This window comes from Pectobacterium peruviense (genome assembly GCF_002847345.1).
GTDB classification, from domain to species: Bacteria; Pseudomonadota; Gammaproteobacteria; order Enterobacterales; family Enterobacteriaceae; genus Pectobacterium; species Pectobacterium peruviense.
The window spans coordinates 1-47,911 of record NZ_LXFV01000024.1; the positions used below are offsets into that span (position 1 = coordinate 1).

The window sequence follows — 47,911 nt, forward strand, 5'->3', positions numbered from 1 at the left end:
CCCACCCCCGTTCTTTTCGGGGGTTCCCGGGTTGGGGGCTGACTGACACCGCCGTACTGGCGGGCATATTCAACAGCGTCATCCGCCGTAAAAGTGCGGTAAAGTGACATTCCAACTCCTCGCTATTCTTAAATTCAAGATACGGACATAAAAACGTTCGGACGTCTATACATCTATCAGGCATCTTGGCAGAATACGAATATCGATGCAACATGGATTTAACGACCTATGCAGACACTTAACACAACCAGCCTGAAAATCGTAGATAACCAACTGTGGATCCTCGACCAGCAGGCGTTACCGCAAGAAAAAAGATGGAGCCCTTGCCCGGATGTCGCATCACTGGTTGAGCATATCCAGACGCTGCGGGTACGCGGCGCGCCGCTCATTGGCCTGTCTGCCAGCCTGCTGCTCGCGCTGCTGGCGGAGAGAGGCTTATCGCAGGCCGAACTGGCACAAGCGCTGGAGACGCTACGGGCATCGCGTCCTACCGCCGTCAACCTGATGAACAATTTGGATCGCATGAAGCTGGCGCTGGCACAGCCGCAGTTTGTCGCTGCACTGGTGCAGGAAGCGCTGCGATTGGTAGAAGAAGATCGCGCGCTGTGTGAACGCATCGCCGATCATGGCGCTGCGCTGGTGGAGCCAAACAGCCATTTGCTAACCCACTGCAACACTGGCGGTCTTGCAACCGCGGGCATCGGCACCGCCATCGGCGTGCTGCTGCGTGCACACCAACAGGGGAAAGTGGCGCAAGTGTGGGTCGATGAAACTCGTCCGCTGCTACAGGGCGGACGCCTCACGGCCTGGGAACTGGGTGAATTAGGCATTCCCTATCAGCTGATCTGTGATTCGATGGCTGCCAGCCTGATGGCGCAGGGTCAGGTCGATGCGATTTGGGTCGGCGCAGACCGCATTGCCGCCAACGGCGATGTCGCCAATAAGATCGGCACCTACAGCCTCGCCGTACTAGCGCACTATCACCAAATTCCATTTTACGTCGCAGCACCGCACACCACGCACGATCCGGCGTGTCCAGACGGTCGGGCAATTCCTATCGAACAACGCGCCGCAGCCGAAGTCACTGGCGTTTCCGGCAGCTTCGGCCACTGCCAGTGGGCACCGCAGAATGCGTCAGTCTACAACCCAGCGTTTGACGTCACCCCCGCCGCATTAATCAGCGGCTGGGTACTCGACACCGGCGTAATCACCCCACAGGACGTCAAAGAAGGGATATTTCAGACGGCGTTAAAGTGACGACAATCCCAAATATTTCCAGGAAATTCAGGATACGCCGCACGGACGCGGCGAAGCCATCACCCAATAGTGACCGTTCCCCCGCCCATCACCACGCCACCACAGCTCACTGCATCACCCGTGCGCGCCGCAGGTTTACCCTCAACGAGTACGCTGGATGAACCACTGCTAATACTCCGCGCATGACCATGGGGAACCAAAGGATCGCCTTGTCGGGCCAACGGCAGGCCGTCAACCTTAACCGTCGATGCCCCCACCGCGACGGGCGTCGGCGGATGACTACCGTGCCCCGTGTCGCTATCGCCTACTTTAACGGCGTTACCCATTTTTTAGTCCTTTTAGTTGATCAGTTCTTTTAACTGAATAGTCAGACTTGCTGCGACCATCATGCAGCGGCCTCGTCATCGACAGCCAATATCTCTATTCCACGCGGGACGAAGAAATTATTGTTCCTCAACATCGTATTCGCCTGCTCGTTCAGCGTAGCGAACTTGAGTTCCTCAGACGTAAAATCGTGCATAAAATAATTGAAGAAGATATCCGCCTCACGAGGCACCCGCTTAATGCCATTAAAGAACTTCACCAAATCGGCCCCCCGATACATCTGCCGACTCAGCCCTCTGCTTCTCCGCACGTTATCCGCATCATACTCAACCTGCTTCAGCCAGCCCCACTGCGCGTTGAGTTTATCCCTCTCACTTCCACTCACCTTTTGCCGGAGTATCTTGTAGTCATGCAATTTTTCCCCCAGCCAAAAACAGTAGTGGATCATATGCAGTTCGAACACGTCCGGGGTCGGGGCCGTTTTCCCTACCCATTTGCTGTAAAACTCACTGTATGCCTTCGCGGAGTAACCCTGCCGACTATCCTGCATGACGAAGTAGCTGGCGACTCTACGTGATGTTTTTTGCAAAGTGCGAAAATTGGGAAAAGGCACCTGCGCCCTACGCGCGGTTTCGTACATCTGTCGCAACGGCACCCGGCACAGTTCGGCACTGGGGCGCTGTTCGTCGGGTAACAGCCCGCCCGTCACGTCTTCACTGATGCCGGGGCAGAGCACTTCACGCCAGCCGGACCGTAGCGGCCCCAAAGGCAACAGAGGACGATATTCTCGCCGTTCATGTGCCGCGATCAGGTGCAACGCGTTTTTTACGGCGGGATGAAGGGATTTATCGAACGCAATCACTTTCGCGCCAAGGGCCGTGGTGATAAGCCCAACAACAGGGTGTCGGGCAACTAATCCCGCCCCGTCAGAGATGGTAGCCACGGTATCGCCCATATCCATCGAACTGCGGCGCGTGCAGTCGAACAGGCCAGCAAAAATCACCTCGACCTTACTGTCTTCGTAGCGGTATTCGTTTCCCACCTTGGTACAGACCGACTCCAGTAACTCGTCGATAAAGCGTCGGGCTAACGCGGCCCCCAGATCGGCGCCGAACACCGAGATCTGGATCAGTTTGATGGGCAGTTGATTTGCTTTTTTGATATCTGCCAGATTTTTTTTGAACTTATTTTTAGCCAAATCCACCCGCACATCGACGCCGGTCATCATCAACTCGGCCACTATCGGGCTATCCCGAATCGGTTCAGTCGCTTCGAGCAGCGCACGGGTCGCTGCTTTCTTTGCTGCGGAGACGGTGGCATCGAAACCACTCTTCATGGTCACCAAGTCGCCCAGCTTATTGGAGAGCACCTGACTCCAGTCCCCTTTGAAAACGCCCTTAACGGCATCAACCGCCGTTTCTTTGCCCTGTTCAACCAGCGCATCGGCATAATCCTCAGGCAACGCCTGCTGTCTGGCATCCATAATACTGTCCAATCTTTCAGACGGTGTGTCATCAAGAGGGGTACCTAAACCGGGGATATAGACTTTAGAATACGAATATGAAGAAGTGAGTTCAGCCAAAATTATTTCAGGATGGGCACGAAACAAACGCCCAATATTAGTTAGACGCTGGCTTTCTTCATCCATATTGATATTGCGCTTCAAACCATCAAAGAAAAAGCCTATCTGTAACGCCAGAGAACAAGTGCCTATCCCTGCCTGATGACGGCTCTCTTCACGCGCAACGCGACACTCCAGATCATCCCAATCGTTCATCGTCCTCTCCTTGTGCGATAGGGGGCAATAACATCATCCATATCAAGATAGCAACTGCTCACCCAACGCACGACCAACTTGTTATCTGGTAAGAACAGTACACAAAAATCATCCTGGCCTTTCTGTCGTTTAGGCATAGGTAAATTAATTGTGTGTTTTTCAAACTGATACCCCGCTTTTTCCTGTTCTTCAGTCATATCCAATTCCCAATCTATCTTGACCGTATTCCCGTCTATACGATAAGGACCTGCTGTACCGCCGCTAGTGTTAAGTCCATCAAACGCAAAGGTATTCCCTCCCATATTACCGTTGACGTACACATAGCTAATGGGGCGGTCGATCACCGAGTGGACAACGATTGACGCCCCACCATGTCGCTCCTGAATCAGGAACGTCCAGCCCAGCCAGAGCACCAGCAGAATGCTTGCCAGCCACCGCCCCCAGCGCGGTAATATCTGCCATATCGCCGTTATCAGCCCCGAGATTGCTCTTATCAAACCGGTTGTCGCGCTCATGTTCGTCCTTTTTGTTCTTGCTGATTCAATTCCCTTGTCATGCGCTGGGTAGCCATCACGCCCGCCTGATGACGGCTTTCTTCACGGACAACGCGACATTCCAACTCATCCCAATCCACCATTACAACTTCCTCGTCCGGTAAGGGTTTATTACATCCTGCATGTCAAGGTGACAACGATAGGCCCAACGTATCATCGGCTTATTATCTGGTAAAAACAGCACACAGAAATCATCCTGCCCTTTCTCACGTTTCGGCATCGACAGAGTGGTCGTATGTTTTTCAAATTGGAATCCTGCTTTTTCCTGTTCCTCAGTCATATCCAACTCCCAATCTATTTTGACCGTCTTTCCGCCGATCCGATAAGGACCTGCGGTTTTCCCCCCCGCATTTCGTCCGTCAAATGCATCGGTATTTCCCCCCATATTGCCGTTGACAAAAGCATAGCTAATGGGGCGATCCATTACTGACATAACAACAATTGACGCTCCGCCATGCCGTTCCTGAATCAGGAATGTCCAGCCCAGCCAAAGCACCAGCAGAATACTTGCCGTCCACCGCCCCCAGCGCGGCAAGATCTGCCATATCGCCGTTATCAGCGCCGAAATTGCTCTTGTTAAACCGCTTGCCACGCTCATGTTCGTCCCTTTTGTTCTTCCAACGCCTGACGCCCACCTTCCAGATAGGCTAATGCCCACAACCAACGTTGGCCGTCTACCGCTCCGGCCTGCTCGGCTTTCGCCAATGCCTTACGAACCATGCTCATCCTTTCACAGGGCGGGAAATGTCTGATGCTATCCCCCTCTTGCCATAGAGCGAGCAGGCGATGCTCGTCAGGCGAACCTTGCAACGCTTGATATAACTCAGGCGTCAATTTCACCAGAACAGGTTCAGTGGGAGGGATCGATAGACTCAGTTCGCGCCAACTGCCGTCGCATTCTCGCAACCACCAGCGGTCGATCCCGCCAAACAGCCCACCGAGCCACGGGGCATCGTGCTGTTCAACAAGCAGAGGCAGCGCGTGCGGTGTATAGAACCGCAGCAATTGGCTAAATTGCCCTGCGGGTTCAATCACCCTCACACCCAAAGCCAGTTGCTTTTGCAAAGCGCTAAGGGATTGGTCACTCTCCAACAGGCCAACCACGTGCCCCTGCTGAACAAGCGTCGCCAGTAATCTTTCGTCCTCTTGTGGACAATGCCAAAGCCAGGGGCCCAGATTGATCAGTTCAAACAAGTCATCATGAAAATAGAGCGGTAAAAACGGATTTTTGCTCAACCGTTCGCGTTGTTCAGCGGTGAGATTCGCCCCTTCCAGCAGGGCGCTACAGGCACCCCAGTGCCAGATAGTTTCAGGTAGCATCTTATTCTCCCTGTATCAACGCATCGCCCTGCGCCATGGCACGCAGCAGACAGGGAATACAGACCGGTTTTTCAAGGGGCGGTATTTTGGGCAGTTGGGGCGGCGCAATCACCTCAACCGTTCCCGGTAATGAGGGCAGTTGGCCTGCCCAACCAGAGCCACAACCCGGGCTGCCACCTGAATTCATCTTGATACCGGGGCCGACTAGCGTCACGCCGCTGGGATCGATCTTCACGAAGCTTCCCCCGACTTTCAGCGTCAGCTCCGCGCCCGCTTCAAGAACCACCTTAGCCCCCGCTTTTACATGCACTTCCTCACCCGCCTCGACCAGCAAAGCCTGCCCCAGTTTCTGATGCATCGACGCATCAACGGTCAGCGAGAGGTCTCCTTTCACGTGGTCACGTTTCTCGTTCTCCACCGTCAGGTGATCGTTGGCTTTAACGCGGGTGACTCGCTCATTATCAATCTCCGTGTGGGCATCATGTTTGATGTGCCAGACCACATCGTTCTCAACGAGCGCCTTGAGGTCTTTCTGCCCGTGAAGATAAATCTCCTCCTGACCGGCCTGATCCTCGAAGCGCAATTCATTAAATCCTTCTCCCTGATGCGTCTTCGTGCGCAGTACGGTTCGTGTCTTATTGGCAGGCAGCGGATACGGCGAGGGATTGGTGGCGTGGAAAGTACGCCCGGTGACAATCGGCTGGTCCGGATCGCCTTCAAGGAAGCTGACGATCACTTCATGGCCGATACGCGGGATGGCAATCATGCCGTACTGGCCGCCCGCCCAGCCCTGGCTGACCCGCACCCAGCAGGAACTCTGGTCATTGCTCGCGCCGTATCTGTCCCACGGGAATTGCAGTTTTACCCGACCATACTGGTCGCAGTAGATTTCTTCCCCCGTTGGGCCGACGACGGTGGCGATTTGTGGGCCATCCACCATCGGTTTGTAGGGCATGGCAGCACGCCACGTCGTCGTGCCTTTCACCACGGCAAAACTGTTGCTCATGGTCGTCGGTTCGCCGCCGCTTTCCTCTTCCAGCGCCTGCGGCTGCTGCCCGACGTGCGTCACGCTCACCGTCTGCCACACCGCATTCAGCGTCGCATTCGGGTGCTCCGTCAGCGTGAAGGTGTTACCCGGCATCAGCCCCGCGCAGTTGGATTCCCCTTCGCTTGTCACCGCCCCTGAGCGCAGCGCATCCAATCGGTAGCCGCTGAACGCCTTGCCGCTAGGGTCTTGCTTATAGCGTCCCGGATAGTCGTAATGCTGATAGCTTTCGCGCTGGTGCGCCAGCTCGCCACTCATTTTCTTGTGTGACAGCCCGTAAGCCGGGGTCTTGAAGCTGTAGTCTTTCAGCTCGACTTCGGCCGTACTCACCCGCTCCGCGTAGTGGAAACGTCGGACATATTCGCCCTCACTCAGTCCCTGCGTCGCCAGATTGAAGAACAGCTCGGGGCCTTTGGTCAGTGCGCCCGCATCGTCAGCAAACACCACCCGGTGTTTACCTTCTTCGTATTCGTGGAAGAAATACAGGCCCTCCTCGGCGGCCAGCCGGGTGATAAAGGCTAAATCGCTTTCCCGATACTGCACGCAATATTCCCGCACCGCATGCTCGTTACGCAGCGCAAAGGCGTAGTCGGTAATACCCGCTTCTTCCAGCAGCGCCCCGATAATCGCCTCCGGCTTCTGCGCCTGAAAGAGTCGGGCGTTGGTGCGTAATCCCAGTCGCCACAGGGCAGGACGGACTTCTATCTGATAGCGCGTGCGCCGGAATCCGGTGTCACCCTGCGTGAAGCCACTGATAATCCCGCTGACCCGACGTTTCAGTTCGCCTTCATACCAAATCATCAGCTCGCACGGTTGGTCCAGCACCGCGCCAAAATCGATATCCGGCAACGCGCTCGCCAGACTCAGCGACAGGCTGAAAGGCCGGTTCAGCCCTTCATCCAGCCTGAAATCCACCACCGCGAAAGTGCCTGCTTCCAGGGCACCGACCTTTACGGTGAACTGTAATCCTGTACTGTTTGCCATCGGCTTTCTCCTTATTTTTATTCTCGCTCTGCCGCCACGGCTACCGCATGCGCCATCCTGGCTAAACGCCACATGAGCAAAAATGCCACGCAGGTGAAAAGCGCAGAGCATTTAAATCGAGCAGCGATTCGGTATGTTCACGTCGTGGGAAACAAGAAGGTCGCAGGGTTGAGGCGGTGTGAAGAGTGATGAAAATGTTCCATGTGGCATCCTTGACGCTATTCCTTTTAAGAAAATACGCATAAAGGATAACAAGATGTTCATAGTGCTAATCGCGCAAAAAAAGGCCTAAAACCAAGTAAACACATTGATTAATATTAAAATAATATCATTTTGAATAAATTAGATAGCGAATCAAAAAGACTCAATCATCATATGAGAACAGGGCATTCGCCCTGTTCTCAACCTATTGATAAACCCGTCATACTTCAAGCCGCATGTGCGTTGGCTACGTTCATTCACCCGAATCACTTACCTGAGTAAGCTCATCGGGATTCTCTCTCTTGCCGCCTTCCTGCAACTCGAATTATTTAGGGTATAAACCATTTTTATTCATGGAATAAGGGCATAGCCCCCTACGCGCTAACACTCCAACTTCGGATATACATCCGCGATCTTATCGCCGGTAAAATGGGCGATCCAGCCTTCCGGGTTATCGAACAGGCGGATGGCAGTGAAATGCGGCTCTGGCCCCATATCAAACCAGTGTGCCGTACCTGCCGGTACAGACAACAAATCGTTCTTCTCACACAGAATCTGGTAAATCTTGCCGTTCAGATGCAGGCAGAATAGTCCCGCGCCTTCCACGAAAAAGCGCACTTCATCTTCGTGATGGATATGCTCGGATAAAAACTTGGTGCGCAGCTCCGCACACTGCGGATTGTCCGAACGCATGCTGATCACATCCCAGCTTTGGTAACCTTTTTCTGCCACCAGCTTATCGATTTCATGCTGATACACCGCCAGCACTTCCTCGGAGGACGGCGCGTCGCTCAGTTTTTGACTGGCTTCCCAGCGCTCAAAACGCACACCGATATCGTTCAGCTGTTTCTGAATCGCATCGGCATCCTGGCTTTGCCAAATCGGCTGGCTTGCATCACTGTCGCTAAAAATGGTTAATCCACTCATTGGGCGTACTCCGGTAAGTCGATCTGGTCAAAACGAGCCGCCTGACGGTGACGGCTTACGCTATCCGCGTCATCACGAATAAGCTGACAGGTGTGCCAACCGGCTTCCTGCGCGGCATCCAGCTCCTGACGAATGTCCGATAGGAACAACAGTTGCTCAGCAGGCAACCCGATGGCTTGTGCAATCGTGCGATAAGAATCAGTCTCCCGCTTCGCGCCGACGCGGGTATCAAAATAGTCGCTGAACAGCGGGCGCAGATCGCCCGCGTTGCTGTAACCAAACAGCAACCGCTGCGCTTCCACCGAACCCGATGAGTAAACATACAGGTGCAGGCCTTGCTGCTGCCACGCGGCGAGCTGTGCCGCTACTTCAGGATACAGATGCCCCTGAAAATCGCCGTTACGGTAGCCCGCACGCCAGATAATGCCCTGCAGCAACTTCAGCGACGTGGATTTACGGTCTTCATCCATAAACTGATTCAGCGCGGCAATCAGTGTATCGCTATCTGCATCAGGCTGAGCTAACTCCTGACGCAGCGCGTTCAGCACCTGTGCGATCTCAGGATCGCTGTCGTGCTGTCGCACCGTATCGGCCAGTCGCTCGCGAGCATAAGGAAACAGCACGCTGTGAACAAAACGGATGTCGCTGGTGGTGCCTTCAATATCAGTGACTATCGCCTTAATCATGCTTTCGCCTCCAGCAGTCGACGCTGCAATTCACACTGGAACAAGAACTCTAACCCTTCTAGATGACGACGCGCTTCTTTCACCGTCGCCCCCCAGCAGTAAAGACCGTGGCCGCGCACCAGAAAACCGTAGCGTAGCGGCGTGTGGCTAGCGAACTCCGTTACTCGCTGCGCTAGCGCTGGAATATCCTGATCGTTATCGAAAATCGGGATCGCCACGCGATCCAAATGAGTAGTCTGCCCTGCAAGCGACTTTTGCATTTCGTAGCCGTGCAACACCAGCTCAGTGCCTTTCTCCACCCGGGACAGCACCGTCGCGTTCACCGAGTGCGTATGCAGCACAGCGCCAATAGTCGGCTCGCGGCGGTACAACAGCGTGTGCAGCCCCGTTTCCGCCGACGGCGTACGGCCACTGGGCACATGGTTAGTGGCAATATCCACCAGCAGGAAATCCTCTGTCTGAAGACTACCTTTATCTTTACCCGATTCGGTAATCAGGCACTGCGCGTCATCCAGGCGCACGGACATATTGCCGCCCGTCGCCGGACACCAGCCTTTCTCGCCGATCCAGTGGCAGGCCGCAAGCAGCGCCGTCAATTGTTGATGTTCAGTCATGAGGCTTCCCGTTTTTGGTCTTTCTGTTTCAAAGCATACAGTTGCAAGGTTTAGATCTTTTCATTATGTCTTAGCACGCAAAGGCATTTAGCCATTTAAACGTCCAAGCGTCTTGATTGCCAAATACTAACAGCATGTTATATTACCAAGCAATACAGGCTTGCAGGAGTCCTATCCGCTATGAGCGCCGCTCTGATCCCCGACAGTAAACTGCCTTCGCTGGGCACCACCATTTTTACCCAGATGAGCGCACTGGCCCAACAGCATCAGGCCATCAATCTATCACAAGGTTTCCCTGATTTTGACGGCCCGGATTATTTACAGCAGCGGCTGGCGTATCACGTCAGTCAGGGCGCCAACCAATACGCGCCGATGACCGGCGTCTCGCCACTGCGTCAGGCCATTGCCGAGAAAACGGAAGCACTGTACGGCTGGCGACCGGATGCGGATAGTGAAGTCACCGTCACGGCGGGTGCAACCGAAGCGCTGTTTGCCGCTATTGCCGCACTGGTACGCCCCGGCGACGAAGTGATTTGTTTCGATCCCAGCTATGACAGCTACGCGCCTGCCGTTACGTTGGCTGGCGGCGTACTCAAACGCATCGCCTTGCAGCCACCCGCATTTCGCGTGGATTGGTCATCTTTTACCGACTTGCTGAGCGATCGCACTCGGTTGGTGATTCTGAACACGCCGCACAATCCGTCCGCCACCGTCTGGCAGAAAACCGATTTTGAGCAGCTATGGCAGGCGATTGCCGCGCGCAATATTTTCGTATTGAGTGATGAAGTCTACGAGCATATCTGCTTTGATAATGAAGGGCACGCCAGCGTGCTGGCACACCCGTCGCTGCGTCAACGCGCTATCGCCGTTTCCTCGTTTGGCAAAACCTTCCACATGACCGGTTGGAAAGTCGGCTACTGCGTCGCACCAGCGGCATTGAGCGCGGAGGTCCGTAAGGTTCACCAATATCTGACGTTCTCCGTGAACACGCCCGCTCAGTTCGCTATCGCCGATATGCTGCGCGAACAACCGCAACACTGGCGCGAACTGCCCGATTTTTACCGCGCACGCCGCGATCGCTTCATCAATGCGCTGGCAGGCAGCCGTTTCGAGATTCTGCCCTGCGAAGGTACCTACTTCCTGCTGGCGGACTATCGGGCGATTTCCGATCTGGACGATGTCAGCTTCTGCCGCTGGCTGACTGAGCACGTTGGTGTCGCCGCTATCCCGCTCTCCGTCTTTTGCGCCGATCCGTTCCCACATACGTTGATTCGACTATGCTTTGCTAAACAGGAAGCAACGTTGGATGCCGCGGCGGAGCGTTTATGTCAACTTTAAAGATTTCATTGCTGCAACAGCCACTCGTCTGGCGTGATGGGGAAGCGAATCTACGCCACTTCGATACGTTATTGGCGGAGATGAACGAGCGTGATGTCATTGTGTTACCGGAGATGTTCACCACCGGCTTTGCGATGGAAGCGGCCAAAGGTAGTTTGGATCAGTCGGTCGTCGAGGCGTGGTTACACCAGTGGGCGCAAAAGACCAACGCGCTGATCGGCGGTAGCGTCGCGGTGAACACGCCGAAAGGTGCAGTGAACCGTTTCCTGCTGGTCGATCCGCACGGCCACGTGTATCACTACGATAAACGCCACCTGTTCCGCATGGCGGATGAACACCACCACTATCAGGCAGGAACGGAGCGAGTCACCCTTGAGTGGCGCGGCTGGCGCATCTGCCCGATGATCTGCTACGACCTACGTTTCCCAGTATGGTCGCGCAATCGACAGGATTACGATCTGGCACTGTATGTCGCCAACTGGCCTGCACCGCGTGCAGCGCACTGGCAAACACTGCTGGCCGCGCGCGCCATTGAGAATCAGGCCTACGTTGCAGGCTGCAACCGCGTTGGCACCGACGGCAACGGCCACAGCTACCGTGGCGATAGCCTGATTATTAACGCTCAAGGGGAAATTCTGGCCTCTGCCGCCCCCAACCAGCCTGCCCAACTGGACGCCGAACTGTCGCTGGAAGCACTGCAGAGCTACCGGGAATCCTTCCCCGCGTGGCGTGATGCAGATCGGTTTACGCTGTAACAACTGCCGCCGTCGTCGGTGAGGTGATAGTTGCGGTGGGCGTTACCGTGCTGATGCGTGATGAAACACCATCTGATAGAGCGCCTGTAGTGCCAGCGCCACATCCGCCGTGATAACCGATTCGTCGGGATGATGGCTGATACCGCCGCGACAGCGGACAAAAAGCATCGCCACCGGCCAGCGCTCGGCAATCGCGATGGCATCATGCCCCGCACCGCTCGGCAGCATCAGCGTTTTCCCCTGTACCTGCGCCACCGCCTCGTTTAATGCCGACTGCAACGCGGGATCGCAGCGGGTTGCTGCAATACGATAATACTCTTCGGCGCTGAACTGGCAGCCGCGCTGGTGCGCGATAGCCTGTGCTAGCGTCAGGAGTTTTTGTAGCAACGCATCCAGCGGCGCATCCTCCGGCCCGCGAATATCCAGCGTCATCTTCACTTCACCGGGGATCACGTTTGCCGCACCCGGTAAGCATTGCAGCGTGCCAAACGTAGCGACCAAATGAGGATCGCTTTCCCGCGTCACCCGTTCTGCCTGTGCCATCCAGTCAGCGGCCGCCACCAGCGCATCCTGCCGCTGCGTCATCGGCACCGTTCCTGCGTGCCCCGCCAGACCGAGGAACGTGCAGTTGAGCCGCCGCGCCCCGTTGATTGCCGTAACCACACCTAGCGCCAGATCCTGCTGTTCCAGACACGGCCCCTGTTCAATGTGCAGTTCCAAATAAGCGACGATGTCACTGACCGGACGTGCCGCCTGCGCCACCTGAAGCGGATCCAGCCCCGCGATGGTCAATGCCTGCGCCACGCTGGTACCTTCCGTATCCTCACACGCTAGCCAATTTTCCGGCCAGGTGCCCGTCAAGCCTCGGCTACCCAGCAGGGTAATGCCAAAACGTGTGCCTTCCTCATCGCCGAAGCCGACGATTTCCAGCGCCACGGGCAACCGGATTCCCTGCTGATGAAACGTGCGTACCACTTCAATCGCCGTTAATACGCCCAGCATGCCGTCGTAGCGTCCGGCATTGCGCACCGTGTCCAGATGCGAACCCAGCAGCAGCGCCGGTGCATCCGGCGTCAGCCCGTCATAACGACCACAAATATTGCCCACGCTGTCCTGCCAGACGTTCATTCCAGCTTCGCGCATCCACTCCCCCACCTGCATATTGGCATGCAGGTGTTCCAGCGACAGGTAGACGCGAGTTAGTTGACCGGGCGTTTCGCTCATTTCAGCCAGCGCATCGCAGCGCGACATAATCAGTTCAGCGGCAGCCTGTGCAACAGCAGGTGACAGTAGAGGTTCACTCATGCACGCTCCTCGTTCGCCGCATAGCTGTTCCAGGCGGCCTGCATAGCCTCGCCCTGCACGGTGCGGAAGCCAAGACGGTTCAGCACCGCCTCCAGTGCAGTTAACGTTTGCATCACGCAGTCTTTACGTGCGTTGTAACCCATGGTGCCAATACGCCAGATTTTGCCCTGAAGCGGGCCAAACGAAGTGCCGATCTCAATAGCAAAGTCTTCCAACAGTAGCTTACGAACCTGCTCGCCGTGAACGCCGTCAGGAATCACCACGCCCAGTACGTTATTCATTTTGTGGCTAAGATCGCCAAAGGTTTCCAGCCCCATACCCTGAATCCCTGCCACCAGCGCATTACCATGTAGCGCATGGCGGACAATGCTGCGATCCAGCCCTTCTTCGAGGATCACCCGCGCGCACTCGCGTGCAGCAAACAACATGCTTGTCGCTTCGGTATGGTGATTCAGGCGCTCCGGCCCCCAGTAATCCATCACCATGCCCAGATCGAAATAGTTGGAATAGATCATCTCGTCGTCACCGTCCTGATGCGCGTCGGTTCTGATCCCCTGCTCGACGCATTTACGGCGGCGGATCACCGCTTCCATTTGCGGACTGAGCGTGATCGGCGAACTACCAGACGGCCCGCCCAGACACTTCTGCAATCCAGCGGAAACGGCATCCAAACCCCATTTATCGGTTTCCAGCGGATTACCGCCGAAAGACGCCGTCGCATCGGTATAGAACAGCACGCCGTGGCGGCGGCAAATCTCGCCCAGCGCCTCCAGCGGCTGCAACATGGTGGTCGACGTATCGCCCTGCACCGTCAGCAAGAGACGCGGGCGCACCGTTTTGATCGCATCTTCGATCTGGTCAGGCGAGAACACCTCACCCCACGGCACTTCAATGGTATGAACCTCGGCACGACAGCGGCGGGCAATCTCACACAGCAAATGACCAAAACGACCAAACACCGGTACCAACACCTTATCGCCAGGGCGGATTGCCGACAGCAGAATCGCTTCGATGCCGGCACGCGAGGTGCCGTCCACCAGCATCGTCCAGCGGTTCTCCGTGCGGAAAAGCTGGCGATAGAGTTCCATGACCTGATTCATATAATGGGTCATCGCGGGGTCATACTGACCAACCAGTTGGCTGGCCATTGCCCGTAATACGCGCGGATCGGCGTTGATCGGCCCCGGCCCCATCAGTAAGCGATGAGGGGGGTTAATTTGCGCGTACAGTTCGCTGCTCATGGTTATTGCTCCAGACTTTTGTTTCGACTTACACACTCGAAAAGCGTCATTACGCTTCCGATAATCCTCGGACCGAGGCGATAAACTGTTTCAACTCGCGGGTCTGCGGGTTAGCAAACAGCGTTTTACTGTCGCCCTGCTCCCAGACTGTGCCCTGATGCATAAACACCACGCGATCGCCCACTTCACGGGCAAAATTCATTTCATGCGTGACCAGAATCAGCGTCATGCCTTCTGCGGCAAGCTGTTCCAGCACCTTCAACACTTCGCCGACGAGTTCAGGATCGAGTGCCGATGTAATTTCGTCACACAGCAGGACTTTTGGATTCATCGCCAATGCACGGGCAATGGCGACTCGCTGCTGCTGACCGCCCGACAGATTGCCGGGATAATAATGAAGGCGTTCGCCCAGCCCGACTTTGTTGAGCATCTGTTCGCCTAACGCCTGACACTCCGCCGCGCTTTTACCCAGCACGCGGCGCGGTGCCAGCATCACGTTTTCCAGCGCCGTCATGTGCGGGAACAGATTGAAGTTCTGGAACACCATCCCGACCGAGCGGCTGATTTCCCGCGCCTGCGAATCCCTGTCGGTGACCGTCACCCCGCCCAGCTTGATGCTGCCGTCCTGATAACCTTCCAGACCGTTCATGCAGCGCAGTAGCGTGCTCTTACCCGAGCCGCTACGCCCGATGATCGAAATGACCTCACCCATTTCGATATCCAGATCCACCCCTTTCAGGACATGGTTCTGACCGTAATATTTTTGAACCTGATTAATGGTGATGAGCGGCATTGAATTTCTTCTCCAGATAGCGGCTGTAGTAAGAGAGCGGATAGCACATCAGGAAATAGCCCAGCGCCACCAATCCGAACACTTTAAACGGCTGATAGGTGACGTTATTCAACATGGTTCCCGCTTTGGTCAGTTCAATAAACCCGATGATCGACGCCAGCGCGGTGCCTTTGATCACCTGCACAGAGAACCCAACGGTAGGCGCGATAGCGATACGCATCGCCTGCGGCGCAATCACCCGATAGAGCGTCTGACCGAAATCCAGTCCGAGACAGCGCGACGCTTCCCACTGCCCCTTCGGTAACGCTTCCACACTGCCGCACCAGATATCCACCAGAAAAGCGCTGGTAAATAGCGTCAGCGCCAATGCTGCTGCCGTCCAGGGGCTTACATCAATACCGAACAACGCCAGCCCGAAAAACGCGAGAAACAGCTGCATCAGCAGCGGCGTGCCCTGAAATAACTCGGAATACAGATGGACAAAGCGCGTCGCCCATTTGCGCTTGGTCAGCCGCAATAGCATGAGCGGAAACGTCACCAGCGCACCGCCGATGAAGGCTGTCAGTGACAATAACAGCGTCCAACGCGCCGCCAGCAGCAGGTTGCGCACAATATCCCAGTCGGTAAATGTCATGATTGCTGACTCCCTAAGAAACGCCGACCCGCTAGCAGTAAGAGTTGCCGCATCAGAACCGATAGCACGAGGTAACACAGCGTGGTCGCCAGATACACTTCAAAGCTCAGAAACGTACGGGACTGAATCAGGTTGGCGGCAAAGGTCAGTTCCTCGTAGGAAACCTGCGACACCACCGACGATCCCAGCATGACGATGATGCATTGGCTGACCAGCGCCGGATAAATCCGCTGAAGCGCGGGTGGCAAAATCACGCGCAGAAAAGTCTGCATCCGCGTCAGTCCCAACACACGAGCGGCTTCCCACTGACCTTTTGGCGTTACCTGAATCCCCGCACGAATAATCTCTGTGCTGTATGCGCCAAGATTAATCAACATCGCTAACAGCGCAGCCTCCCCGGCCGTCAGTTTCCAACCCAAACTCGGCAAGCCGAAGACGATAAAGAACAGCTGAACCACAAACGGCGTATTGCGAATCAGCTCGACGTAGATCCCCCACAGCCGACTCAGCAGGGTGGGCTTGCCGCTACGCAAAGCCGCACCACAGATACCGATGGCGATGCCGCCGAGGGTTGCCATTACTGTCAGCTCAATGGTGACCCACAGCCCCGCCAGCAGCTCAGGCCAGAACGGCAACAGTGCGGAAAAATTAAGCTGATAGGTCATGGCGCGCTCCTGTTACGCTTTGATGCTGGCTGGCAACGGCGCTTTCAGCCATTTTTCCGACAGGCTATTGAGCGTCTCGTCTTTCAACGCCTGTTCGATCAGCGCATCGACTTTCGCTTTCAGTGCAGGTTCGTCTTTCTTCATCCCGATGTAGCACGGCGAATCCTTCAGCATAAACTTCGCGACAGGCGCTTTTGTCGGGTTCTGCTCAGCGATGGCGGCGACAACCAAGTTGCCCGTGGCGACAAATTCCACCAGCCCTGACAGATACGCCGACAGCGTGGTGTTGTTATCTTCGTAGCGCTTAATCTGTGCGGCCTTCGGTGCCGTTTCCGTCAGGACCATATCTTCTACCGCACCGCGTGTGACGCCGATACTCTTCCCTTCCAACGCTTCTGACGAGGCTAACGCGCTGTCTTTCGGTCCGAATACACCTAAAAAGAACGGCGCATAGGCGCGACTAAAATCGATCACTTTTTCACGCTCGGCATTTTTGCCCAGGCTGGAGATCACCAGATCGACCTTGTTGGTTTGCAGATACGGCACGCGGTTGGCGCTGGTTACCGGAACCAGTTGCAACGTTAGTTTCATCTCTTTCGCCAGATAGCGGGCGATATCGATGTCATAGCCCTGCGGTTGCAGATCGGTGCCGACCGATCCAAACGGTGGGAAATCCTGCGGTACTGCGACACGCAGCACACCGCGCTTCTCGATATCCTGCAACTGATCGGCCATCACGCTACCGGCCTGAACCAGTAACATTGCCGCACCCATCACCGCCAGTAACCCTTTTTTGATGCCCAGCTTATTGATCAACATCGTCTCTGCCCCCGGTTAGTGTAATTGAAACGAAAGATTCTTTAAAAACAAAAATTGAAACTATCGTTACAGATACTAAGCAAGGAGCATGCCAGATTCCATTTACGCTTTTTGTGCTGTTGGTTATGAGAAAACACCATAAGGAGTCAGAGAGTTTTTCTAAAACATGGGATAGCTATGAATATGATTATGGATATGCAATATCTGTGAAAAATTTCGTGCGTGATTGCAGAGAGATAATTTATGCAACTCATGCACCACGCCCGACGTAGGGCTGCTCAATCGCCGCAGCCCTACGAACCCTGGCTTTCGGCGTGAATTATGCCGCTGCGCGGTACATTCGAAACGCGTGTCATCCTGTCGAACCGCCTGTGACGCGCTCCCGACGCGGCACAGGCTTTCGCAGCGTCCATGCTGCTCATTCGGGATGCCCCACGTTTCTCATCATAATTTTTTACGCCTATGAACAGATAACAACGAGAAACAATCCACAGCGCTGCGTCACAAAAATAATCCAGAGCTATCACGCCAGAAACAAGCCATATGACAGATAAGAACACCAATTAATTCGCACCATTAAAGTGCAACAGCACCACACTAACGCACCATTAGCGTTGCTCTAACTCATCCAGTTCACCATAAAGATCCGCGATCTGATGGATGCGTTGGCGTCCATCGCGCAGCATTTCATGCAATAACGCATTGCTGATCACATTCACCAAACTCATGGCAGACGAATAGCTGTCAAACGCCGATACGCTGTCCAGCGGAACGCACAGCGACCAGGTTGCCAATGGCATCAGCGCGCTCACCTGAGGTTCGCAGAGCAGCAGCACAGGCACACCGCGTTTTTGCAGCTGTGCTAGCAGCGGTTGAATCAGGCGTGGACGGCGGCGAAAAGCCACCACAATCACGACATCCTGCGCAGTGAGATCGACCAACTCTTCGGATAGCGTCTGCCCCGGCTGCGTCAGCAGCGTGACCTGTTGGCGAATCTGAAGCAGTTGTTGGCGTAGGTGCAGCGCGACCGGATAGCTGTTGCGTAGCCCAATCAGACACAGGCGCTGCGTCTGCATCAGCGCCTGGATCACGGCACCAAACTGTACGGGATCAATCTGGTTTATCCACTGCGTCAGGTTCGCCATTTCCTGCTTGTAATGCCGAGCAAGCAACGTATTCCCCTGCACCGCATCACGGTTATCCGCCAGCGGCATCCCACTCTGGCGCAGCGTTCTCAGTTCATCGCGCATGTCACGGTAGCTGGGGTAGCCCAGTCGTTTGAACAAGCGGCTGACGGTCGCTTTGGAAGCGCCGCTCAGCCGCGCCAGCTCGGCGCTGTTGTAGCTAATCAGATCGTCAAAATGATCGAAGATGAAATCCGCGACACGCTGTTCTTGCGGTGAAAGCTCACTATAGCGATCCCGCAATCGTTCATCTATTTGCATCATCGTCTCTCGTCCATTGCGCGTGCTGTAACGTTTGTTTCATTGCGCAGAACATAGCACAGGATTGTCAGGATGATACAGGCACGCATTCCGACACACATATGGACTTCCCATCGCACCGAAAAACTGGAACGCCGTTTGCTTATAGCTAGGGTTAATAGAACTCATCACCCTACATAAAAAGGAATATCGAAATGATGCAAAGTAATACCGCCCCGCTAGGCATGGCGGTGGCACCTCATCATTTAGCCAGCGCCAGCGCCTTGGCTGTTCTGCGCGAAGGCGGCAACGCCATTGAAGCCATGGTCGCTGCGGCGGCAACCATTGCCGTGGTGTACCCACATATGAACGGGATTGGCGGCGACGGCTTCTGGCTGATTGTGCCGCCACGCGGCGAACCTGTCGCGATTGATGCCAGCGGCGCTGCGGGATCGCTGGCCTGCCGCGAGTGGTATCGGGGTGAGAGCCGTATTCCGCATCGAGGCCCGAAAGCGGCGCTGACAGTCGCGGGTACTGTCGGCGGCTGGCAGGAAGCGTTGGCATTATCTCAAGAGCTGGGAGGAGAACCGCTACCGCTCGCTCGCTTGCTGTCTGACGCAATTCGCTATGCGGCGGACGGCATTCCCGTCACGCAATCGCAGGAAGATGCGCTCACCCAGCGCTATCACGAACTGAGCGATTTTCCGGCCTTTAACCAACTCTTTATGCCGCAGGGAAATATCCCGCGCGCGGGTAGCCGTTTCACGCAGCCCGACTTAGCCGATACCTTAACGACGCTGAGCATTGAAGGGCTGGACAGCTTTTATCGCGGCTCTGTCGCCGCACGGCTGTCGGCGCAGATGACGCAGCTCGGGATGCCACTGACGGCCGACGATTTGGCGAGCTACCGCGCCAAGCGAACAACGCCGCTGGTGCTAAAACACAGTAAAGGCGATATCTACAATCTCGCGCCACCGACGCAGGGTCTGGTGTCCCTCGCGATCCTCGGCCTGACCGATCATTTAGACATGGAAGATCTGAGCGATAGCCAGACGATCCATCGTATTGTCGAATCGACCAAGCTGGCGTTTGGCCTGCGTGACCGCTTCATTACCGATCCCAAACTGATGACGCAAAATGTTCAGGCGCTGCTGGAAAACGATGCGCTTGGTGCACTGGCGCGACAGGTCGATACGCGAAAAGCCGCATCGTGGGGAGAAGGCAAAGGCCCCGGAGACACCGTATGGATGGGCGTATGCGACAGCAGCGGCCTGTGCGTCTCTTTCATTCAAAGCATTTACCACGAATTCGGCAGCGGTGTTGTGCTACCGGGAACTGGCGTGCTCTGGCAGAACCGCGGTGCCTCATTCAGCCTCGATCCGGCACATCTGCTGGCGTTAGAACCGGGCAAACAGCCTTTTCATACCTTAAACCCCGCCGCCGCACGTTTATCCGACGGACGCACGATGGTCTACGGCTCGATGGGCGGAGACGGACAACCACAGACGCAGGCGGCCATCTTTATCCGTCACGTCCAGCAAGGGCTACCGCTGCAACAGGCGATTACCGCTCCACGCTGGTTGCTGGGTCGCACCTGGGGACAATCCTCCGACACACTGAAGATCGAAGATCGCTTTAAACCCGCCACCATAGATGCATTGCGTCAGCTAGGACACGACGTCGAGCTGTTGAGCAGCTTTAGCGAAACCGTCGGCCATGCGGGTGCCATCGTGCGCCACACCAACGGCATGCTGGAAGGCGCTTTCGATCCACGCAGCAACGGCAGCGCGGCAGGCTTTTAGTCCTACTTAACCGAGAGAAAACAGAATGACGATGATCGAACAAGACGCACTGACAGTGTATCTGCAACAGATGGAAACGCTGCTATCTCTGCAACTCAGCCAGGAACGACGTCAGGAACTGCTGGTGCAATTCAGCCGTATCCACGCCATGGCACAGCCGTTGATGGAATTTCCCCTTGATGAGCATCAGGACATTGCTGGCGTTTATACGCTATGAGTTTATATGCTAAGCGCACGTCCTCATCATTATCTATCCGGCAGATTCAGCAAGGCTTGCAGGCTGGAACGTTCTCCGCCAAAGAGCTTGCACAGCAGGCACTAGCCGCGATTGAGCAAACCAATCCTACGATTAATGCTTATACCCATGTCACCGGCGAACGCATGTTGGCAGAAGCAGAGCGTATCGACACATACCGTCAACGTGGGGAAACCTTACCCGCGCTGGCCGGTGTGCCTTATGCCGTAAAGAACCTGTTTGATGTCAGCGGCGAAACCACGCTGGCGGGTGCCGAGCTTTTCAGCCAGAGACCGCCCGCTACGCAAGATGCCTTTGCCATCCGTCAGCTTGCCAGTCAGGGTGCGCTGCTGTCCGGCATGTTGAATATGGATGCCTATGCCTACGGCTTTACCACCGAGAACAGCCATTATGGCCCCACGCGTAACCCGCTCGACACGCAGCGTATTGCCGGAGGGTCGTCCGGCGGATCGGCGGCATCTGTCGCCGCAGGGTTGGTTAACTTCACGCTGGGCAGCGACACCAATGGCTCGATCCGCGTGCCGTCGTCGCTATGCGGCATTTTCGGGCTGAAGCCGACATTTGGCCGTTTATCACGCCACGGTAGCCACCCGTTTGTCGCCAGCCTCGACCACATTGGTCCGCTCGCCCGTAGCACAGACGATCTGGCACTGGTGTTCGATGCACTACAAGGTCGCGACAAGCACGATCGTTTTCAGGCCGAGCGTGAAACGCAGCATACCGCCCAACAGCTGGAAGCAGGCAGCGATGGACTACGCTATGCCGTGCTTGATGGCTACTTTTCCACATGGAGTAGCGAGGAGGCAAAAGCCGCCGTCTGCCAGATCGCACAGGCGCTGGGCGCACAGGACAGCCTGACGTTAACCGATGCCGCGCTGGCACGCAGCGCCGCCTTTATTCTGTCAGCCAGTGAAGGAGGAAATCAGTATTTGCCCGACTTACGCACTCAGTCTGAGCGTTTTGAGCCACTGTCACGCGAGCGGCTGCTGGCTGGGGCGATGATCCCCGCCGTCTGGTATGTGCAAGCCCAGCGCTTCCGTAACTATTTTCGTCAACAGACACTGGCGTTGTTTGAACACACCGACCTGCTGATTGCCCCCGCGACGCCCTGCTCCGCCACACTCATTGGGCAGGAAACCATGCGTATTAATGATACTGACCTGCCCGTCCGCGCCAGCATGGGGATGCTGACACAGCCGATCTCTTTCGTCGGGCTGCCCGTCGTAACGGTGCCGGTAGCAACCGCCAGCGGCCTGCCGATAGGTATTCAGATTATTGCCGCACCGTGGCGTGAGGATCTTTGTCTGCGGACGGCGTGGGCGCTTGAGCAGCAGGGAATAACCTATACCCTAAGAGGAAAGAAATATGTTGCCTGATGATGTCAACCAAGCGGATGTGCTGGCCGATGTGACTGCCGCGTTCTATCGCTACGAAAAAGCCTTAACCGGTAACGACGTTGCGGTGCTAGATGAGTTGTTCTGGCACGATGAAAAAACGGTGCGCTACGGTGCGGGAGAAAATCTGTACGGGATCGAGGAAATCCGCGCCTTTCGCCTCGCTCGTCCCTCTGCCGGTCTGGACAGAGCCCTGCGTAATACGGTCATCACGACCTACGGTCATGATATGGCCGTCGCTAGCACCGAGTTTACCCGCACAGGCAGCACGAAGATTGGCCGCCAAATGCAGACCTGGGTTAAAATGACCGAAGGCTGGCGTATTGTCGCCGCCCACGTCAGCGTGATGAGCGAGTGACAAAGGGGAATTTCCCCCTATCACCACGTCCACATAATTCGGCGTTCAAGGCTGGCGGTGATACACCGCTTCAATATTGTATCCATCCGGGTCGCGCACGAATGCAGCGTAATAATCCTGATGATAATTCGGACGCAGCCCCGGCGGCCCATTATCTATGCCACCCACCGCAATAGCGGCAGCAAAAAAAGCATCCACACGCTCTCGCGAGGCGGCGCTGAAAGCAAAGTGCACCGCCGGGCAAGGCTCACCCTTTGACTGATAAATCCAGAATTCGCCACCGGGATCGCTTGACTGCCCATATCCTTCCGTCACCGCAAAACTGACGGCAAACGACATGTCCTTAATCAGTGTGTAACCCAATGGTTCAAGCGCCGCTGCATAGAATTGTCGGCTACGGGCAATATCCCGTACTGGTATGCTCAGGTGATCTAACACGATGGCCTCTTTCGATAGTCGTTATGGATGATATTTAACCATCATAACCCTATATTTTATCTGGATAACACGATCGCGATCGGCAAAATGCACATGCACGATAGCGCACGAAGCATTTCACCAAATTGGTACAGCATCTCGACTTTATTACGCTGCAAAAATGAAGAATATATTATTCAGAACACTCTTATTTATTGGTGGGAATTAACACAATCATTTCACCCATTATATCTTTGCTATACTGTATAAAATACCGACAGATATCATAAGTAAAAAATGTACCTGCGTCGGCCTATTTGAGTGTCTATAAGCCCAAAAACGTGATTTATTTATCATATTATTCGATTAGTGGAATTCACTATAAATAGCGATTTATCCACAATCAGAAAAGGTTATATCAGCCGCAAATTCAATATGTAAAAACCAGCAGGTAACGTACTGTTATAAAAAGAATTACCCTTCAAGATAAAAATCACAAAGATCACATAAATCATGAAGATAACATAGCAATAATCGCGTTGTCGCTCTGGCTAATATTCGCCTAGCGAGAGGCGGCGCTGGGGCAATAAAGGGTTGTCTCAGAATCTGAGTATGATAGGGTAGATTATGTTTAATCATTATCAGGGTTAGGTTATAGAATTATAAACGACACAGGAAAACAATAATTTCATGGCAATTAAACTTGAAGTAAAGAATCTTTATAAGATATTTGGCGAGCACCCAGACAGAGCATTTAAACTGATTGATAAAGGCCTGAGTAAAGATCAGGTATTTGAAAAAACAGGGCTTACTGTCGGGGTAAAAGATGCCAGTCTGGCCATTGAAGAAGGCGAGATATTTGTCATCATGGGATTATCCGGTTCCGGCAAATCAACCATGGTACGCCTTCTCAATCGTCTGATCGAACCCACTCGGGGTCAGGTGCTGATCGACGGTGAGGATATCTCCAGGATATCTGATACCGCGCTGCGCGACGTGCGCCGCAAGAAGATCAGTATGGTGTTCCAATCCTTTGCGCTCATGCCGCATCTGAATATCCTCAACAATACCGCGTTTGGTATGGAACTGGCTGGCGTGCCGAAAGCAGAGCGTGAGCAAAAAGCGCTGGATGCGTTGCAGCAGGTTGGGCTTGAAGCCTACGCGGCGTCTTATCCAGATGAGCTGTCTGGCGGGATGCGGCAGCGTGTAGGTCTGGCCCGTGCGTTAGCAAATGACCCCGATATCCTGTTGATGGATGAGGCATTCTCCGCACTCGATCCGCTAATCCGTACTGAAATGCAGGATGAGTTAGTCAAACTCCAGTCCCGTCATCAACGCACTATCGTCTTTATCTCGCACGATCTGGATGAAGCGATGCGCATCGGTGACCGGATTGCCATCATGCACGGCGGTGAAGTGATTCAGGTCGGTACGCCCGATGAGATCCTGAATAACCCAGCCAATGACTATGTGCGCACCTTTTTCCGCGGTGTCGATATCAGCCACGTGTTTAGCGCCAAAGATATCGCCCGTCGTCGCCCAGTCACCTTAATTCGTAAAACCCCCGGCGTAGGACCGCGTTCCGCGCTGAAAATCCTTCAGGACGAAGACCGTGATTACGGCTACGTACTGGAAGGGGGGAAACGCTTCATTGGCATCGTGTCTATTGATTCACTGAAGCAGGCGCTGAAAGAACAGCAACCGCTGGAACAGGCGTTACTGCCCGAACCTGCTCCCGTGCCCGCAGATATGTCACTCAACGAGCTGATTTCTCAGGTCGCACAGGCTCCCTGTGCCGTCCCTGTCGTCGGCGAAAACCATGAGTACATTGGCATCATTTCCAAAGGAATGTTGCTTCAGGCACTGGATAAGGAAGGAGTGACCAATGAGTAAATCAACACCGAATCCGTGGGACAACACCACGGCACAAAATCAGCCTGCCGACCAAAACGCAACGCCTGAGCAGGGTAATAGCGCCGCGCAAAGCGATCCGTGGGCAACCAGCACGCAGAACGCGCCTGCCGATCACGCGGCTGATAGTTCTACAGCAGCACAACACGGTTCAACGCCTGACAGCGCATCGCAAAGCGATCCTTGGTCTACCGCCGCGCCTGCTCAAGATGCACCGGCTAACGGCAGCGATGCCTGGAGCAGTGCTCCGGCTCCCGATGGTTCTACCGATGCGGCCCATCAGGCTGCGCAATCCGGCAGTGACTGGTTAAACAGCGCGGCTCCTGCGACACCCGAGCATTTCAATCTGCTCGATCCGTTTAAGGACACACTAATTCCGCTGGATAGTTGGGTCACCCACGGTATCGACTGGGTTGTGCTGCACTTCAGACCGATCTTCCAGGGCATTCGCGTGCCGGTCGATTTTATTCTGGGCGGCTTCCAACAGTTTCTGCTGGGAATGCCTGCGCCGATTGCAATCCTGGTGTTTTCACTGATTGCCTGGCAGATGTCCAGCCTCGGCATGGGCGTAGCAACCCTACTGTCGCTGATTGCGATTGGCGCGATTGGTGCCTGGTCACAGGCCATGATTACGTTAGCGCTGGTGCTGACCGCGCTGTTCTTCTGCGTGCTCATCGGGCTCCCCATGGGGATCTGGCTGGCGCGTAGCGAACGAGCCGCGAAGTTTATCCGGCCACTGCTCGATGCCATGCAGACCACACCCGCGTTCGTCTATCTGGTGCCTATCGTCATGCTGTTCGGTATAGGTAACGTGCCGGGTGTCGTGGTAACGATTATCTTCGCCCTGCCACCGATTATTCGCTTAACGATTCTGGGGATTCGTCAGGTGCCCGCCGATCTGGTTGAAGCCGCTGAATCATTCGGTGCCAGCCCGCGCCAGATGCTGTTTAAGGTTCAGCTCCCGCTGGCCATGCCGACCATCATGGCCGGTGTTAACCAGACGCTGATGCTGGCGCTGTCGATGGTGGTTATCGCCTCGATGATCGCCGTAGGTGGTTTAGGCCAGATGGTACTACGCGGTATTGGCCGTCTGGATATGGGTCTGGCTGCCGTCGGTGGCGTCGGGATTGTTATTCTGGCCATTATTCTTGACCGTCTCACACAGTCTCTGGGGCGCGATCGTCGCAGCAAGGGCAATAAAAGCTGGTACGCCAGCGGCCCAATCGGCCTGCTGACCCGCCCTTTCATCAAGCAGTAACGCTCGTCCCGCTTGTCTGGCCAATGTCAGACAAGCGGCGACATTCACTACTCGTTTTATCCACACGTTAATTTTATTAGCAACACTTACCATTTACCCTAAATAATTCGAGTTTCAGGCAGGCGGCAAGGGAAGGCATCCCGATGAGCTTACAGAGGTAAGTGATTCGGGTGACTGACAAATCTGCCAAAGGCAGATTTGAACGCTGCTTGCAGCGGCCCCTACGGGGCGAGGTACACGCAAGTGTCCCGAGTAACGCAGCCAACGCACATGCAACTTGAAGTATGACGGGTATAAAGACAGAGGGAATCATGATGCCAAACACCAAACTTTGGGCCGCCGCCCTGACTACCGCACTGTTGAGTACGCAGGTTTACGCCGCTGACACCGCGCAGCCGGGTAAAGGTATTTCCGTTATTCCGGTTCAAAGCACCATCTCCGAGGAAACGTTCCAGACGCTGCTGGTCAGCCGCGCGTTGGAAAAGCTGGGCTATGACGTGCAAACGCCTCGTGAAGTGGACTACAACGTCGCTTACACCTCGATTGCTTCCGGCGATGCGACATTTATCGCGGTTAACTGGGATCCGCTACACGCAGACCAATATAAAGCGGCTGGCGGGGACGCGAAATTCTACCGTCAGGGTGAATATGTCTCCGGTGCCGCTCAGGGTTACCTGATCGACAAGAAAACGGCTGAAAAATACAAAATCACCAATATTGCGCAGCTAAAAGATCCGAAAATTGCCAAGATTTTTGATACCAATGGCGACGGCAAAGCCGATCTTACGGGCTGTACGCCGGGCTGGGGATGTGAAGCGGCCATCAACCATCACCTTCCCGCCTATGGCTTAACCAACACGGTCGAGCACAATCAGGGGAACTATGCGGCGATGATCGCCGATACCATTACCCGCTACAAAGAAGGCAAGCCGATTCTTTACTACACCTGGACGCCGTACTGGGTCAGTGATGTGCTGGTTCCGGGCCGTGACGTAGTCTGGTTACAGGTGCCTTTCTCTTCTCAACCGGGTGAAATGAAAGATGTCAGCACCAAGCTGCCAAACGGTGCCGACTATGGCTTCCCCGTTAACACCATGAAGATTGCCGCGAACAAAGCGTGGGCCGAGAAAAACCCCGCAGCGGCGAAGCTGTTCGCCATCATGAAGTTGCCGATTGCCGATGTGAATGCGCAGAACCTGCGTATGCATGAAGGTCAGGGTTCACAGAAAGATATCGAACGTCATGTTGATGGCTGGATCAAAGCCCACCAGCAGCTGTTTGATGGCTGGGTGAAAACCGCCGCCGATGCTGCGAAATAATCCCCTATAGACGAGCGCCCTTTCTAACAAAAGGGCGCTCATTTTCTCCGTTCTCGAAACAACACTTTCCCCGCTGACACCTCACCAAACCCAATCAGAAAATCATTTTATATTGTCGTCCAGGAATGCGTGGATTACGGGGATGATGTCGTTTCCATGCGTTTCTAAAGCAAAGTGCCCGGTATCGTAGAAACGGATATCAGCATGGGGAATATCCCGCTTCCACGCTTCCGCACCGGCAGGTAAAAAGTAAGGATCATGGCGGCCCCAGACAGCAAGCAGCGGCGGTTGCTGCTCACGGAAGTAAGTCTGGAATTCAGGATAACGCTGAACATTGGAGGCGTAGTCCAGTAGCAGATCCAGTTGAATATCAGCATTGCCTGGACGGGACACGTGCAGACCTTCAAGAGTGTATCCATCGGGGGAGACAAGGCTGGTATCACTTACGCCTTCTAAATATTGCCATTTCACAGAGGCTGCGGTCGGAAAATCATGAAGGGCAGCACGATTCTCTGCCGTCGGTGATTGCCAATACCGTCTGATCGCATCCCATCCTTGCGCCAAACCCTCTTCATAAGCATTACCGTTCTGCGAAATAATTGCCGTGATGCGATCGGGATGAGCCGTAGCAAGACGCCATCCAACCGGTGCACCATAGTCATGAACCATGATCGCATAACGCGGGAGCTTCAGCTGTTCAGTGAACTGCTCGATCGTCTTCGCCAGATTATCAAACGTATAGTCATACTCATCGCTTCCCGGCGATTCCGTGAAACCGAAGGACGGCAGATCGGGAGCAATCACGTGATAATTATCAGCAAGTAACGGAATCAGTTCTCGAAACATGTACGAGGATGCAGCAAATCCATGCAGTAGCAAAATGCTGGGTGATGATGGCTTTCCTGCTTCACGATAGAAAATATTGACGTTACCCACCTGCTCATAGCGATAGTGGACTTGGGTCTCGGGTGTCGTTGCTATATCAGTATTCACAGTCTTTTTCCTTTGTAACCTATAAAGTGGTCACTTGAAGGTTACAGATAATTAGTGTAACCTGTCAATATCATTTTAAGGGTTACATCAATGCACACATCACCGATAACTCAGCCCCACTTTCTCGCGAACAATCTCGCGTTGGACCTCATCAACAGTGCATTTGGAACAGGAAGCGAATACCACGACTGTTTGACGGATGACGCAAGTGTCATCGCATGGCTTAAAGCGGCGAAGCAACTACCTGAAAATTTTACAGATACGCCGACCGGCCTGATTAATGAAGCTCTGGCATTGCGTCAGGCAATGGTTCAGACAATAGAGGCCGTCCGATCGGGTAAGGAATATCACCCTGAACAAATAAACCATATTCTTGATAGTGGACGGCCGGTAAGAATGCTGGAATGGGATAGTCAGCAAGCTGGTTTTAGCGTTGTTGAATGCAGGAGGGATAATAGCTGTGCCAGCTTACTCGAACCGATAGCAATGGCGTTCGCTGCTCTGATTTCCGGATCTGAGGTAAAATATATTCGCCAGTGTGAGGCACACGACTGTACCTTGTTCTTTCTGGATACCACCAAATCACATCGTCGGCGATGGTGCAGCATGGCGCTCTGTGGCAACAGAATGAAAGTCGCGGCATTCCGCTCGCGTAAGCAGGAAGCAGACTGATAAGGGGAAATGAACGTTCACGCTGACCATGAGAAAACGTCAAAAGTACACGTTATACGTCCGGTAGAGGCATTCTTCCTTCTTTCTACTACGCCCCTTTCCAGCGAAAGGGGCGTTTTTTATTGCTGAAGGGCAATTACGGCAGTTTAACGATTTCGACCCAGTTCGCGCCTTTTCCGGTCGGGTAGTGCCCTACTCGCACTAAATCTCCGTTGTCCTGATTGATGCGGTACACCGACAGCGACGTCGATTTTTCACCGCTGGCGATCAGGAATTTCCCGCTTGGATCGATCTGGATACCGCGCGGCTGCGTTTCCGTTGGATAGCGCGTAATGTATTTCAGCTGACCCGTTTTCGGTTCAACCCGCAGCAGCGTAATCGTGCTTTTGGTGCGTTCCGATACGTACAGGAATTTTCCATTTGGCGTCAGACGTAAATCGGCACTCCAGATTTGTGGTCGGCTATCGGCGTTCTTTTTATCCGGCGTGATCGTTCCCGCTCTCATCCCTGCCTCGGCCGGAATGGTGTCGGTGTAATCCAACAGCGTAAGCTGCCCTGTCTTTTCATCCAACGCCAGACGAGCGACTTTACCGGATAATTCGTTGCTCACGTAGAGCGTTTTATTATCGGGTGATAACACCAGATGGCGCGGCCCATTTCCTTCAGGCAGTTTAATTTCGGCTGGCTCATTCGGCGTCAACGTTCCCGTTTTCGCATCAAACCGGAACTGTACAATTTGGTCGCTGCCGAGATTGCTGGCAAAGACGAACTTATTTTTTCGATCGGCAATAATGCTGTGCGCTTTCTCGCCTGTCGGCACCACGGTGACCGCACTCGCGTTCACCTTGCCGTCTTTATCAATGCCATTAACCGCGATTTTATTGCCACCATACGAGGCGCTGAACAGCCATTTCCCCGTAAGATCCGTCGAGATGTAGGCCATGCTGTCCGGTAATTCCGCTTTGCCTAATGGGCTCAATACACCGCTCTTGGCGTCGATTTTATAGCTGACCGCCGAGTAGGGGATGCCGCGCGTAGCAGCATAGAGGAACGATTTATCTGGGCTAACGGCTAACGGCATCACCTTCGCCCCAGCGGCCGCTTTCCCGATGGCGGTCAATTCGCCGCTTTGCGTATTAAGTGTGTAGACATCGATCGCGCCGTCAGTAGCAGCAGAGACGTAAACCGCCGTGACTGCCTGCGCCCCCATCGACCACAGTGCCGCTGCTGGCAGAAGTGCACATCCCATTAGCATTGCAATGCTGTTTTTCTTAAACACCTGATAATGCTTAAACATAATATCCCCTGTCGATAGTGTTATGACGCTGGGGATAAGCTAAATCAATCCCAGCAAAAGCGAAACATCTCCGTCATATTTAAGAAGCGGAAAGATATTCTGGCATCTCATTAGGCTCTGCCGGATACTATAGACTCTGCTTTTAACATCATATTAACGTTCAAACACTATGCCTCTTCAGCAACAATCTGCATCCTCTACACCACAACCAGGGCTTAGCCTGTCTTTGACCCTGATTATGTCTATCGCGACTGGCCTTGCCGTCGCCAGTAACTATTATGCCCAGCCGCTGCTGGAGACGATTGCCAGAGTCTTTGCGCTTTCCGTTAATCAGGCGGGATTCATTGTCACCGCCGCGCAGCTGGGTTATGCCGTTGGCCTGCTGTTTTTGGTGCCGCTGGGGGATATGTTTGAACGCCGGACGCTCATTGTCGGCATGACGCTACTCGCCGCAGGCGGGATGCTGATCACCGCTTCTGCGCCCACACTTTGGATAATGATTGCTGGCACGGCGTTAACCGGCTTGTTCTCCGTTGTCGCGCAGTTGCTGGTTCCTCTTGCCGCAACGCTGGCAACGCCGGAAACACGCGGCAAGGTCGTTGGCACGATCATGAGTGGCCTGCTACTGGGGATTCTGCTAGCGCGCACCGTCGCGGGTGCGCTGGCTTCACTCGGTGACTGGCGTACCGTTTACTGGGTTGCCAGCACGCTGATGGTCATCATGGCGCTGATTCTGTGGCGGGCATTGCCGCGTATTCCTCAGCAAAACACGCTGAACTACCCGCAGTTACTGGCCTCTATATTCCGCCTGTTCTCTGCAAATCCGCTGCTGCGCACGCGCGCAATCCTTGGCTGTCTGTCCTTTGCCAACTTCAGCATTCTGTGGACGTCGATGGCATTTCTGCTGGCTTCACCACCCTATGGTTATTCCGAAGGCGTTATCGGCCTGTTCGGGCTGGTCGGTGCCGCAGGCGCATTAGCAGCATCACGCGCTGGTCGTCTGGTCGATCAGGGCAAAGCCAAGCCGACCACCAGCGTTGGGATTATCCTGCTTTTGCTGTCGTGGGGCTTTATTGCGCTCGGTATTCATTCCGTGGCGGCGCTGCTCATTGGCATCATCGTACTGGATCTGGCGGTTCAGGGCGTGCACGTGACCAACCAGAGTGTGATTTACCGTATGATGCCCGACGCACGTAACCGACTGACGGCAGGCTATATGACCAGCTATTTCATCGGCGGTGCACTGGGATCGATCCTCTCTGCTTCGGCTTACCAGCAGTGGGGCTGGCTCGGCGTTTGTGCCGCAGGCAGCATTATCAGCCTGTTGAATCTGCTGGTGTGGTGGCGAAGTCATCATCACGAGACGCAGGAAGCGATGGCGGCGCTGTAACCGCGCTTATTTGCAACTGTCTCGATTGCAATCGTCTCATTCGAGACAGTTTCCCACGAGAAAGTTACGCACGAGATCATCACGCCCGTTCCGCAATAACGTGAAATTCCGGTAATGCTTTGCTAGTGTTACCGGTTAATTCCCTTTAAGTGCAAAAAATATCAAGCCAGTGAAGACATTAACCACATCTGCACCGACAAAATCGGCGTCTTTTAGCGAAGGCGTATTTGACAGCTTGCCGATTGTTATCGGCTATATGCCCGTAGCCTTCGCGTTTGGCATGAACGCCGTCAAGCTAGGATTTACCCCGCTGGAAGGCATTTTTCTTTCGTGCATCATTTACGCTGGTGCCAGCCAGTTCGTCATCACCGCCCTGCTTAGCGCAGGTATGTCCATCTGGGTAGCAGCGTTGACCGTCATGGCGATGGATATCCGCCATGTGCTCTATGGGCCTGCGTTACGGCATCGTATTGCACAACGTCTGCCAACCCGAAAAACTGCGCTGTGGGCGTTCGGCCTGACGGACGAAGTGTTTGCCGCGGCGGCCGCCCGGTTGGCGAAAGACAATCGACGTTGGTCAGAAGACTGGATGATGGGCGTGTCGCTTTTAGCCTGGCTCTCCTGGGTGCTTGGCACGGTGATCGGTGCTGTATTCGGTAACGGCCCGCTGGATGATTACCCTGCCGTCGAAGCCGCGCTGTCTTTCATGCTGCCTGCGCTTTTCCTGAGTTTTTTGCTCGCGTCCTTCAAGCGGAAACAGAGTCTGGTTGTGGCCTGCGCGCTAGGCGGCGCACTGCTTGGGCTGCTGCTTTCTTCTATCCCTGCCGCGATACTGCTCGGCATTCTCAGCGGCTGTCTGGCCTCACTGGTTAACCCCGCCACACCGCAGGTAAACATATGAGTACAGACGTTATTCTTATCGGGCTGATGGTCGGGATGGTGAACTATCTCTTCCGCTATCTGCCTCTGCGGCTGAGCGCCTCACGTGCTTCCGGTTCACTGCAACGCGGCAAAAAAGCCCTGTTGCTTGATAGCATTGGCATTGCCTCCATCTGCGCGCTGCTGATGGTTTCCAGCGTGCCAGATATTCTCGCGCATCACGAAAAGTTGCTGCCAACACTCGTAGGATTTATGACGCTGACCGTCTGCTTTTATAAAACCCGCAGCATCGTCTTATCTACGTTACTGGGAGCATTCTGCTACGGCATTGCGTTTAAACTGCTGGAATCCACAGTGTAAATTATCAAATAAGATTTTGATTTAAATAAAGTAAGCGGTGAATAATCCCTACTTCACGCTATTCTCCGCTTACGTTCTGTCACAGAAATAAGCACAATTTCCCACCTGAATGCCGTTTACCCATTTAGTAACATTAGTTACTATGCATACCGTGATTAATGAGGTTTATATAAAAAATGGACAGTTCATTCACTCCTATAGAACAAATGCTCGATCTGCGTGCTTCACGCAAACCCGGTTTCCCACGTCAGGAAGTTTTGTTACTGCGTCTATTCATGCACGTTCAAGGCAAAATTCTGGAACACAGAAACAGAATGCTGAAAGATCAGGGAATTAACGAAACCCTTTTCATGGCATTGCTGACGTTAGAATCTCAAGAATCTTACAGTATTCAGCCATCTGAGCTCAGTGCAGCGCTGGGATCGTCACGCACCAATGCGACACGCATCGCTGACGATCTGGAGAAAAGAGGCTGGATAGAGCGACGCGAAAGCAGCAGCGACAGACGCTGCCTGCACCTGCATCTGACAGAAGAAGGCAAAACGTTTCTTGGCCAACTGATTCCACCACAACATGACAGTCTCCATGTGCTTTGTTCAGCACTTGAATCAGGAGAGCAAAAACAGCTCGAAACCCTGATGAGAAAGCTCTTGGTTAGGCTGGATGAGATGGACGATTTCGGCAACATATAGCAGAAGAACAACAACAAAAAATCATAACCAGCACCTTTTTCACCCGAAATGACCCGATGCTTAGGTATCGGGCAGGTGAGTTTTGCTGCGAAAAATACGCATGATCTTTCCGTGGTCTCAACCTGCGGCTTAGCACAACGGCAATCTCACGCTCCGGGTGGGCAATCTGAAAACTCCCCCGGGCGGCACAGTAATACGAATTCATTGCGACTATCGCCAGGCTGCTCTGTCTGGTGCGATAGCCGATACAAAGAAAATAAGAAGAGAGAGAACAGCATGAGTGAAAGTGTGGAAAATCAGGTGCCGCAGACGCCCCAAAGAAACAAGAAACAGCAGCGTAAACGGGTCTTGTCGCTGCTGACATTTATTTTCGTCGTACTGGGCTGTGCCTGGCTGGTTTACTGGTTCCTGGTGCTCAGACATCACCAAAGTACCGACGACGCCTACGTCGCAGGCAACCAGATTCAGATCATGGCGCAGGTTACGGGTAGCGTCACCCATGTTAACGTCGACAATACCGATTTCGTTAAACAGGGACAGGTCTTGGTGGAGCTGGATCCTACCGATGCCCAGCAGACCTTTGAGCGCGCGAAAACCGCACTGGCCAACAGCGTGCGCCAAACGCACCAGTTGATTATCAACAGCAAACAATATCAGGCCAATATCGAGCTACGTCAGACTGAACTGAACAAGGCACAAAGCGACCAGAGCCGCCGTGAAGCACTGGGCAGCGCAAATGCCATCGGACGTGAAGAAGTACAGCATGCCCGTGATGCCGTCGCGACCGCCAAAGCGGCGCTAGAAGTTGCCAGACAACAATATCAGGCGAATCAGGCAATGATTCTGGATACGCCACTCGAGAAACAACCCGCCATACAGCAAGCTTCCGTAGAAATGCGCGATGCCTGGTTAGCGCTACAGCGTACCAAAATTGTCAGCCCGATTGACGGCTACATCTCACGCCGCAGCGTGCAGATTGGCGCCCGCATTTCCTCGACTTCAGCGCTGATGGCCGTGGTTCCTGCCAATCACCTGTGGGTCGATGCTAACTTCAAAGAGACGCAGTTAGCCAATATGCGCATCGGCCAACCCGCTACCGTGATCGCGGATATCTATGGTGATGATGTTGTGTATCAGGGAAAAGTGGTCGGCCTCGATATGGGTACCGGTAGCGCGTTTTCTCTGCTGCCCGCCCAGAACGCTACAGGCAACTGGATCAAAGTGGTTCAGCGCTTGCCCGTACGAATTGAGATCGATCCGAAGCAGGTTGCCGAACATCCGCTGCGTATTGGCTTGTCTGCTTTGGTGAATGTCGATACCGCCAATACAGAAGGCAGCGCGTTAGCAGAAACGCCGCGCACCACGCCAGCCTACCAAAGTGATGCTCTGACGCTGGATCTGACCCCTGTTAACCAAGATATTAGCGCCATTATTCAGGCGAATGCCGGTTAATCGACCAGGAGAGAAACGTGCAGAGAAAACCGCTTAAAGGCGCGAGTCTCGCCTGGATGACCGTTGCTCTGTCGCTGGCAACGTTTATGCAGGTGCTGGATTCCACCATCGCCAACGTCGCTATTCCGACCATCGCCGGTAATCTGGGTGCGTCCAACTCACAGGGAACGTGGGTCATCACCTCGTTCGGGGTCGCTAACGCCATCTCTATTCCTATCACTGGCTGGCTAGCAAAACGGTTTGGTGAAGTCCGCTTGTTTCTATGGTCAACGGCACTCTTCGCACTGACCTCTTGGCTGTGTGGGATGTCCACCAGCCTGGAAATGCTGATTTTCGCTCGCGTATTGCAGGGGATTGTCGCTGGGCCGCTGATCCCGCTGTCACAGAGTTTGTTACTAAGTAATTACCCTCCCGCAAAACGCAGTATCGCTCTGGCACTGTGGTCAATGACCGTAGTCGTCGCACCGATCTGTGGCCCTATTCTGGGCGGCTGGATTAGCGACAACTATCACTGGGGCTGGATATTCTTCATCAACGTTCCGCTGGGCATCGCCGTGGTGTTTATTGCCTTGCAAACGCTGCGCGGACGGGAAACCAAAACAGAGATCAAGCCCATCGATACCATCGGGCTGGCGTTGTTGGTCGTTGGCATCGGTAGCCTTCAGATGATGCTCGACCGAGGCAAAGAGCTGGACTGGTTTAACTCGACGGAAATTATCACCCTCACCGTGGTGGCGGTGATTGCAATCGCGTTCCTGATTGTCTGGGAGCTGACGGACGACCATCCGGTGGTGGACTTATCCCTATTTAAGTCTCGCAACTTCACCATTGGCTGTCTGTGTATCAGCCTCGCCTATATGTTCTACTTTGGGTCGATCGTGCTCTTGCCGCAGCTGTTGCAGGAGGTGTATGGCTATACTGCCACCTGGGCAGGGCTGGCATCCGCACCTGTTGGGCTGATGCCAGTGGTGCTGTCGCCGATTATCGGTCGATTCGCGCCGCGTCTGGATATGCGCAAGCTGGTGACGTTCAGCTTTATTATGTACGCGGTCTGTTTTTACTGGCGTGCGTACACCTTTGAGCCGGGTATGGATTTCGGTGCATCAGCCTGGCCGCAGTTCGTACAGGGGTTTGCCGTCGCTTGCTTCTTCATGCCGCTGACGACTATCACGCTGTCGGGTCTTCCGCCTGAACGTTTGGCGGCAGCATCGAGTCTGTCGAACTTTGCACGAACGCTGGCAGGTTCAATCGGGACATCGCTGACCACCACGCTCTGGACGCAGCGAGAATCTCTGCACCATGCGCACCTGACGGAATCTATCACGCCGTATAACCCGATAGCGCAGGAAACGTACCAGCAGCTTCAGGCAATGGGGATGAGTCAAACGCAGGCTTCGGCTTATATCGCAGAACAGATTACGGCTCAGGGGCTGATTATTTCCGCCAACGAGATCTTCTGGGGCGCCGCCGCCGTATTTCTGGTGCTATTGGTGCTGGTCTGGTTCGCCAGACCGCCCTTTACCACCGGCGGTGGAGGTGGAGGCGCGCACTAACCCGTCATAAGCCTCCTTTCCCCTTCAGCCAATCACTGGCGAAGGGGAACCCTTTTGTCACATTCCCACCTTCCCCGATTACTCGAATACACCTCCCCATTTTCATAGCGCCGTAGTGAATAAGGATTTACAGATTCGGGATAAACATATTTTCACATTCCGATTACAATGCGCCTCTTTTATTCGGGGATTGAGTGGTTCTCTATGTCACAGGTTTTACATTTCATTTTGGCAACGGCTGCCATTTTTTTACTGGCATTACTCGTCAGTCACGACAGAAAACGCATCCGAGTGCGCTTTATCGTGCAACTGCTGGTGATTGAAATTTTGCTGGCCTATTTCCTTTTACACTCCAGCATCGGCCTTAACGCGATTAGCTCCTTTGCCGGTTTGTTTGAAAAGCTATTATCTTTCGCCAATCAAGGGACCGACTTCGTATTTGGCGGCATGAATGCGCAGGGGCTCTCCTTTATCTTCCTCAATGTGCTCTGCCCTATCGTCTTTATTTCCGCACTGATCGGGATTTTGCAGCACTGGAAAATTTTACCGTTGGTTATCAAAGGTATTGGCACGCTGCTGTCCAAGGTTAACGGAATGGGGAAACTGGAGTCGTTTAACGCCGTGAGTACGCTGATGCTGGGGCAATCAGAGAATTTTATCGTCTATAAAGGCATCATCGCCGACATGTCGCCACGGCGGATGTACACGATGGCCGCGACGGCGATGTCGACCGTTTCTATGTCGATCATCAGCGCTTACATGACCATGCTGGACGCCAAATACGTCGTTGCGGCACTGATCCTGAATATGTTCAGCACCTTTATCATTCTGTCTATAGTTAACCCTTATCTGCCTGACGACGAACCAGAACTGAAGCTGGAAAAGCTGCATGAAGACCAGAGTTTCTTTGAAATGCTGGGAGAATACATTCTTGCTGGTTTTAAAGTCGCGATGATTATTATGGCGATGTTAATCGGCTTCGTGGCCTTGATTGCCGCCGTCAATGCGCTGTTCAGCACCGTCTTTGGCATTAGCTTCCAGGCTATCATGGGCTATGTCTTTTCACCGCTGGCCTGGCTGATCGGCATTCCGTCTTCCGATATCCTGAACGCAGGCAGCATTATGGCAACCAAGCTGGTGGCCAATGAATTCGTTGCCATGATCGAATTGAAGAAGATCGCAGCAGAAATGTCGCCGCGCGGTTTGGGAATTTTGTCTGTCTTCCTGATTTCCTTCGCCAACTTCGCATCAATCGGCATTATCGCAGGCGCAATCAAAGGGCTGAATGAAGCACAGGGCAACGTGGTATCACGCTTTGGTCTGAAGCTGGTTTACGGTTCTACACTGGTGAGTTTGCTGTCTGCGGCAGTGGCGGGATTAGTGCTTTAGTTCGTGATAAAAGTCAGTCGAGCGGTGATAATGGGTAGATCGTAAAGACGCTGTGAATACATCCATGGCGCAAACGCTTTACTCTTCTATCCCATTATCACCGTTCTTGTTCTGTCGATGGGATTACAAACGATATGAATCAGCCCCTAAAAAGGGGCTGATGAAAAAATCAGAAGGCGACGCAGACAGGGGCATCAATCCGCATAACGGATTCCTGCGCGAAACGTGATTTATAGGTGGTGCGCAGCGCTTCGATATCGCGCTCTTTATCAGCGCCATGAATCAACATCAGCGCCTTGCTGTTCTCTCGGGCAACCAGTCCATTGTTCCCCAGCCATTGTCCTTTGGCATCAAACACCGTCAGCCCTTCTTTAAAGCGTGGCGTCACCTCACCGTCCAGAAATGCTTTCCATTCGGCATCAGAAATCGCCGGGCCAGCAGGACGGTTCAAACCAAAATACAGCGTGGTCTGTACCTGCTTGTCGCCAATTTGGCATACATCAGCGGTTGGTACAGCGGCAACAGTAGTGGATGAGCGCGGCAGAGAACTGCAGCCGCTTGCCAGCAACGCGCCCAACAGTAACGATACAGCGATAACTTTCTGCTTTTTCTGCTTCATCAATCGTTCTCTCATCCATGGTGATGCCTTCTCAGAGGGTGTATCCCCCTGAGAATTGACGCGTGATATCAGGCTTGATTCTGTCGCCACCACTCGGACAGCAAAATGCCCGTTGCGACTGAAATGTTCAGGCTTTCAACCTTACCAGTACCGCCGATAGAGACTTTTACATCCCCTTGTTGCCAGGCGCTATCTGACAGGCCATCACCTTCCTGACCCAGCACAATCACGGTTTTCGCCGGAAGCGTTGCTTGCGACAATGCCGTACCTTTATGGCTAGAGGTGGTCACGATGGTGTAGCCTGCGTTACGGAACTCCGCCAGCACAGACAAGAAGTCGTCAGCATTGATCGCTTTAACATGTTCCGCACCGCCTTCTGCCGTACGAACCGCAGCACCGGACTCCAGCAGCGCCGCATCCTGAACTAAGACACCTTTCACGCCGAAATGCGCACAGCTACGCATAATGCCACCGAGGTTATGCGGGTTACCCACATCTTCCAGCGCCAATACACAGTCATTCTCGCCAGCCGTTTTAAGGTACTCACGCACATCCATTCCCTGACGTTTTTTAATCAGGAAGCAGACGCCGCCGTGGTGTTCAGTGCCGGAAGCCTTAATCAGCTCTTCCTCTTCCACAACGTGGTAAGCCTTGCGGTTCGCCGCCATCCAGCGCAGTGCATCGCGGAAACGCGGCGTCACTTCTTGCAGGAACCAGGCACGAACAATCACCTCAGAACGGTTTTTAAACAGCGCCTGACAGGCATTTTCACCGTAGACATGTGTTTCTTCCTGACGCTGGCGACGCAGTTGTTCAGGATCGATCTGGCTCTTGCCAGTAATACCGCCGTGATCCGGCGTGTCGCTCTCGCTTGGCGCACGAGACACGGTTTTCCACGGTGATTCATAACCACCAGTGTCTTCACCACGCGGGCGACGAGGCTTGTCGCTGCTGCGTTCGTTACGATCTTTATTGCCCCACGGCGTTTTCGCACTGCTATCGCCGTCGCGGGACGGATTTTCACGGGCATAACGCGGGTTAACATCACGCGGATGCTTCGGTTTTTCACGCTGATCGCGAGAGCCACCACCATCACGTCGATCGCCACGACGATCTTTATCAGCAGGACGCTTGTTTTTATTGTCTTTCTCGCCCTCATCATCACTGCGGACGTACATCACACGGACTTTGCCGCTTTTACTATTGAATGAATCGCTCATTGTTTTCTCCACCTACGCGCTGGGCGCGAAGATTACCTTATGTACACCCGCTTAGCCACACGCTTGTGGTAAAAGAGCGCTAACAGTCAGAAGCTATTGTAGCTATTGGGCAAACCACGTTGTTGCCATAATGTCTCCCCACCATAATTTATTCACGTTTACGCGCCATGCCGTTGACCTTCTAATGCAGCATTGCGCGCATTTTATCAGCGACATCTTTATTTTAGCCCTTTTATCTGAGGCCCTGTTATGAATACGGTATGTGGATCTTGCCAAACAACCAATCGCCTGCCAGAAGAGCGTGTTGATGACCATGCAAAATGTGGTCGTTGCGGAGAAACCTTATTCAGCGGTGGTATCATCAATGCCACTGAAGCGACGCTCGATAAATTGTTACAGGACGATCTTCCCATTGTGATCGATTTCTGGGCTCCCTGGTGCGGCCCCTGCGTCAACTTTGCCCCTGTGTTTGAAAACGTCGCGCAGGAGCGCAGCGGGAAAATCCGCTTTATTAAGGTGAATACCGAAGCTGAACCCGCACTCAGCGCCCGCTTCCGTATCCGCAGTATTCCAACGTTAATGATCTTCAAACAGGGCCAGATGGTCGACATCCTCAACGGCGCACTACCAAAAGCACAGTTTGAAAGCTGGCTGGATGAATCGCTGTAGAGAAACGCGGTAGAAATGTGGGGCATTATTGCCCCGCCTCTTTTGGTCAACCCGTCTGTCGATTAGAATGTCGTCTTTCTGAACTGGCTTCCCAATAATGAAAACGAAGCAGGTTCGTTGCAGAATCTCATGGCGTCACTAATTTCATGATCAACCGCCCATCCATGGCAAACCGTTCTTTCATCGGAAACAATGCCGTACTCCGCCTGCGCCAACAACGTCTTGAGCAGTCCACCAAACCATTTCGCGCACGCGGCTGCCGCGTAGTACGCTGCCAGCAATGTTTATTGCCCGCAATCAACTGCCTATGTCACACCATTCAGGCGCAGCAATCCCGTAGCCGTGTCTGTCTGGTGATGTTTGATACCGAGCCGTTAAAACCAAGTAATACCGGACGCCTCATTGCCGATATTCTGCCCGACACGCAGGCGTTTCGCTGGTCACGCACTGAGCCCGATCCCCAGTTGCTTGCTACTCTGCAAGATCCGAACGTTCAGCCGTATCTGGTATTCCTTGCCGATGCCGCGGAAGAAGGACGTCAGGTGTTTCAACAGCTTCCCGCAACAGAAAAGCCTGCCCTGTTTGTCTTACTCGACGGGACTTGGCCGGAAGCGCGTAAAATGTTCCGCAAAAGTCCCTATCTGGACAATCTGCCGATCCTGTCGCTGAATGTAGAGGCGCTGTCCCGCTACCAGTTGCGTGAAGCCAGCAGTGCAGGACAGCATTGCACCGCCGAGATTGCCATCGCTCTGCTCGCACAGGCGGGGGATATTGTCGCGGCCGATGCGCTATCACAGCATTTTGATCGTTTCCGCCGACACTATCTGGCGGGGAAACCACACCACCATTTGCAGGAAAGTTTACCCATCGTCACAGCAAAACCGGCAGAAAGCGTTTAGTATCAAAGGGGATTGATGTGAAGGAGTGACGCATGAGCCAGCGCGGATTGGAAGCACTGTTACGCCCTAAGTCTATCGCCGTTCTCGGCGCGTCAGAAAAACCGGGACGGGCCGGTTTTCTGATGATGAAAAACCTACTAGACGGCCATTTCAGCGGCCCCGTGCTACCTGTTACGCCAAAGTATCGTGCCGTTTGCGGCGTGCTGGCCTACCCCACTGTCGCCAGTCTGCCCATCACGCCCGACCTTGCCGTGATTTGTACCAACGCTAGCCGTAATCTAACGCTGTTAGAGGAACTGGGGCAGAAAGGCTGCAAAACCGTCATCATCCTCTCCGCACCGCCGACCCAATTCAGCGAGTTAAAGGCCTGCGCAGTGCGCTACCACATGCGCCTGCTTGGCCCCAACAGCCTCGGGCTGCTCGCGCCCTGGCAAGGTCTGAATGCCAGTTTCTCCCCCGTTCCTATTATGAAAGGCAAGCTGGCATTTATTTCGCAATCAGCCGCGGTTTCCAACACGATACTGGACTGGGCACAACAGCGCGGCATCGGCTTTTCCTATTTCATCGCTCTGGGCGACAGTCTGGATATTGATGTCGACGACCTGCTAGATTTTCTGGCTCGTGATGGCAAAACTAGCGCAATTTTGCTGCATCTGGAACACATCAGCGATGCACGTCGTTTCCTTTCCGCGTCCCGCAGCGCGTCCCGAAATAAACCGATACTGGTGATAAAAAGCGGTCGTAGCCAGCAGGCACAGCAGTTGCTAAATGACCAGCGCCACGGTCTTGATGCCGCCTATGATGCAGCCATTCAACGTGCGGGTTTACTACGCGTACGAGATACGCATGAGCTTTTTTCCGCAGTAGAAACCTTAAGCCACCTGCGACCGCTGCGCGGTGAACGTTTGATGCTGGTAAGCAATGGCGCATCACCGGCCGCACAGGCGCTGGATCAGCTCCTCAATCGGCAAGGCAAACTCGCACCGCTCAGCGATGCGACTCGACAAGCGCTACAGGACGTGCTGCCGCAAACCGTCACTCTCGGTAATCCTCTCGATCTGCGTGATGACGCAACCGCAGCTCGCTATCTGGCGGCCGTCTCTGTATTGCTAGACAGCGATGAAATCGATGCACTCTTAATTATTCATGCACCCAGCGCCGCCGCCCCGAGTACCGATTGCGCCGCACAGTTGATTACGCTCTTCCAACAGCATCCGCGTGGGAAAAGAATTACTCTGCTGACCAACTGGTGCGGTGAGTTTTCTTCGCAAGAAGCGCGACGTCTGTTTAACGACGCAGGCATTCCGACTTACCGCACACCAGAAGGCGCGGTCACGGCATTTATGCATATCGTCGAGTATCGGCGTAATCAGAAACAGCTCAAGGAAACTCCGGCACTGCCGCTGAATCTAGGAATCAATACCAGTCAAGCACACGCTCTGATTCATCAGGCGCTGTCGGATGGTGTGACTCAGCTCGATACGCATGAAGTCCAGCCAATTCTGCAAGCTTATGGTTTGAATACGTTACCCACCTGGATTGCTGGCGACAGCGCCGAAGCCGTTCATATCGCCGAGCAAATTGGCTATCCGGTCGCAATTAAACTGAGATCGCCAGATATTCCGCACAAATCGGAAGTTCAGGGCGTCATGCTATATCTGCAAACTGCCCGAGAAGTCCAGCAGGCGGCAGATGCAATTCTTGACCGGGTGAAACGCACCTATCCGCAGGCACGCATTTACGGCCTGTTAGTGCAGAGCATGGCAAATCGCGCGGGTGCACAAGAACTCAGGATTGCCGTTGAACAGGATCCCGTTTTCGGCCCGCTGATTATGCTGGGAGAAGGTGGCGTTGAGTGGCGAGAAAAGCAGGCTGCCGTCGCACTACCTCCGCTAAATATGACGCTGGCACGCTATTTAGTACTGCAAGCAGTGAAAGGCGGTAAGATTCGGGAATACAGCGCTCTGCGTCCGCTGGATATTCCCGCGCTCAGCCGCTTGCTGGTCCAGGTTTCCAACCTGATTCTCGACTGCCCTGAAATTTCCCGGCTAGACATCCACCCTCTATTGGCATCCGGGGACACGTTTACGCTGCTGGATGTCACGCTGCATCTGACGCCATTCAGTGGCGATCCGCAGTCAAGGCTGGCAATCCGCCCTTATCCACATGAGCTGGAAGAAACGGTTACCCTCAAAAATAGTGATACCTGCCTGTTCCGGCCGATTTTGCCGGAAGATGAACCGCTGCTTAGTTCGTTCATCGCAAGAGTGACGAAAGAAGATCTGTATTACCGTTATTTCAGCGAAATTAATGAATTTACTCACGAAGACTTAGCCAATATGACACAAATTGACTACGATCGTGAGATGGCATTCGTTGCCGTGCGACAGCGTGGGGAAGAGACGGAAATTATTGGCGTGACACGCGCGATTTCCGATCCTGATAATACCGATGCGGAATTTGCCGTGCTGGTGCGATCCGATCTGAAAGGACTTGGCCTTGGCAGACGGCTGTTGGAAAAGCTGATTGATTACGCTCGGGCACATGGTCTCTCCCGCTTGACCGGCATCACCATGCCGCATAATCAAGGCATGATTCAGCTGTCCAAAAAGCTTGGTTTTCACATCGACGTACAATTAGAAGAGGGTATTGTGACGTTGGAATTGCTGCTGAAAGACTGATCGCAGGATGTGACATGGCTCTTGCAACAGCGATGGCGATGCCAACCAACGGCAAAACAGGCTCACAACGGCCGGAAAGTAATGGTATTATCGCTCATTCGGCTACTCCTTAACTTTTGATAATGACCAGAAGGTCATATACCTTAGCGCAGCTTGAAGTATGGCGGGTATAAACTGATGAGAGAAGAAACGCACTGTGATGCTGTCAAATTTTAAACGCAATAAATACCAACAGCACCTTGCACAACTGCCCAGAATTCCTCAGAACGCAGATGATGTTCAGACGTTGCATTCGCCGGAGCTTTTCCGCACGACGCTGACTAACGCCATTCTACGTGCTAAGAAGCGCGTCTATATTGTGGCCTTATATCTTGAGCGTGATGACGGCGGTATCGGAATTCTATCCGCAATTTATGAAGCCAAACGGCAGTGCCCTGAACTGGACGTCCGTGTTTTAGTAGACTGGCATCGTGCTCAGCGCGGCAGGATCGGCGCAGCAGCAGAAAATACCAATGCCGATTGGTATTGCGATATGGCGAAAAAGCATCCAGATACACATTTCCCTATCTATGGTATTCCGGTCAACACACGTGAAGCGTTAGGTGTACTGCACCTGAAAGGATTCATTGTCGATGACACTGTCATCTACAGCGGAGCCAGCCTGAATGATGTTTATCTGCATCAGCATCAGAAATACCGTTATGACCGCTATCAGCTGATTCATAACCCTGTATTGGCTGATACGATGGTGCAATATATTCAGACCATGCTGTCCGCACCGGCAGTGCAACGATTAGATCATACCGATCGTCCAAAAAGTCTGGAAATCAAAAATGATATCAAGCAGTTCCGTCAAACGTTGCGTACCGCCAGTTATCAGGCCCCAGAACACAGCGCTGATGCCAATGAATTAACCGTTACGCCACTGGTTGGGTTAGGAAAACAAAGCCCGCTGAATAAGACCATACATCACCTAATGTATTGTGCTGATGAGCATGTGGTCATCTGTACTCCCTATTTCAACCTGCCCGCGCTGCTGGTCAGAAACATCATTCGGCTATTGCGGGACGGCAAAAAAGTAGAAATCATTATTGGCGATAAGACCGCTAACGATTTCTATATTCCAGAAGACCAGCCTTTCAAAATCATCGGCGCATTGCCGTATCTCTACGAGATCAACTTGCGCCGCTTCCTCAGTCGTCTGGAGCGCTACATTGAGAGCCAACAGCTTGTTGTACGGCTATGGAAAGACGGCGACAACAGCTTCCATCTGAAAGGCATGTGGGTAGATGATAAATGGCAGTTGCTGACGGGGAACAACCTTAACCCCCGCGCATGGCGCCTGGATCTAGAAAACGCGATCCTGATTCACGATCCTCAGCAGGTTCTATTGCAGCAACGTCTGGATGAATTGGATACGATCAGAACGCACACTCACGTCGTAAAAAGCTACACGGAGCTGGAGAGCATCGCGCAATATCCCGTGAAAGTACGCAAGCTGATACGACGTCTGCGCCGTATTCGTATAGACCGGCTCATCAGTCGTATTCTCTAAAACCCGCGCTATACTTTGAAAAACCTCGGCTTCCGAGGTTTTTTATTATCATGGGGAAAGCTATGCGCTTATTGTGTGTTGCAGCAATAATTTGCTGCTCCGGATGTAGCCATATCGCGCAAGATCGCTGGACAGGACAGGATAAAGCCCAACATTTTCTCGCCTCAGCCGCCATCAGCGCCGCCGGATATGAATATGGCACTCATCAGCGCTGGAGCTCAGATCGTAGCGGAGGATTCGGTATTATGCTGGCAATCAGCGTAGGCATGGCAAAAGAGCTTTATGATAGTCGGGAAGGCGGAACAGGGTGGAGCTGGCAAGATCTTGTTTGGGATATAGCCGGTGCAACCACCGGCTATGCATTATGGCAATTATCTGAAAACTAAAGTTTCATCCCTTTGCCTCTACGATGCAGCGTTAACGACACAATAAACGCAACCGCCCCCATCGCTGATACGTACCAGAAGAAAGCTGTTTCCATACCAAAAGATTTCAGCGAAAGCGCAACATACTCAGCAGATCCACCGAACAACGCATTAGCAACCGCATAAGATAAGCCGACGCCTAACGCACGGACTTCGGGCGGAAACATTTCTGCTTTTAAAATACCGCTGATAGATGTGTAGAAGCTGACAATAACCAGAGAAAGCATCACCAACGAGAAAGCAAGGACAGGACTAGTGACATTCTGTAAAACCGTCAGAATAGGAACCGTCAGCAGTGCCGCAAACCCGCCGAAGCAGAGCATTGAACTACGTCTGCCAATCTTATCCGACATCGCACCAAAGAAAGGCTGCAGTAGCATAAAGACAAACAGTGCGAGGGTCATTATCCCGCTAGCGGTTTTCGCATGCATCCCTGCCGTGTTCACCAGATATTTTTGCATATAAGTCGTGAACGTATAAAAAGCTAAAGACCCACCTGCCGTAAAACCCAGTACGGTAATAAAGGCGCGACGATGTTTCCACAAGCCCGCAAGAGAGCCAGCATCTTTATGTCCACGCGTCGTTTTATCAGATGTTTCATTCAGCGAACGGCGTAAATAAAGCGCCACAATAGCCAGAACCGCGCCGAGAGCAAAAGGAATACGCCACCCCCATGCACGCAAATCTTCATCACTTAGAATCTGCTGTAATATCACGACGACCAACAGCGCAAGCAACTGACCACCAATCAACGTGACATATTGGAAAGAAGCATAGAATCCCTTTCTTCCCTCAACGGCAACTTCACTCATATACGTTGCACTGGTACCGTATTCCCCACCGACAGAAAGCCCCTGAAATAAACGGGCTAATAACAGTAATAAGGGTGCCCAAGTACCAATAGTTTCATACCCTGGTAAGCATGCAATAACCAGAGATCCAAAACACATCATGCAAACCGAAATTAGCATTGAATTTTTACGACCATGCTTGTCAGCAATGTAACCGAAAAGCCAACCGCCTATCGGTCTCATTAAAAAGCCTGCTGCAAAAACCCCTGCGGTTTGTAGTAATTGAGTGGTGGTATTTCCCGAAGGGAAAAAGATGTGGGCAAAATAGATTGAGCAAAAGGAATAAACATAAAAATCAAACCACTCAACCAAATTACCCGATGAAGCGCCAACTATAGCTCGGATACGCTGACGCGTATCTTTCGCATTTTCCGTTAGATCAGTCATCCTATTTTATTCTCCTGTTTTTCTGAGCATAAAACGATGCCCGTTATAGTAAAGCAGTACTTAAACCCAGAGGCAAAAAGTTCCTGATTGTAATAATTTATTAATGCAACAGCGTAACCCAGCGCCTTTAATTATCCTTAATTGAAGGATAGACAAATAAAATAATGACAAACAATACGTTATTATTAGGTGAGTTAATTAAGAAGGTAAGCAGAAATTTTTATTCGGATAGAAGAGAAGATCTAACAATCTGAAATCGGAATAAACAAAAGGCCATCCGATTAAGGATGGCCTTTTGTTTTAATTGAAACCTGGCAGTTCCCTACTCTCACATGGGGAGACCCCACACTACCATCGGCGCTACGGCGTTTCACTTCTGAGTTCGGCATGGGGTCAGGTGGGACCACCGCGCTATCGCCGCCAGGTAAATTCTTTTTAAGCCGAACATTAACCCAAATCACTGGTGCTGATACCCAGAGTCGAACTGGGGACCTCACCCTTACCAAGGGTGCGCTCTACCAACTGAGCCATATCAGCGCACCTGTATAAA

Annotated in this window: 46 protein-coding genes, 1 tRNA gene and 1 rRNA gene; 23 read left to right on the forward strand and 25 right to left on the reverse strand. The window is 53.5% G+C overall.

Going from position 1 to position 47,911, the window contains the following annotated elements; genetic code table 11:
- Window positions 1-228: 228 nt before the first annotated feature.
- Window positions 229-1,257 (forward strand): S-methyl-5-thioribose-1-phosphate isomerase, encoded by a 1,029-nt coding sequence (mtnA, locus tag A0G03_RS16650; RefSeq protein ID WP_048261879.1) that lies wholly within the window; start codon window positions 229-231, stop codon window positions 1,255-1,257.
- A gap of 59 nt (window positions 1,258-1,316) precedes the next feature.
- Here mtnA and A0G03_RS16655 read toward each other — a convergent pair whose 3' ends face one another.
- From A0G03_RS16655 to A0G03_RS16695, 10 genes are all read right to left on the reverse strand, one after another.
- On the reverse strand, window positions 1,317-1,583 hold the full coding sequence (locus A0G03_RS16655) for a PAAR domain-containing protein (protein ID WP_014916410.1): 267 nt from the start codon (window positions 1,581-1,583) through the stop codon (window positions 1,317-1,319).
- 59 nt (window positions 1,584-1,642) lie between these two features.
- Window positions 1,643-3,358 (reverse strand): DUF2235 domain-containing protein, encoded by a 1,716-nt coding sequence (locus tag A0G03_RS16660; RefSeq protein ID WP_048261882.1) that lies wholly within the window; start codon window positions 3,356-3,358, stop codon window positions 1,643-1,645.
- A complete protein-coding gene (locus A0G03_RS16665; RefSeq protein WP_048261884.1) occupies window positions 3,355-3,873 on the reverse strand; it encodes a membrane protein in 519 nt (172 codons plus the stop codon). Before A0G03_RS16665 ends, A0G03_RS16660 begins: the two co-directional genes overlap by 4 nt.
- Window positions 3,870-3,995, reverse strand: coding sequence for a hypothetical protein (locus tag A0G03_RS22070; protein WP_262982867.1), 126 nt, complete (start codon window positions 3,993-3,995; stop codon window positions 3,870-3,872). Before A0G03_RS22070 ends, A0G03_RS16665 begins: the two co-directional genes overlap by 4 nt.
- Window positions 3,995-4,510 (reverse strand): membrane protein, encoded by a 516-nt coding sequence (locus A0G03_RS16670; RefSeq protein WP_048261886.1) that lies wholly within the window; start codon window positions 4,508-4,510, stop codon window positions 3,995-3,997. The genes A0G03_RS22070 and A0G03_RS16670 overlap by 1 nt, the downstream gene beginning before the upstream one ends.
- Window positions 4,507-5,232 carry a DUF4123 domain-containing protein gene (locus A0G03_RS16675; protein WP_048261888.1) on the reverse strand — a complete coding sequence of 242 codons (726 nt, stop codon included), beginning with the start codon at window positions 5,230-5,232 and terminating at the stop codon, window positions 4,507-4,509. The genes A0G03_RS16670 and A0G03_RS16675 overlap by 4 nt, the downstream gene beginning before the upstream one ends.
- Before the next feature lies 1 nt (window position 5,233).
- Window positions 5,234-7,261, reverse strand: coding sequence for a type VI secretion system Vgr family protein (locus A0G03_RS16680; protein ID WP_048261890.1), 2,028 nt, complete (start codon window positions 7,259-7,261; stop codon window positions 5,234-5,236).
- A 582-nt stretch (window positions 7,262-7,843) separates the two neighbouring features.
- Window positions 7,844-8,389 (reverse strand): 1,2-dihydroxy-3-keto-5-methylthiopentene dioxygenase, encoded by a 546-nt coding sequence (locus A0G03_RS16685; RefSeq protein WP_011094990.1) that lies wholly within the window; start codon window positions 8,387-8,389, stop codon window positions 7,844-7,846.
- Complete coding sequence (gene mtnC, locus A0G03_RS16690; protein ID WP_011094991.1) at window positions 8,386-9,075, reverse strand: acireductone synthase; 690 nt, start codon at window positions 9,073-9,075, stop codon at window positions 8,386-8,388. The genes A0G03_RS16685 and mtnC overlap by 4 nt, the downstream gene beginning before the upstream one ends.
- Window positions 9,072-9,689: a methylthioribulose 1-phosphate dehydratase gene (locus A0G03_RS16695; RefSeq protein WP_048261892.1), complete on the reverse strand. Its 618-nt coding sequence runs from the start codon at window positions 9,687-9,689 to the stop codon at window positions 9,072-9,074. The genes mtnC and A0G03_RS16695 overlap by 4 nt, the downstream gene beginning before the upstream one ends.
- Window positions 9,690-9,869: 180 nt before the next feature.
- On the opposite strand from A0G03_RS16695, the gene A0G03_RS16700 reads away from it, so the two are divergent.
- Window positions 9,870-11,027, forward strand: a complete 1,158-nt coding sequence (locus A0G03_RS16700) for a pyridoxal phosphate-dependent aminotransferase (protein ID WP_011094993.1) — start codon at window positions 9,870-9,872, stop codon at window positions 11,025-11,027.
- On the forward strand, window positions 11,015-11,782 hold the full coding sequence (locus A0G03_RS16705) for an amidohydrolase (protein WP_011094994.1): 768 nt from the start codon (window positions 11,015-11,017) through the stop codon (window positions 11,780-11,782). The genes A0G03_RS16700 and A0G03_RS16705 overlap by 13 nt, the downstream gene beginning before the upstream one ends.
- Before the next feature lie 42 nt (window positions 11,783-11,824).
- Here A0G03_RS16705 and hpxK read toward each other — a convergent pair whose 3' ends face one another.
- The 7 genes from hpxK to A0G03_RS16740 form a co-directional block, all read right to left on the reverse strand.
- Window positions 11,825-13,087 (reverse strand): allantoate amidohydrolase, encoded by a 1,263-nt coding sequence (gene hpxK, locus A0G03_RS16710; RefSeq protein WP_048261895.1) that lies wholly within the window; start codon window positions 13,085-13,087, stop codon window positions 11,825-11,827.
- The gene (locus A0G03_RS16715; RefSeq protein ID WP_039293317.1) at window positions 13,084-14,328 is read right to left on the reverse strand and encodes a pyridoxal-phosphate-dependent aminotransferase family protein; all 1,245 of its coding nucleotides are present in this window, start codon (window positions 14,326-14,328) and stop codon (window positions 13,084-13,086) included. The genes hpxK and A0G03_RS16715 overlap by 4 nt, the downstream gene beginning before the upstream one ends.
- A gap of 49 nt (window positions 14,329-14,377) precedes the next feature.
- The gene (locus tag A0G03_RS16720) at window positions 14,378-15,121 is read right to left on the reverse strand and encodes an amino acid ABC transporter ATP-binding protein (RefSeq protein ID WP_011094997.1); all 744 of its coding nucleotides are present in this window, start codon (window positions 15,119-15,121) and stop codon (window positions 14,378-14,380) included.
- On the reverse strand, window positions 15,102-15,755 hold the full coding sequence (locus tag A0G03_RS16725; RefSeq protein ID WP_011094998.1) for an amino acid ABC transporter permease: 654 nt from the start codon (window positions 15,753-15,755) through the stop codon (window positions 15,102-15,104). The genes A0G03_RS16720 and A0G03_RS16725 overlap by 20 nt, the downstream gene beginning before the upstream one ends.
- On the reverse strand, window positions 15,752-16,420 hold the full coding sequence (locus A0G03_RS16730) for an amino acid ABC transporter permease (protein WP_011094999.1): 669 nt from the start codon (window positions 16,418-16,420) through the stop codon (window positions 15,752-15,754). Before A0G03_RS16730 ends, A0G03_RS16725 begins: the two co-directional genes overlap by 4 nt.
- Before the next feature lie 12 nt (window positions 16,421-16,432).
- The gene (locus A0G03_RS16735) at window positions 16,433-17,218 is read right to left on the reverse strand and encodes a transporter substrate-binding domain-containing protein (protein ID WP_048261957.1); all 786 of its coding nucleotides are present in this window, start codon (window positions 17,216-17,218) and stop codon (window positions 16,433-16,435) included.
- Window positions 17,219-17,847: 629 nt separating this feature from the next.
- Window positions 17,848-18,687, reverse strand: coding sequence for a MurR/RpiR family transcriptional regulator (locus tag A0G03_RS16740; RefSeq protein ID WP_048261898.1), 840 nt, complete (start codon window positions 18,685-18,687; stop codon window positions 17,848-17,850).
- Between the two features lie 191 nt (window positions 18,688-18,878).
- Here A0G03_RS16740 and A0G03_RS16745 point away from each other — a divergent pair, with 191 nt between their 5' ends.
- The 4 genes from A0G03_RS16745 to hpxZ are packed head-to-tail and all read left to right on the forward strand — an operon-like array spanning window position 18,879 to window position 22,473.
- Window positions 18,879-20,465 (forward strand): gamma-glutamyltransferase family protein, encoded by a 1,587-nt coding sequence (locus A0G03_RS16745; RefSeq protein ID WP_048261899.1) that lies wholly within the window; start codon window positions 18,879-18,881, stop codon window positions 20,463-20,465.
- 25 nt (window positions 20,466-20,490) lie between these two features.
- Window positions 20,491-20,682, forward strand: coding sequence for an oxalurate catabolism protein HpxX (gene hpxX, locus A0G03_RS16750; RefSeq protein WP_048261902.1), 192 nt, complete (start codon window positions 20,491-20,493; stop codon window positions 20,680-20,682).
- On the forward strand, window positions 20,679-22,097 hold the full coding sequence (locus A0G03_RS16755) for an AtzE family amidohydrolase (protein WP_048261904.1): 1,419 nt from the start codon (window positions 20,679-20,681) through the stop codon (window positions 22,095-22,097). The genes hpxX and A0G03_RS16755 overlap by 4 nt, the downstream gene beginning before the upstream one ends.
- The gene (gene hpxZ, locus A0G03_RS16760) at window positions 22,087-22,473 is read left to right on the forward strand and encodes an oxalurate catabolism protein HpxZ (RefSeq protein WP_048261905.1); all 387 of its coding nucleotides are present in this window, start codon (window positions 22,087-22,089) and stop codon (window positions 22,471-22,473) included. Before A0G03_RS16755 ends, hpxZ begins: the two co-directional genes overlap by 11 nt.
- 45 nt (window positions 22,474-22,518) lie before the next feature.
- Here hpxZ and A0G03_RS16765 read toward each other — a convergent pair whose 3' ends face one another.
- Window positions 22,519-22,911, reverse strand: coding sequence for a VOC family protein (locus A0G03_RS16765; protein ID WP_048261907.1), 393 nt, complete (start codon window positions 22,909-22,911; stop codon window positions 22,519-22,521).
- A gap of 669 nt (window positions 22,912-23,580) precedes the next feature.
- Here A0G03_RS16765 and proV point away from each other — a divergent pair.
- The 3 genes from proV (at window position 23,581) to proX (ending at window position 27,378) form a co-directional block, all read left to right on the forward strand.
- Entirely contained in the window at window positions 23,581-24,783 is a 1,203-nt protein-coding gene (gene proV, locus A0G03_RS16770; protein WP_048261909.1) for a glycine betaine/L-proline ABC transporter ATP-binding protein ProV, read from the forward strand.
- On the forward strand, window positions 24,776-26,059 hold the full coding sequence (proW, locus tag A0G03_RS16775; RefSeq protein WP_048261911.1) for a glycine betaine/L-proline ABC transporter permease ProW: 1,284 nt from the start codon (window positions 24,776-24,778) through the stop codon (window positions 26,057-26,059). The genes proV and proW overlap by 8 nt, the downstream gene beginning before the upstream one ends.
- 314 nt (window positions 26,060-26,373) lie before the next feature.
- Complete coding sequence (gene proX, locus A0G03_RS16785) at window positions 26,374-27,378, forward strand: glycine betaine/L-proline ABC transporter substrate-binding protein ProX (protein ID WP_048261913.1); 1,005 nt, start codon at window positions 26,374-26,376, stop codon at window positions 27,376-27,378.
- A gap of 102 nt (window positions 27,379-27,480) precedes the next feature.
- On the opposite strand, the gene A0G03_RS16790 is transcribed toward proX, so the two are convergent.
- Window positions 27,481-28,371 carry an alpha/beta fold hydrolase gene (locus tag A0G03_RS16790; protein ID WP_048261915.1) on the reverse strand — a complete coding sequence of 297 codons (891 nt, stop codon included), beginning with the start codon at window positions 28,369-28,371 and terminating at the stop codon, window positions 27,481-27,483.
- A 90-nt stretch (window positions 28,372-28,461) separates the two neighbouring features.
- On the opposite strand from A0G03_RS16790, the gene A0G03_RS16795 reads away from it, so the two are divergent.
- Window positions 28,462-29,043 carry a CGNR zinc finger domain-containing protein gene (locus tag A0G03_RS16795; RefSeq protein WP_048261917.1) on the forward strand — a complete coding sequence of 194 codons (582 nt, stop codon included), beginning with the start codon at window positions 28,462-28,464 and terminating at the stop codon, window positions 29,041-29,043.
- A gap of 136 nt (window positions 29,044-29,179) precedes the next feature.
- On the opposite strand, the gene A0G03_RS16800 is transcribed toward A0G03_RS16795, so the two are convergent.
- Window positions 29,180-30,340 (reverse strand): lactonase family protein, encoded by a 1,161-nt coding sequence (locus A0G03_RS16800; protein ID WP_048261920.1) that lies wholly within the window; start codon window positions 30,338-30,340, stop codon window positions 29,180-29,182.
- A 169-nt stretch (window positions 30,341-30,509) separates the two neighbouring features.
- Between A0G03_RS16800 and A0G03_RS16805 the strand changes: the two genes are divergently transcribed.
- The 7 genes from A0G03_RS16805 (at window position 30,510) to A0G03_RS16835 (ending at window position 38,055) form a co-directional block, all read left to right on the forward strand.
- On the forward strand, window positions 30,510-31,730 hold the full coding sequence (locus A0G03_RS16805; protein ID WP_048261922.1) for an MFS transporter: 1,221 nt from the start codon (window positions 30,510-30,512) through the stop codon (window positions 31,728-31,730).
- Between the two features lie 169 nt (window positions 31,731-31,899).
- Window positions 31,900-32,631, forward strand: coding sequence for an AzlC family ABC transporter permease (locus tag A0G03_RS16810; RefSeq protein WP_048261924.1), 732 nt, complete (start codon window positions 31,900-31,902; stop codon window positions 32,629-32,631).
- On the forward strand, window positions 32,628-32,969 hold the full coding sequence (gene ygaH, locus A0G03_RS16815) for an L-valine transporter subunit YgaH (protein WP_048261926.1): 342 nt from the start codon (window positions 32,628-32,630) through the stop codon (window positions 32,967-32,969). Before A0G03_RS16810 ends, ygaH begins: the two co-directional genes overlap by 4 nt.
- 176 nt (window positions 32,970-33,145) lie before the next feature.
- On the forward strand, window positions 33,146-33,661 hold the full coding sequence (gene mprA, locus A0G03_RS16820) for a transcriptional repressor MprA (RefSeq protein WP_048261927.1): 516 nt from the start codon (window positions 33,146-33,148) through the stop codon (window positions 33,659-33,661).
- A 276-nt stretch (window positions 33,662-33,937) separates the two neighbouring features.
- A complete protein-coding gene (gene emrA / locus A0G03_RS16825; RefSeq protein ID WP_048261930.1) occupies window positions 33,938-35,113 on the forward strand; it encodes a multidrug efflux MFS transporter periplasmic adaptor subunit EmrA in 1,176 nt (391 codons plus the stop codon).
- 17 nt (window positions 35,114-35,130) lie between these two features.
- Complete coding sequence (gene emrB / locus A0G03_RS16830; RefSeq protein WP_048261932.1) at window positions 35,131-36,666, forward strand: multidrug efflux MFS transporter permease subunit EmrB; 1,536 nt, start codon at window positions 35,131-35,133, stop codon at window positions 36,664-36,666.
- A gap of 204 nt (window positions 36,667-36,870) precedes the next feature.
- Window positions 36,871-38,055: a NupC/NupG family nucleoside CNT transporter gene (locus A0G03_RS16835; protein ID WP_048261934.1), complete on the forward strand. Its 1,185-nt coding sequence runs from the start codon at window positions 36,871-36,873 to the stop codon at window positions 38,053-38,055.
- A gap of 169 nt (window positions 38,056-38,224) precedes the next feature.
- Here A0G03_RS16835 and A0G03_RS16840 read toward each other — a convergent pair whose 3' ends face one another.
- Window positions 38,225-38,674 (reverse strand): DUF3574 domain-containing protein, encoded by a 450-nt coding sequence (locus A0G03_RS16840; RefSeq protein WP_048261935.1) that lies wholly within the window; start codon window positions 38,672-38,674, stop codon window positions 38,225-38,227.
- Window positions 38,675-38,742: 68 nt separating this feature from the next.
- Window positions 38,743-39,894 (reverse strand): tRNA/rRNA methyltransferase, encoded by a 1,152-nt coding sequence (locus A0G03_RS16845; RefSeq protein ID WP_048261937.1) that lies wholly within the window; start codon window positions 39,892-39,894, stop codon window positions 38,743-38,745.
- Window positions 39,895-40,143: 249 nt separating this feature from the next.
- Between A0G03_RS16845 and trxC the strand changes: the two genes are divergently transcribed.
- The 5 genes from trxC (at window position 40,144) to A0G03_RS16870 (ending at window position 46,084) form a co-directional block, all read left to right on the forward strand.
- The gene (gene trxC, locus A0G03_RS16850; RefSeq protein ID WP_048261939.1) at window positions 40,144-40,563 is read left to right on the forward strand and encodes a thioredoxin TrxC; all 420 of its coding nucleotides are present in this window, start codon (window positions 40,144-40,146) and stop codon (window positions 40,561-40,563) included.
- Between the two features lie 146 nt (window positions 40,564-40,709).
- Window positions 40,710-41,462: a tRNA-uridine aminocarboxypropyltransferase gene (locus tag A0G03_RS16855; protein WP_397241699.1), complete on the forward strand. Its 753-nt coding sequence runs from the start codon at window positions 40,710-40,712 to the stop codon at window positions 41,460-41,462.
- Window positions 41,463-41,494: 32 nt separating this feature from the next.
- Window positions 41,495-44,143: a bifunctional acetate--CoA ligase family protein/GNAT family N-acetyltransferase gene (locus A0G03_RS16860; protein ID WP_048261941.1), complete on the forward strand. Its 2,649-nt coding sequence runs from the start codon at window positions 41,495-41,497 to the stop codon at window positions 44,141-44,143.
- A 199-nt stretch (window positions 44,144-44,342) separates the two neighbouring features.
- Window positions 44,343-45,698, forward strand: coding sequence for a CDP-diacylglycerol--serine O-phosphatidyltransferase (pssA, locus tag A0G03_RS16865; RefSeq protein ID WP_048261942.1), 1,356 nt, complete (start codon window positions 44,343-44,345; stop codon window positions 45,696-45,698).
- A gap of 62 nt (window positions 45,699-45,760) precedes the next feature.
- A complete protein-coding gene (locus A0G03_RS16870; protein WP_048261944.1) occupies window positions 45,761-46,084 on the forward strand; it encodes a YfiM family lipoprotein in 324 nt (107 codons plus the stop codon).
- Here the strand turns inward: A0G03_RS16870 and A0G03_RS16875 are convergent.
- The 3 genes from A0G03_RS16875 to A0G03_RS16885 all read right to left on the reverse strand — a co-directional run bounded on the left by A0G03_RS16875 (window position 46,081) and on the right by A0G03_RS16885 (window position 47,898).
- Window positions 46,081-47,361, reverse strand: coding sequence for an MFS transporter (locus tag A0G03_RS16875; protein WP_048261947.1), 1,281 nt, complete (start codon window positions 47,359-47,361; stop codon window positions 46,081-46,083). The genes A0G03_RS16870 and A0G03_RS16875 overlap by 4 nt on opposite strands.
- A 309-nt stretch (window positions 47,362-47,670) precedes the next feature.
- Window positions 47,671-47,786: ribosomal RNA gene (gene rrf, locus A0G03_RS16880) — 5S ribosomal RNA — on the reverse strand.
- Window positions 47,787-47,822: 36 nt separating this feature from the next.
- Window positions 47,823-47,898 (reverse strand) — tRNA-Thr (locus A0G03_RS16885).
- Between the last annotated feature and the right edge of the window lie 13 nt (window positions 47,899-47,911).

Bases quoted from the DNA above. Each gene is read 5' to 3' on its own strand.
- A0G03_RS16695 (WP_048261892.1), bottom strand. From the start codon at position 9,689: ATGACTGAACATCAACAATTGACGGCGCTGCTTGCGGCCTGCCACTGG.
- ygaH (WP_048261926.1), top strand. From the start codon at position 32,628: ATGAGTACAGACGTTATTCTTATCGGGCTGATGGTCGGGATGGTGAAC.
- A0G03_RS16800 (WP_048261920.1), bottom strand. From the start codon at position 30,340: ATGTTTAAGCATTATCAGGTGTTTAAGAAAAACAGCATTGCAATGCTA.
- A0G03_RS16840 (WP_048261935.1), bottom strand. From the start codon at position 38,674: ATGAAGCAGAAAAAGCAGAAAGTTATCGCTGTATCGTTACTGTTGGGC.
- A0G03_RS16745 (WP_048261899.1), top strand. From the start codon at position 18,879: ATGATGCAAAGTAATACCGCCCCGCTAGGCATGGCGGTGGCACCTCAT.
- A0G03_RS16795 (WP_048261917.1), top strand. From the start codon at position 28,462: ATGCACACATCACCGATAACTCAGCCCCACTTTCTCGCGAACAATCTC.
- A0G03_RS16675 (WP_048261888.1), bottom strand. From the start codon at position 5,232: ATGCTACCTGAAACTATCTGGCACTGGGGTGCCTGTAGCGCCCTGCTG.
- A0G03_RS16720 (WP_011094997.1), bottom strand. From the start codon at position 15,121: ATGCCGCTCATCACCATTAATCAGGTTCAAAAATATTACGGTCAGAAC.
- A0G03_RS16705 (WP_011094994.1), top strand. From the start codon at position 11,015: ATGTCAACTTTAAAGATTTCATTGCTGCAACAGCCACTCGTCTGGCGT.
- mprA (WP_048261927.1), top strand. From the start codon at position 33,146: ATGGACAGTTCATTCACTCCTATAGAACAAATGCTCGATCTGCGTGCT.
- hpxK (WP_048261895.1), bottom strand. From the start codon at position 13,087: ATGAGTGAACCTCTACTGTCACCTGCTGTTGCACAGGCTGCCGCTGAA.
- A0G03_RS16805 (WP_048261922.1), top strand. From the start codon at position 30,510: ATGCCTCTTCAGCAACAATCTGCATCCTCTACACCACAACCAGGGCTT.
- A0G03_RS16835 (WP_048261934.1), top strand. From the start codon at position 36,871: ATGTCACAGGTTTTACATTTCATTTTGGCAACGGCTGCCATTTTTTTA.
- A0G03_RS16715 (WP_039293317.1), bottom strand. From the start codon at position 14,328: ATGAGCAGCGAACTGTACGCGCAAATTAACCCCCCTCATCGCTTACTG.
- proW (WP_048261911.1), top strand. From the start codon at position 24,776: ATGAGTAAATCAACACCGAATCCGTGGGACAACACCACGGCACAAAAT.
- A0G03_RS16660 (WP_048261882.1), bottom strand. From the start codon at position 3,358: ATGAACGATTGGGATGATCTGGAGTGTCGCGTTGCGCGTGAAGAGAGC.
- A0G03_RS16855 (WP_397241699.1), top strand. From the start codon at position 40,710: ATGATCAACCGCCCATCCATGGCAAACCGTTCTTTCATCGGAAACAAT.
- emrA (WP_048261930.1), top strand. From the start codon at position 33,938: ATGAGTGAAAGTGTGGAAAATCAGGTGCCGCAGACGCCCCAAAGAAAC.
- A0G03_RS16870 (WP_048261944.1), top strand. From the start codon at position 45,761: ATGCGCTTATTGTGTGTTGCAGCAATAATTTGCTGCTCCGGATGTAGC.
- A0G03_RS16670 (WP_048261886.1), bottom strand. From the start codon at position 4,510: ATGAGCGTGGCAAGCGGTTTAACAAGAGCAATTTCGGCGCTGATAACG.
- A0G03_RS16730 (WP_011094999.1), bottom strand. From the start codon at position 16,420: ATGACCTATCAGCTTAATTTTTCCGCACTGTTGCCGTTCTGGCCTGAG.
- A0G03_RS16665 (WP_048261884.1), bottom strand. From the start codon at position 3,873: ATGAGCGCGACAACCGGTTTGATAAGAGCAATCTCGGGGCTGATAACG.
- proV (WP_048261909.1), top strand. From the start codon at position 23,581: ATGGCAATTAAACTTGAAGTAAAGAATCTTTATAAGATATTTGGCGAG.
- mtnA (WP_048261879.1), top strand. From the start codon at position 229: ATGCAGACACTTAACACAACCAGCCTGAAAATCGTAGATAACCAACTG.
- hpxZ (WP_048261905.1), top strand. From the start codon at position 22,087: ATGTTGCCTGATGATGTCAACCAAGCGGATGTGCTGGCCGATGTGACT.
- A0G03_RS16685 (WP_011094990.1), bottom strand. From the start codon at position 8,389: ATGAGTGGATTAACCATTTTTAGCGACAGTGATGCAAGCCAGCCGATT.
- proX (WP_048261913.1), top strand. From the start codon at position 26,374: ATGCCAAACACCAAACTTTGGGCCGCCGCCCTGACTACCGCACTGTTG.
- mtnC (WP_011094991.1), bottom strand. From the start codon at position 9,075: ATGATTAAGGCGATAGTCACTGATATTGAAGGCACCACCAGCGACATC.
- A0G03_RS16845 (WP_048261937.1), bottom strand. From the start codon at position 39,894: ATGAGCGATTCATTCAATAGTAAAAGCGGCAAAGTCCGTGTGATGTAC.
- A0G03_RS16700 (WP_011094993.1), top strand. From the start codon at position 9,870: ATGAGCGCCGCTCTGATCCCCGACAGTAAACTGCCTTCGCTGGGCACC.
- pssA (WP_048261942.1), top strand. From the start codon at position 44,343: ATGCTGTCAAATTTTAAACGCAATAAATACCAACAGCACCTTGCACAA.
- A0G03_RS22070 (WP_262982867.1), bottom strand. From the start codon at position 3,995: ATGGTGGATTGGGATGAGTTGGAATGTCGCGTTGTCCGTGAAGAAAGC.
- A0G03_RS16875 (WP_048261947.1), bottom strand. From the start codon at position 47,361: ATGACTGATCTAACGGAAAATGCGAAAGATACGCGTCAGCGTATCCGA.
- A0G03_RS16680 (WP_048261890.1), bottom strand. From the start codon at position 7,261: ATGGCAAACAGTACAGGATTACAGTTCACCGTAAAGGTCGGTGCCCTG.
- A0G03_RS16725 (WP_011094998.1), bottom strand. From the start codon at position 15,755: ATGACATTTACCGACTGGGATATTGTGCGCAACCTGCTGCTGGCGGCG.
- trxC (WP_048261939.1), top strand. From the start codon at position 40,144: ATGAATACGGTATGTGGATCTTGCCAAACAACCAATCGCCTGCCAGAA.
- A0G03_RS16655 (WP_014916410.1), bottom strand. From the start codon at position 1,583: ATGGGTAACGCCGTTAAAGTAGGCGATAGCGACACGGGGCACGGTAGT.
- hpxX (WP_048261902.1), top strand. From the start codon at position 20,491: ATGACGATGATCGAACAAGACGCACTGACAGTGTATCTGCAACAGATG.
- A0G03_RS16860 (WP_048261941.1), top strand. From the start codon at position 41,495: ATGAGCCAGCGCGGATTGGAAGCACTGTTACGCCCTAAGTCTATCGCC.
- A0G03_RS16755 (WP_048261904.1), top strand. From the start codon at position 20,679: ATGAGTTTATATGCTAAGCGCACGTCCTCATCATTATCTATCCGGCAG.
- A0G03_RS16740 (WP_048261898.1), bottom strand. From the start codon at position 18,687: ATGATGCAAATAGATGAACGATTGCGGGATCGCTATAGTGAGCTTTCA.